The sequence below is a fragment of the Sphingomonas sp. SORGH_AS_0879 genome, assembly GCF_030819175.1.
GTDB lineage: Bacteria > Pseudomonadota > Alphaproteobacteria > Sphingomonadales > Sphingomonadaceae > Sphingomonas.
The window spans coordinates 1,592,560-1,650,230 of record NZ_JAUTBJ010000002.1; the positions used below are offsets into that span (position 1 = coordinate 1,592,560).

The window sequence follows — 57,671 nt, forward strand, 5'->3', positions numbered from 1 at the left end:
CTCGGGCAGCAGGTGCCTGGGGCGGTGGTTGACCACGCCGGTCGCCAGCAACACGGTTCGCGTCCTATACTCCCGCTCATCGGTTGCGATGCGGAAATGCCCGTCTTCGGGATGGATCGCCGTCACGCGGTGCGGCGTACAATGCGCGCCATAGAGCCGCGCCTGCTCATGCATCCGCGACAACAGCGCCTTGCCGCTGATCCCCTCGGGGAAACCGGCGTGATTGTGCGTGCAGGGGATCATCGCGGCGCGGCTCGACCCGCTGTCGAACATATGGATACGCAGGTGATAGCGGGCGAGATAGATGGCCGCCGTCAGTCCCGCCGGTCCCGCCCCGATGATGATGCAATCGTCCATGGCGGGGCAAAGCGCGAGGGCGGCCGGTGTTCCCTGGCGTTTCGCCTCGGATCATGTATATACGCGATGTATATACGGAGGCGATATGGGCAAGGATTATCAGGCGAAGGTCTTCCGCTCGGGCAATTCGCTCGCATTGCGCCTGCCCGCCGCGCTGGGGTTGACCGAGGGGACGGAGATGACCCTGCGGGAAGAGCAGGGGCGTTATGTGTTCGAGCCGGTTCAGGCGCCCCGTAAGACGATCGACCTGACGGGCATCGCGGGCTCGATGCCGTGGTTGAAGCCGATCGAGCGTGAGGACTTCGAAATGGAGCCCCGCGTGCTGGACTGGGATGGAAAGCTGCTGGGTCGTGAGTGAACCGCGCTATCTGCTCGATTCCAATATCTGTATCTATGTCTTGCGCGATGCGACCGGCCGCGTGGCGCAGCGGCTCTCGAGCTGTGAGCCAGGCAGCGCGGTTGCCTCGGCGATTACCTACGCCGAGATCATGCGGGGACTAGGGAACCATAGCGGAGATGCGATCGATGCGTTCGATCGGCTCTTCGAACGCATCCCCATATTGCCGTTCGACCAACGTGCGGCGTCCGCCTATGCGGTGATTCCGTTCAGGCGCGGGCGGTTCGATCGGCTGATTGGAGCACACGCCGTGGCCACCGGACTAACACTTGTGACGAATAACGAAGCCGACTTTGCCGACATCCCCGGCCTTACCATCGAGAATTGGACACTGTGACCTTTCGCGCGACGATATTGACGCTCTACCCGGAGATGTTTCCCGGACCGCTTGGCGCTTCGCTGGCGGGGCGGGCGCTGCGGGAGGATCGCTGGGCGCTGGAAGCCGTTCAGATCCGCGACTTCGCGACCGACAAGCATCGCTCGGTCGACGATACGCCCGCGGGCGGCGGGGCGGGCATGGTGCTGCGCGCCGATGTGCTGGCGGCGGCGGTGGATTCGGTCGCCGACGACCGGCCCGTTCTGGCGATGACACCGCGTGGGCGCCCCCTGACCCAGCCGCGCGTCCGCGAACTGGCGGCGGGGCCGGGCGTCACCGTGTTGTGCGGCCGGTTCGAGGGGTTCGACGAGCGGCTGTTCGAAGCGCGCGACATCGAACAGGTATCGATCGGCGACTATATCCTGTCGGGGGGTGAGATGGGGGCGCTGGTGCTGCTCGACGCTTGCGTTCGGCTGCTTCCCGGCGTAATGGGCGCGGCTTCCAGTGGAGTCGAGGAAAGCTTCGAAAGCGGCCTTCTCGAATATCCGCAATATACCCGACCCGCTGAGTGGGAAGGGCGCACGATCCCTGAGGTGCTGCGATCGGGGGATCATGCGAAAATCGCGGCCTGGCGTCATGCCCGGGCTTGCGAGGATACACGGTCAAGGCGGCCGGACCTTTGGGAACGTCATGAGGGCGTTCGGGTCGGTCGCCCTCTGGCGCGCGGCGACGATTGAGGAATAGTGTCATGAACGTGATCCAGCAGATCGAAGCTGAGCAGATCGCCAAGTTCAACGAGACGAAGAAGATCCCGGAATTCCGCCCCGGCGACACGCTGAAGGTCGGTGTGAAGGTCGTCGAAGGCGAGCGTACCCGCGTCCAGTTCTATGAGGGCGTCTGCATCGCCCGCTCGAACAAGGGCATGGGCTCGTCCTTCACCGTCCGCAAGATCTCCTTCGGTGAGGGCGTGGAGCGCGTCTTCCCGCTCTACTCGCCGAACGTCGACTCGATCGATGTCGTCCGCAAGGGCGCCGTGCGTCGCGCGAAGCTGTACTATCTGCGTGGTCGCACCGGCAAGTCGGCGCGTATCGCCGAGCGTCGCGATCCGCGTCCGGCCAAGGGCACTGCCGCCGCCGAGTAATCGGTCCGGCGGACCCTTTGTGGTTCGACAGGGAAGGGGCGGTGGCACCAGGCGGTGCCGCCGCCCTTTTCTTTGGGATATGCCCCGAACCGCAGCCGGCATCATGGCGCGCAGCATCGGTGGTCTTCCCATGCACTTCGACTTCGCTCAGTGCGAACGGAGGGCAGGGGGACTGGCAGGCGTGTGACCGGGGAGGTGCTCATCCCCAATCCCCGTTCAGCCTGAGCGAAGTCGAAGGCCGAGAGACGAACTGGCCTCAGGGCTTGGTAAGAGCTGAAGCGTGGCCTGATGAATGCCCTCAGACAGAACGCGGGGAAGAGGGGCCTCACCCCCCGAAATTGATCAGCCACACCTTGGGTTCGCCGGTCGGCTTGGGCTTGCCGTCCAGGCGTTTGGCGGTGATCAGGCGGACGGGTTGGAGGATCATCTGCCCCTTCATCGCGTCCATGCCGCCCCCCGATGGCTTGGCGAGGATCTTCTTGACCGTCTCCATACCTGCGATCACCCGCCCGAACGCGGCATAGCCCGGATAGCCCGGCCGCGCATCCATGCCCGGGGTCGGGCCGACGGTGATGAAGAAATTGCCGCCCGCCGATTTGGGTGACTGGCCCCGCGCCATCGAAATGGTCGCGTCGAGATGCTTGATCCCCGTCTGCGCCGTGGTCTCCAGCGGGAAGGGAGGCAGAATGCGTCGCGCATCGGTCCTAATGCCGCCCTGGACGAACCCCTGTTTCGGGTTCCGCTTGTCGCGCGCGGCACGGTAGAAGACCGTGCCGTCGAACCGCCCGTCATCGACATAGGCGAGGAAATTGGCGCTGGTCGCGGGCGCATGACGCGTGTCGAGCGCAACGACGATCGACCCTTCCGAGGTGTTGAGCTGGACCCGGACATAGCCGGGGCGGGGGACATTCTGATTGGCGGGCGCGGCTGCGGTCAACAGCGCGAGGAGGGGCAACGCATACTTCATGCGCGTCCGATTACCCTTTCCGACGGCGATTGTGGAGGGGCGGCCTGACCGGGAATTCACCGACCCGACACGCCGTGGATACGGCGCAAGGCCGAGGATGGAAGCAAAGGATGGGTTAGGGAGACAGGACATGCGGTCGCTTCGGGTCTTGGCCTTATCGGTCTGCGTCATCACGGCGCCGGTCGCAGCGCATCCCCCTCAGCCCTTTGACCAGGGTGACCAACCGATCACGCCCGAGCGTCTCCAGGCTGCGGCGGTGCTCGTCACCCCGGTTACGCAAGGAGACGCGAAAAGTGTGGAAGCGCCGTTCCTGGCCATGGGCAAAGAGGAGTTCGCCAGGGGGATCGCCGGGCTCCCTGCGCCGCAGCAAGCCAGAGCGGCCAGGGACTTCGACGCGGCCTTCGATAAGGTCTGGCAGCGCAATGTGCGGCGAGCGCATGATGATCTGGTCCGCTATTACGCCGCGAACCTGAGCGATGCCGAGATCGCCACGCTGACTGCCTTTTTCGCGACAGGCATCGGCTACCGGCAATTCCATCATCGCGAACCGCTGACCGCCGAGGATCGTCAGGCGTTCAAGCAAGCGATGACGCAGCGGCCCGAGGTCGCCAAATGGGTCAAGCTCGGGATGGATATGTTCCAGAAGGAAATTGCCGAATTCCGACCGCGACTGATCGCAGTGCGCAGTGATTTGAATGCCGAGCTATGCCCGCGACTGGCGCGTGATCGCATTCCCGTCTCGATATGTCCGCCGATCCGGTCGGGTCGTCAGGGCAACTGAAACCCGCCGCCCCAACCCCCGCCGCCGCGGGAATGAAAAAGCCGCCGATCCTTCGACCGGCGGCTTTTTCGATCAGCATTTGCTACGATCTTATTGGTCGAGGAAGCTGCGCATCTTGCGGCTGCGGCTGGGGTGCTTCAGCTTGCGGAGCGCCTTGGCCTCGATCTGGCGGATGCGTTCGCGGGTGACCGAGAATTGCTGGCCGACCTCTTCCAGCGTATGGTCGGTGTTCATGCCGATGCCGAAGCGCATACGCAGCACGCGTTCCTCGCGCGGGGTGAGCGAGGCCAGGACGCGGGTGACCGTTTCCTTCAAATTCGCCTGAATCGCCGCATCCACCGGGATGACCGCATTCTTGTCCTCGATGAAGTCGCCCAGATGCGAATCCTCCTCGTCGCCGATCGGCGTTTCGAGCGAGATCGGTTCCTTGGCGATCTTCATCACCTTGCGCACCTTTTCCAGCGGCATGGAGAGGCGCTCGGCCATCTCCTCCGGTGTCGGTTCGCGGCCCTGCTCGTGCAGGAACTGGCGGCTGGTGCGGACCAGCTTGTTGATCGTCTCAATCATATGGACCGGGATACGAATGGTCCGCGCCTGGTCCGCGATCGAGCGGGTGATCGCCTGGCGAATCCACCAGGTGGCGTAGGTGCTGAACTTGTAGCCGCGGCGATATTCGAACTTATCGACCGCCTTCATCAGGCCGATATTGCCCTCCTGGATCAAATCCAGGAATTGCAGGCCGCGATTGGTGTATTTCTTGGCGATGGAGATGACGAGGCGCAGGTTCGCCTCGACCATTTCCTTCTTGGCGATCCGCGCCTCGCGCTCGCCCTTCTGCACCATGTTCACGATGCGACGGAATTCGGTCAGCGCCATGCCGGTCTGCTGCGAAATCTCGGCGATCTCGCTGCGGATGCGGTCGACGGTCGCGGCTTCGTTGGAGGCGAAGTTACCCCACTTCTTGTCGAGCCCACGCACGGTATCGAGCCAGTTCTCGTCCAGCTCATGGCCCAGATAGCGGTCGAGGAAGTCCTTGCGATTGACCTTGTGCCGCTCCGCCAGCCGCAGCATCTGGCCGCCCAAGGCAGTCAGGCGGCGGTTGAAGGCGTAAAGCTGATCGACCAGGAATTCGATCTTGGCGTTGTGGAACTGGACGCTCTCGACCTCGGCGGTCAGTTCTTCGCGCAGCTTGTGGTACTTGCGCTCGTCCGCCGCCGACAGTTCGCCGCCCAGCGCCATGGACTCCAGGCGCTGCTGCTGGATCTTCGAGAATTTCTTGTAGATCGAGGTGATGTTGGCGAACTTCTCCAGCGCCTGCGGCTTGAGCGTCTCCTCCATCTGGGCGAGGCTGAGGGTGTTGTCCTCTTCCTCGTCCTCGGCGCGCGGGCCACGGCGTTCGCCGCCCTCGCCATCCTCGTCATCGACCGAGGGTTCCTCGGGCTCTTCCTCTTCCTTGAACTGCGGGCCGGCGTTCTTGGCGCTGATCTCGCCATTGTCATCCTCGTCCTCCTCGCCCAGATTTTCCGGGCCGGCGTCCTTGGACAGCATGGCGTCGAGATCGAGGATCTCGCGAAGCTGCATCGTGCCTTCGTTCAGCGCGGTCGACCAGTCGATGATTGCGTTGAAGGTAATCGGGCTTTCGCACAGCCCCAGGATCATGGTGTCGCGACCCGCCTCGATCCGCTTGGCGATGGCGATTTCGCCCTCGCGCGACAGCAGTTCGACCGCGCCCATCTCGCGCAGGTACATGCGGACCGGATCGTCGGTGCGATCGACGGTTTCCTTCTTCTTCGCCTCAGGCTGAGGACCGGAGTCGGCATCGCCGTCCGTGGTCTCGGCGTCGTCGGCCTCTTCCTCGGTTTCGCCGTCCTCGCCCTGTTCCTCATTCTCGACGATATTGACGCCCATCTCGTTGAGGGCGGCCATGATATCCTCGAGCTGATCCGAAGACATCTGGTCCTGCGGCAACGCTTCGTTCAACTGGTCGTAGGTGATGTAGCCGCGCTTCTTGGCGCGCGCGATCAGCTTCTTGATCGACGCTTCGTTGAGGTCGATCAGCGGCGCATCGCCCGTTTCCGTGGTATCGGTCGTATCCGCCGCCATATTCGCCTTCGCCATCAAATGCCCTCGGGTCTCAATGCCCGGCCTCTGTCACACCGCTTGCCGATCATGCAAGCGGGTGAGAGGGCCATGCGTAATTTTCCAGTGTGGACGCAACGCGCCCAATATGCCCCGGATATGGGGCGCGGGGTGGCCTGTATCAAGCGGCCTCCCCGGCTTGCTTGTCCGCCAGATCGCGGGCCGCCTCCAGCCAGCGATACAGTTGGTCGAGCGATTGCGCGTGCGCCGCATGACACCGCGTCTGCTCGGCGAAGCGATCCTCGGTCATGTCGGACTGGAACGCCTGCACCGCGCGCTCGCGATTGGTGCGCGTCTCGCTTTCCTCCAGCATCACCTCGATGACCTTTTCCAGATCGCGCACGGCGATGGCGGGATCGCTGGCCTTGCTGAAGAAGCTGAACGCCAGGTCGCGGGTATAGTCGCGCGCGTCGATCGGGTGGACGTCGGTGGTCGCCATGATCTGCTCGATCAGGCTTTCCGCCTCGGCCGCGTCTTTCCGCGACAGATGCGGGTCGTTGACCGCCGCGTCGAGCAGATGGTGCCGCCAGGCGTCGAGATAGCGGTCGCCCATATCCAACCGGCTGAGTTCGTCCATGTACCGGCACAATACATGCGGATAGCGCATCAGCCCCAGCAGCACCGCGCGTTTCAGGCTGTATTCGACCCCGCGCCCGACATGGCGATTGGCTTCGGCCACCGCCTGATGCACCGCCGCCGCATTGACCCGACGGATGCCGAAAATGTCGAAATAGCGCGACATCATCGCGCGCTTATATTCGTAGGCCAGATCCTTGTGCGGGATCTGCTGCGCCAGTTCCTCCAGCCGCTGTTTCAGCGCGGCGCGGCCCTCGGGCGTGTCGGTCTGGGCCTGCGCGATCTCGGACTGCCAGAGCAGGTCGCTGAGCGGGGTGGCGCGGGCCAGCACCGCCTCGAACCCCGCCGCGCCCTTTTCCTGGACCAGATCGTCGGGATCCTGGCCCTGGGGCAGGGTGACGAAGGACAGGCTGCGACCCGGCTGGAGCAGCGGCAGCGCCCGCTGCGCGGCGCGGATCGCGGCCTTTTGTCCCGCCGCGTCGCCGTCGAAGCAGAGCGTCGGCACATCGACCATCCGCCACAGCCGCTCCAGCTGATGTTCGGTCAGCGCGGTGCCGAGCGGCGCGACCGCTTCCTCGATCCCGGCCTGGGCGAGGGCGATCACGTCCATATAGCCCTCGACCACCAGCACGCGGCCGGACTTGCGCACGGCGGGCGCGGCGCGGTCGAGATTGTAGAGCGTGCGCCCCTTGTCGAAGAGGGGCGTGTCGGGCGAGTTGAGGTATTTGGGCTCGCCCTCGCCGATGATCCGGCCACCGAACGCGATCACTCGCCCGCGCGCGTCGCGGATCGGGATCATCAACCGGCCGCGGAACCGGTCGTAAGGGGCCTTGCCGTCGACCTTGATCAGCAGCCCGCACTCGATCAGCGCCGGGTCGCCATAACTTTCAAGCGCCGCCTTCAGTTTGCCCCGGCTGTCGGGCGCGAAGCCCAGGCCGAAGGTGCGCGCCGTCTCGGGCGACACCCGGCGGCGGGTCAGGAGTTCGCGGGCGTCGCCGCCAGACAGGCCGCCCAGTTGCTCGGAGAACCAGTTCGCCGCATCGGCCATCGCATCGTGCAGGCCCTTGGCGCGCTCCGCCTTTTGCGCGGCGCGGCGGTCCTGCGCGGGCATGTCGAGCCCGGCGGCCTGTGCCAGTTCCTTGACCGCGTCGATGAAGGGCAGGCCGCGCTGGTCGGTCATCCAGCGAATGGCATCGCCATGCGCCGAACAGCCGAAGCAATGGTAGAAGCCCTTGTCGTCGTTGACGTAGAAGCTGGGCGTCTTTTCGTTATGGAAGGGGCAGCAGCCCTTATATTCCCGGCCGGCCTTTTGCAGCTTCACCGTCTTGCCGATCAGCGCCGACAGACTGGTCCGAGCGCGTAGCTCGTCAAGGAATTGCGGGGTCAGGCTCATGGCGTCCGCGCGATTATAATGTGTAGCGGGGAAGGGGTGTTTTGGCAAGGGTCAGGGTGTTGTGGATGGTCCGGGATAGCCCTCCCCCAGCCCCTCCCGCTTGCGGGAGGGGAGTTGTTCAGGCTGTCCGACCGCGGCTTGCGCTTCCCCTCCCGCAGGCGGGAGGGGATTGAGGGGAGGGCCTATCCGCGAGCGTTCGCTCGATGGTCGCGACGACGCCATCGAGGTTGCCCAGAACATCGTTGTTCCAGAAGCGGATAACCCGCCAGCCCTGTACTTCGAGGTAGCGGGTCCGGGCTTCGTCGTAGGCGACGCGCTCGCCGTGCTGGCCGCCGTCGACTTCGACGATGAGCTTTTCGGAGCGGGCGGCGAAGTCGGCGATGTACGGACCTATAGTGACCTGTCGGTTGAAGCGGACGCCTGAAACCTGACGGCGGGATAGCACCCGCCATAACCTTCGCTCCGCATCGGTCGGGTTCAGGCGGAGTTCTCGAGCGCGCTTCGTAGGGCGGTTTTCGCGGAAGGGTCGCGGGCCCTCCCCTCGGTCCCCTCCCGCCTGCGGGAGGGGATGCGTTTGTGGTGGAGGGTATCCCTCTCCCCACAACCCGTCAGGCTCCCCTCCCGCAGGCGGGAGGGGTTGGGGGAGGGGACTCCGCTCGCGATCAATCCGATCCACCCGCCCCACGCCCCCAGTCACATCACGCCAGCGAAGCCTTCACCAGCCCGCTCGCCTTGCTCATGTCCAGCACCGCCGCATGGCGCGCCTTCAACTCGGCCATCACCCGGCCCATATCCTTCATGCCGCTCGCCCCGATCTCCGCCTTGATCGCCTCGATCGCGGCCTTGGTCTCGTCCTCGGTCAGCGTCTGCGGCAGGAAGCGCTCGATCACCGCGACCTCGGCCTTTTCGGCATCGGCCAGTTCCTGGCGGCCGCCCTGTTCGTACATGGCGATCGATTCGCGGCGCTGCTTGACCATTTTTTGCAGCACTTCGATCACGACCATGTCGTCATCGGCGGGCGCGGTCCCGGTGCGGAGTTCGATGTCGCGGTTCTTGATGGCGGCCTGGATCAGGCTGATCGCCGCGCGGCTTTCCTTGTCGCCAGCCTTCATGGCGGCCACCTGCGCGGCCTTGATGTCGTCGCGAATCATGTTTTGTCCGTCTTGTCTGAAAGGCGGGGACGATAGCCGATCGAAGCAATTCCGTGAACCGGTTGACGGATGGCTCCCCGGTGTCTAGCGGACGCCACTTAGCGACATTGCAGACATTTTAGCAGGAGTGCCCGCCGATCATGGCCGACGCCAAGCCATTCGCCATGCCCGAAAAGCCTGAAGGCGCCACGGGTGTTCTCGTTCTGGCGAACGGAGACGTGTTGTGGGGGCGCGGTTTCGGCGTCGAGGGTGATGCCGTCGGAGAGGTGTGCTTCCACACCGCGATGACCGGCTATCAGGAGATCATGACCGACCCGTCCTTCGCGGGCCAGATCATTACCTTCACCTTCCCGCATATCGGCAACGTCGGCGCCAACCCCGACGATATCGAGGCGGACGCGCCGCACGCGCTGGGCATGATCGTCCGCGAGGATCCGACCGCCCCGTCCAATTTCCGCGCGATGGAGAATCTCGCCGGGTGGATGGCGCGGCATAACCGCATCGGCCTCGCGGGCATCGACACCCGCGCGCTGACCCGCCGCATCCGGGCAGGCGGCGCGCCCAACGGCGTGATCGCGCATTCGGCTTCGGGCGAGTTCGACATCGCCGCACTGCTGGACAAGGCGCGTGCCTGGCCGGGGCTGGAGGGCATGGATCTCGCCAAGGACGTGTCGACCGAGCTGCATTATGGCTGGGGAGAGACGCGCGAGGGCGGCCTGTGGCGGCTGGGCTTCGGCTATGCCGGTGCCGAGGGCGAGGATCGCCCGCACGTCGTCGCGATCGATTATGGCAGCAAGCACAACATCTTCCGCAACCTGGTTCAGGCCGGTGCGAAGGTGTCGGTGGTCCCCGCCACCGCCTCCTATGAGGATGTCATGGCGCTGAACCCGGACGGCATCTTCCTGTCCAACGGCCCCGGCGATCCGGCGGCGACGGGCGAATACACCGTGCCGGTGATCCGCCAGCTGCTCGACACGGGCAAGCCGCTGTTCGGCATTTGCCTGGGCCACCAGCTTCTGGGTCTGGCGGTCGGCGCCAAGACGACCAAGATGCACCAGGGCCATCGCGGCGCGAACCACCCGGTCAAGCGCCTGTCCGACGGTCTGGTCGAGATCACCAGCATGAACCACGGCTTCGCGGTCGAGCGCGAGACGCTGCCTGCGAACGCGCGCGAGACACATGTGTCGTTGTTCGACGGGTCGAATGCGGGTCTGGAACTGACCGACCGCCCGGCCTTCTCGGTCCAGTACCACCCCGAAGCCTCGCCGGGGCCGCAGGACAGCTTCTATCTGTTCGAGCGGTTCGTGGGGTCGCTTCGACCGGACGCCGCCTGATGGCCGTGATCCGGCACATGAAACTGCTGAGCCAAGGCAGTGAGCGTCCGCAACCGGAGTGTGCCGCCGCTATAGTGCCGCTAGAGATCGCTGGGGAGCGCTTCCTACAGATCAATAGCTATGGCTCGACTGATAGAGTGCATGTCGGCGCACGCAGCCAGAACATGCGATTGACCAAAGAAGCCTACGACCAGCTTGTTGAGCTTGGTCGCAAACATTTCGGCGAGAAATAAGATGCCAAAACGCACCGACATCTCCTCCATCCTCGTCATCGGCGCGGGGCCCATCGTCATCGGCCAGGCGTGCGAGTTCGACTATTCGGGCACGCAGGCGATCAAGGCCCTGAAGGAGGAGGGCTATCGTATCGTCCTGGTCAATTCCAACCCGGCGACGATCATGACCGATCCCGAGTTGGCCGACGCGACCTATGTCGAGCCGATCACGCCCGCCGTCGTCGCCAAGATCATCGAGAAGGAACGCCCTGACGCGGTCCTGCCGACCATGGGCGGCCAGACCGCGCTGAACACCGCGCTGGCGCTGTTCGAGGACGGCACGCTGGAAAAGTTCGGCGTCCAGATGATCGGCGCCGATGCCGAGGCGATCGACAAGGCCGAGGATCGCCAGAAGTTCAAGGCTGCGATGGAGAAGATCGGGCTGGAATCCGCCCGCTCGGCCATCGCGCATAGCGAGGCGGAGGCGCTGGAGGGGCTGGAGAAGGTCGGCCTGCCCGCCATCATCCGTCCCAGCTTCACGCTGGGCGGCACCGGCGGCGGCGTCGCGTATAACCGCGAGGAGTTCATCGCGATCGTCCGCGCCGGGCTGGACGCCTCGCCGACGACCGAGGTGCTGATCGAGGAGTCGCTCCTCGGTTGGAAGGAATATGAGATGGAGGTCGTGCGCGATCGCAACGACAATTCCATCATCATATGCTCGATCGAGAATATCGATCCGATGGGCGTCCATACCGGTGACTCGATCACCGTCGCGCCCGCGCTGACCCTGACCGACAAGGAATATCAGATCATGCGCAACGCCAGCCTGGCGGTGCTGCGTGAGATCGGCGTGGAGACGGGCGGTTCGAACGTGCAGTTCGCGGTCAACCCGAAGGACGGCCGCCTGATCGTCATCGAGATGAACCCGCGCGTGTCGCGCTCGTCGGCGCTGGCGTCGAAGGCCACCGGCTTCCCGATCGCCAAGGTCGCCGCCAAGCTGGCGGTCGGCTATACGCTGGACGAGATCGAGAACGACATCACTGGCGCGACCCCGGCCTCGTTCGAACCGACGATCGACTATGTCGTCACCAAGATTCCGCGCTTCGCCTTCGAGAAGTTCAAGGGCTCGGAGCCCGTGCTGTCGACCGCGATGAAGTCGGTCGGCGAGGTGATGGCGATCGGCCGCAACATCCATGAATCGATGCAGAAGGCGCTGCGTGGCCTGGAGACGGGCCTGAGCGGCTTCAACAATGTCGAGCATCTGGCGGGCGCGCCGCGTGCCGAGATCGAGGCGGCCTTGGCCAGGGCGACCCCCGACCGGCTGCTGGTTGCGGCGCAGGCACTGCGCGAAGGCTTCACCGTCGCCGAGGTCCATGCGATCGCCAAGTACGACCCCTGGTTCCTGGAGCGGATCGCCGAGATCGTCGCGGCCGAGAATGAGGTCATGGAGAACGGCCTGCCGCAGGACGCGGCCGGCATGCGCCGTTTGAAGGCGATGGGCTTCTCCGACAAGCGGCTCGCTTATCTGGCACTCCAGTCGGCGAATCTGCGCGGCATGGATCGCGGCATCGCGCGCGGATCGGGTCTGATCCACGAAGTCGTCAAGATGATGACCGGTGGCGTCACCGAGCAGGAGGTGCGCGAGCATCGCCTGAAGCTGGGCGTGCGTCCGGTCTTCAAGCGGATCGACACCTGCGCCGCCGAATTCGACGCCAAGACGCCCTATATGTACTCGACCTATGAAGCCCCGACCTTCGGCGAGCCGGAAGACGAGGCGGTGCCCAGCGATCGGAAGAAGATCGTCATTCTGGGCGGCGGTCCGAACCGGATCGGGCAGGGGATCGAGTTCGACTATTGCTGCTGCCACGCCTGCTTCGCGCTGGCGGATGCGGGCTATGAGACGATCATGGTCAACTGCAACCCGGAAACGGTCAGCACCGACTATGACACCTCGGACCGGCTGTATTTCGAGCCGCTGACCGCCGAGGACGTTCTCGCCATTCTCGATGTCGAGAAGTCGCGAGGAGAGCTGGTCGGCGTGATCGTGCAATTCGGCGGCCAGACCCCGCTGAACCTCGCCCGCGCGCTGGAAGCGGCTGGCATCCCGATCTTGGGCACCAGCCCCGACGCGATCGATCTGGCCGAGGACCGCGAGCAGTTCGCCGCTCTGGTCGACAAGCTCAAGCTGCTCCAGCCCAAGAACGGCATCGCGCGCAGCCGCGAGGAAGCGCTGATCGTCGCCGAGCGGGTCGGCTATCCGGTGCTGATGCGCCCCAGCTTCGTGCTGGGCGGCCGCGCCATGGAGATCGTCGACGGGCCGCAGCAGCTTGAGGATTATATCCAGACGGCGGTGCAGGTGTCGGGCGACGCGCCCGTCCTGATCGATCAGTATCTGCGCGACGCGATCGAGGTGGACGTGGACGCGATCTGCGACGGCGATCAGGTCGTCGTGGCGGGCGTGCTCCAGCATATCGAGGAAGCGGGCGTCCATTCGGGCGACTCGGCCTGCTCGCTGCCGCCCTATAGCCTGTCGGCGGAGATCATCGCCGAGATCGAGCGCCAGACCGAGGCGCTGGCACGCGGCCTGAACGTGCGTGGCCTGATGAACATCCAGTTCGCGGTGAAGGACGGTCTGGTCTATCTGATTGAGGTCAATCCGCGCGCCAGCCGCACCGTGCCCTTCGTCGCCAAGGCGATCGGCACCCCCATCGCCAAGATCGCCGCGCGTGTCATGGCGGGCGAGAAGCTGGCCGACCTGCCGCCGATCGACCGCCACATCGATTATTATGCGGTCAAGGAAGCGGTCTTCCCCTTTGCGCGCTTCCCCGGCGTCGATCCGGTCCTGTCGCCGGAAATGAAGTCGACCGGTGAGGTCATGGGCATCGACCCCGACTTCACCACCGCCTTCGCCAAGTCGCAGCTTGGCGCGGGCACCGTCCTGCCGACCGAGGGCGCGGTGTTCATCAGCGTCAAGGACGGCGACAAGCCGCATATCGTCCCCGCCGCCAAGATGCTGTCGGAGGCGGGCTTCGCGATCGTCGCGACCGGCGGCACCGCCGATTATCTCGACCGGGCCGGTGTCACGGTCGAGAAGATCAACAAGGTCGCACAGGGACGGCCCCATATCGTCGACCGGATCAAGGATGGCGGCATCACCCTGATCTTCAACACGACCGAGGGGTGGCAGAGCCTGAAGGACTCGAAACCGATCCGTCAGGCGGCGCTGGGGCAGAAGATTCCCTATTTCACCACGGCGCCCGCCAGCATCGAAGCGGCGAAGGCGATTGCGGCGGCGGGCAGCCGTGGTCTTGAAGTACGGCCCCTGCAATCCTACTATTCGCGTTCGCACAACTGATCCCGACATGAGAACATGATGTGCTGGCGGACCGCCCTCCCGTTCGGGGATGGCGGTCCGTACCGGGAATGCGTTATGGAATTGGGGACTAGGATTATGGCGACCGTCGAAAAGATGCCGATGCTCCAGGAGGGCTATGACAAGCTCACCCAGGACCTGCGGCGTCTGAAAGAGGAACGGCCGCTGATCGTCGACGCGATCGAGGAAGCGCGGGCGCACGGCGATCTCTCGGAAAACGCCGAATATCATGCGGCGAAGGAGCGGCAGGGTCAGGTCGAGGCGTCGATCGCCGATATCGAGGACAAGCTGAGCCGCGCGCAGATCATCGATCCGAAGGATCTGTCGGGTGACAAGATCGTGTTCGGCGCGACCGTCACGCTGCTCGATGAGGACGACAAGCCGGTCAAATATCAGATCGTCGGCCAGACCGAGGCGGACGCCAAGACCGGGCGGATCAGCTACAACTCGCCGCTGGGCCGGGCGTTGATCGGGCGCAAGCTGGACGAAGAGGTCGAGGTGACGGTGCCGTCGGGCGACCGTTATTACGTCGTCAACAAGATCGAGTTCATCTGATCCGATGAACTGGACAGCGGCACGAGCGACGACGGCCATCGCGGCCGTCACGGCGATCGTGTCGCTGATCCTGATCGCGGGCGGCATGGTGCCCGATGCGGCAGTCGCGGCGGGGTTCATCCCGCTCCGGTTCGAGGGGGCGGCCTTGCCCCCCGATTTCGGTTTCGCGGTGCCGACCCTGTTGACCCCGTTGACCGCGACCCTGGTCCATGGCGGGCTGGCGCATATCGCGTTCAACCTGGTCATGCTGGTCTATTGCGGCGCGCAGGCCGAGCGGGCCATCGGCGCGCGGGGCATTGCGGTGCTGTATGTCGTCGGGGCCTATGCGGCGGCGATCGCGCAATATTTCCCCGACCCCGCCTCGCCCATGCCGATGATCGGCGCGAGTGGGGCGATCTCGGCGATCGTCGGGGCCTATGCGCTGCTTTTCGGGCGGCGGCGTGCGACCAGGGGCGTGGCGGGACTGTCCGCCGAGACGACGCATGTGCTGTGGTTGGCGGCGGGGTGGATCGGTATCCAGTTGCTGCTCGGCTATGCCGGGATGGGCATGGGCGCGATCGCGGTCGCCGCGCATATCGGCGGATTCATCGCCGGGCTGGTGTTCGCCAAGCCGTTGCTGTTGTGGCGCTATCGTAACGCATAAGGGCGAGGTGAAGCCCGTGCCCTTCGACTTCGTTCAACGCGAACGGAGGGAGGGTAGTGGGGCGAGCGGATTACGGAACGCCCTGGCCCATCCCCCAACCTCCGTTCAGCCTGAGCGAAGTCGAAGGCCACGCCCCGACCTCGCCCAGCAACCATATCAACCCAGCGAAGGCTCGAGCAGCCGGTGCAGGTGGACCACGACGAACCGCATCTCGGCATCGTCCACCGTCCGCTGCGCGGCGGCGCGCCAGGCCTTTTCGGCGCTGGCATAGTCGGGGAAGATGCCGACCACTTCCAGCGCGGCGGGATCGACGAAATCGAGGGTCTGCGGATCGCTGACGCGGCCACCGAACACGAGGTGCAGCTTGCTCATGGTGTCTCCTGAGGATTTGCTCTTTCCCTAGCGGCAAGCGCGGCGCGATTGAAGACGCTCTTTCGCATTCGTAATGCTTTGTCATGGGACGGGGTCATGGCGATGGGGTCATGGCGATTTGCAGGGGCCCTCCTTCCATCCTAGGGACGGCGGATGAGCGACAGTCCCACCACGACCCCTTACGACATCGTCATCATCGGCACCGGCCATGCGGGCGCGCAGGCCGCGATCGCGTTGCGCCAGGAAGGGTTCGACGGCACGATCGCGATGATCGGCGAGGAAGCCTATCCGCCCTATGAGCGCCCGCCGCTGTCCAAGGAATATCTGGCCGGGGAGAAGGCGTTCGAGCGCATCCTGATCCGCCCCGAACGCTTTTGGGAAGAGCGGGCCGTCACCCTTCGCCTGGCCGAGCGGATCGTCGCGGTCGATGCGGAGGCACGCTGTCTGACGACCCAGGCGGGGGCGTTGGTCGAATATGGCACGCTGATCTGGGCGGCGGGCGGCCATGCGCGGCGACTATCGTGCGACGGGCATGACCTGTCGGGCGTGCACAGCGTCCGCAATCGCGCCGATGTCGACCGGCTGATCGCGGAACTGCCCGATGTTCGCGAGGTGGTGGTGGTCGGCGGCGGCTATATCGGGCTGGAGGCGGCCGCTGTCCTGACCAAATTCGGCAAGGCGGTGACCATCGTCGAGGCACAGGACCGCGTGCTGGCGCGCGTCGCGGGCGAGGCGCTGTCCCGTTTCTATGAGGCCGAACACCGCGCCCACGGCGTGACGATCCGTTTGAACGAGAGTGTCGCCTGCCTCGAAGGGGAGAGAGCGATCTCCGGCGTGCGCCTGGCCGATGGCTCGGTGCTCCCCGCTCAGATGGCGATCGTCGGCATCGGCATCATCCCCTCGGTCGAGCCGCTGATCGCGGCGGGTGCGGAGGGCGACAATGGCGTGACGGTGGATGCGCAGGGGCGGACCAGCCTGCCGCATGTCTTCGCGATCGGCGATTGCGCCGCCCATGCCAACGCCTTCGCCGATGGCGCGGTGATCCGGCTGGAGTCAGTGCAGAATGCGCATGACCAGGCAACGGTCGCCGCTCGCACGATCATGGGCAAGGAGGTCGCCAATCACGCGGTGCCCTGGTTCTGGTCCAATCAATATGATTTGAAGTTGCAGACGGTCGGCCTGTCCGCCGGGCATGACCGTGCGATCCTGCGCGGCGATCCGGCGGGCCGCAGCTTTTCCGTCGTCTATCTGCGGGGCGACCGGGTGATCGCGCTCGACTGCGTCAACGCCATGCGCGACTTCGTGCAGGGCAAGGCGCTGGTCGCCGACGGCGCCGTGGTGCCGGACGAGGCTTTGGCGGACCCGGAACGACCGCTCAAGACGCTCTGGCCGCTCGGCTGACAGGAGCGCGCCAAAACAAGTCCTTGCGCCGCCTCCCGCCGCTATGTCAGACTTAATGCAAAGCTTTGCAGAAGATTGGGCAGGAGAGTGGGATGCGCTGGCGGAACGTCGTTCGGGCGGGAATGGGCATGGCGGCGGTCGCCGTTACGGGGGCCGCGCCGGTCTCGGCCAAGGTCACGGCTCCTGCGGGGGCCAGGATCTTCCGGCTCGACGGCGGCGGCGTCACCTATGCCATGGGGGTGGATGAGAAGGGCTATCTCCAGCCGCTCTATTGGGGTTCGGCGCTGGCGGACGGCGATCCGCTGGTTTCCGGCGATCCGGTCAAGACGGGCGACCCCATCGTCCTGAAGGCGCCGGGCGAATTGTCGGGCTTCGATCCCGCCGGATCGGTGACGCTTCAGGAATATCCGGGGCAGGGCGAGGGGCTGGTCAGCGAACCGGGCGTCAAGGCGCTGTTCGCCGATGGCAATCGTGACCTTGTCCTGAAATATCGCAGCCACAAGGCCAGCGGCGAGACGTTGACCGTCGAACTCGCCGATATTCGGCGACCGTTGTTCGTCACCCTGACCTATACCATCGATCCGGAGACCGGCATCGTCGCGCGCTCCGCCAAGGTGCGCAATGGCGATGCCAAGGCAGTGCGGGTCGATCAGTTGGCGGCGGCGGTCCTTTCGCTGCCGGTGGGGGACGATTACCGGCTTCATTATCTGACCGGCCGCCACGCCGCCGAATGGACGCAGAAGACCGTGCCGGTCGAGGCCGCCGCGACCGTACTGGAAAGCCGTCGCGGATCGACCGGCCATGGCAACAATCCCTGGTTCGCGATCGGTCGCGAAGGGCTGACCAGCGAGACGAACGGCCCGGTCTGGTATGGCGCGCTCGCCTGGTCGGGATCGTTCCGGATCAGCGTGGCATCGGACAATCTGGGCCGGGTTCGGATCGCCGGAGGATATAACCCCTATGACTTCTCCTGGACGTTGAAGCCGGGCGAGACGCTGGACACGCCGATCTTCTATGCGGGCTATTCTGGCGAGGGGCTGGGCGGCGCGTCGCGGACCTTCCACCGGTTCGAGGTTTCCCATATCCTGCCGCACGGCGATAAGGCGCGAGTACGCCCGGTCCTGTACAATAGCTGGGAGGCGACCGCCTTCGACGTGACCGAGGCGGGGCAGATGGCGCTGGCCGACAAGGCCGCGAAGATCGGCGTCGAGCGCTTCGTGGTCGATGACGGCTGGTTCGGCGCGCGCAACAGCGACAAGGCGGGCCTGGGCGACTGGACGGTCAACCCGGCCAAGTTTCCCAATGGCCTGAAACCCCTGATCGACCGGGTGAAGGGCTTGGGCATGGACTTCGGCCTGTGGGTCGAGCCCGAGATGGTCAATGTCGACAGCGACCTGTACCGCGCGCATCCCGACTGGGTGCTGAACTTCCCCGACCGGCCCCGGACCGAGGGGCGCAACCAGTTGGTCCTGAACCTCGCGCGCACCGATGTTCGCGATCACCTGCTCGCCGTGCTCGACAAGCTGGTCAGCGAGAACGACATCGCGTTCCTGAAGTGGGACTATAACCGCAACTGGACCGAGGCGGGCTGGCCCGAGCAGCCGGTCGCCGACCAGCAGCGTGTCTATGTCGATTATGTCCGTAACCTCTATCATATCCTGTCCGAATTGCGGCGGCGTCATCCCGGGCTGGAGATCGAGGCGTGTTCGGGTGGGGGTGGTCGTGTCGATCTGGGCATCATCGGGCTGACCGATGAGGTCTGGCCGTCGGACAATACCGACCCCGCCGACCGGTTGACCATCCAGGACGGCTTCACCCGCGCCTATCCCGTTGCGGTGATGATGGCCTGGGTGACCGACAGCCCCAATTGGGCGAACACCCGCGTCACCAGCCTGGACTATCGCTTCCTGTCCTCGATGCAGGGCGGGCTGGGCATCGGCGCGAACCTGGACAAGTGGACCGACACCGACTTTGCCACCGCGCGCAAATGGGTGGCGGCCTACAAGACGATCCGCGAGACGGTGCAGCGCGGTGCGCTCTATCGGCTGGAATCGCCGACCGGCGACAACGCGACCGCGGCGACCATGTATGTCGGTCGCGACAAGCGGCAGGGCGTGCTGTTCCAGATGCTGCATTCGTCGATGTGGCGCGACAATCCCGCCGCCATCCATGCGCAAGGGCTGGACCCGGCGCGGGTCTACAGCGTGAAGATGCTCGACGGCGCGGCCCGGCCCGCAGGCGTGCCGGACCGGGCGTCGGGGGCCTATTGGATGAACCGAGGGCTGCGCGCGCCGCTGAAGGGCGATTTCGTTGGGACGGCTTTCGTGTTCGAGGCGGTAAACTGATCGACGAAGCGCGCCATTGACGGGGGGCCGGTCATCCACTGGACCGGCCGCCCTCCGCCGGCAATATGGATCAACATCGCTAAGCCGCTATACTGCGCGGTGTTGGATGGTGGAGACTTGCGTGGCGAAGCGCGGCTTTGTCGAGGGGCCTCCGGGCGATCGATACGGGGTGACACGGGCGATCCGGAGGCTGGGGCGCCGATTGGAGTTGCGCTCTTTCAGCCTCCTCCCCGAACATCTGAACCATGCGGAGGGCTATCGCGCGGCGGTGGCGGTCGCCCTGCCATTGCTTCTGGCGATCCTGACGGGGCGGAGCGAATGGGGGTGGGCGGTCTATGCCGCCTTCTGGACATGCCTGTGCGACGTGCCGGGGCCGGATCACCTGCGCCGCCGCTTGCTGGCGGTCTTCGTGGCCGGGGGAACGGCGGTCGTGCTGGTCGGCTCCTGGGCGGCGTCGATCGCCCCCCATGCGGCCATGATCGTCGGCCCGCTCCTGGTCTTCCTCGTGACGCTGGGCGCGGGGCGTTTGAGGTTCGGGGGGCTCGTCGGCACGCTGTCGGGCGTGGTGGCGGTGGTCGCGGTCGGCTTTCCGAACCGGCTGGATGCCGCGTTCCTGTTGGCCATGGCGTTCTTCGCCGGAGCGGCGTGGAGCTATGCACTAATCAACCTCCTCTGGCGCATCGATGCGTTCGACCCGCTGCGCCGCGCCGGCCAATCGGTGAGCGCGCGGCTGCTCGACATGGCGGATTACCTCGCCGGGCTGCGCGACCGTCCGCACCGCGACGCGCAGTGGCATAGCGATCATGCCGAGCATCGCCGTGCGGTGCGTCTGGCGATCGAGCGGTTCCGCGAGGTGCTGGTCCGTTTCGAGAGCGAGCCGGGCCGGGCGGCGATGGCCCGGCGCGAACTGGCGGCGGCGGAGACGATGTTCGGGGCGCTGCTGGCGCTCGATCAGGCCTGTATCGATCGTTACGGGCCGGTGGAGGAGCGGACGGCTCTGGCCCAGGCGTGCCGCGACGCGGTGTCCGCCTGGTGGCTATCCCTTCGCCAGCGACCCCGCTCCCAGGCTCCGCTGGCGGAGGCCGACGCGAGGATGCGGGCGGTGCGCGGCGTCCTGACCGACGATCCGTTCAAGGGATGCGCGGCGGCGTTCGGATCGGCGCTGGCGCTGCTGTCGGGGCGGGACGCCGCCGTGGAGGTCGCCCCGGCGTCGGTCGGCACGGGCTCTCCGGTCTCGATGGTTCGCCAGGGGCTGCGTCAGGCCGGGGGGCTGATCATGGTCTATTATGCGGCGATCATCTTCGGGCTGGGCTATCCCTATTGGGCGGCGATGGCGGTGATCGTCGTGCTTCAGGGCGGCGTCCGGGTGACATGGGCGCGCTGTCTGGAGCGTATCCTGGGCAGCCTGATCGGGGGGATGATGGCGCACGCGCTGCCCCTGCTCGGCGGTGGTCCGATCGTGCCCGCGTTGGTCGCGGTGGCCCTGACCGCGATCACCATGGCGCTGCGCTCGGTCAACTACACCATTTTCGTGATGTTCCTGACGGTGCTGTTCGTGCTGGTCACCGACATGCTGCATCCGGGCGTCGGTATCGCGTCGGCCCGGATGATCGACAATGTCGTGGGCAGCCTGGCCGCGCTGGTCGCCGTCCTCGCCTTTCGGAGCGACTTCGGCCCGCCCTTGCCCAAGCGGATCGAGGACGGCATCCGCGCCAATCGCCGCTATGGCGAGGCGGTGGAAAGCGATCGGCCGTTCGCGGTCATCGAAGCCGCGCGCGCCGCCGCCGGGCGGGCCAGCGTGGAGGCGGAGATCGCCGCCCATGATCCCGGCGGCTGGCTGCACCGGCGCGTTCGTCGCGAGGCGGATCTGGCGTCATTGCAGGACATGCGCAACCTGGCCGGGCGTGCCGCCCTGGCATGGCATGCGCGATTGGGAGAGCGGGCGGGGGGCTGAGCGCGCGATTCCGCCGCTGTGTCCTTTCCCGCGCCGTCACCGCGCCAGCGCGCGCTCGGTATCCTCCCGCGCCTGGTCGACCAGAACGATCGTCGCGGCCCGCGCGGCGGCGGCATCGGAATCGGCGATGGCGGCGAAGAGCTGGCGATGTTCGGGCATCGAGTCACGCGGCAGCTTGGCGCTGCGATGCTTGTAGAGGGTGGTCCAGCGGACCGCCGCGCCGATGCTGCCCGACAGGCTGATGAGCAGTTCGTTGCCGGTCGCCTCCAGGATGATGTTGTGGAAGAGCTGATCGGCGGCGCGGCCCTGTTCGGTGTGGAGGCCGTTTTCCCCCATCGCCTCCAGCGCGGCGCCCATGCGCGACAATTGGCGGGTGTCGCGTTTGAGGGCGGCCAGCTCGGCGGCGGCGGGCTCGACGATCAGGCGGAGCTGGAACAGGCTCTGGACGAAACCGGCGGGTGGTTCCCCCTCGAACATCCAGGCGAGCAGTTCGGGGTCGAGCAGGTTCCACTCCAGCCGCTCGCGCACCCGCGTTCCCGCCTTGGGCTTGCTGACCACCAGTCCTTTGGCAGACAACATCCGCAGCGCCTCTCGCACCACGGAGCGGGACATGCCGCGCTGCTCGGCGATCTCGACCTCACCCGGCAGCGTCGATCCGGTGGCGATCCGCCCGGTCACGATGGCGACACCGATGTCCCGCGCCAGGGCGCTATGGGCGGGTCCGCGTCGCTTCACTGTCGTCACTCGACTTGTTCCTCTCCGATGGGAAGGGGGCTTGCTGGCGCCTTTGTCAGACCTTTCTATGGGTCATGATCGCGAAAGGGAAGCATGGTGTCGGGGCGTTACCGGACACCGCACGGCCTTGCCACGGAAATGATACATTGTATCAATGACAAAATCGGCCAGTTGCCCTGACGCATCGATCGCGGCACGATGGGCCATCAACCGATCCATGAGGGGGATCCGTTTTCATGACGTTGCGTAACCTTTTGCTCGCCGCCAGCGCGCTCGCGATCCTGTCACCCGCCACGGCGCAGCAGCGCGCGGATGCCGATCAACCGTCCACCCCGGTCAAGGTCGTGACCGACTCCACGGTCAGCGACATTCCCGCCAGGTTCACGCCGCCGACCAACATCGCCGAGCGCGATTACGACAAGCGCGAAGTGATGATCCCGATGCGCGACGGGACCAAGCTCTACACCGTCATCGTCGTGCCCAAGGGCGCGGTGAACGCACCGATCGTGCTGACCCGCACCCCCTATAACGCGGCGGGCCGCGCCAAGCGGTCGGACAGCACCCGGATGATCGAGGCGCTGCCGCTGGCCGATGAGGAATTCACCAAGGCGGGCTATATCCGCGTCTATCAGGACATTCGCGGCAAATACGGATCGGAGGGCGACTATGTCGTCACGCGTCCGGTCATCGGTCCGCTCAACGCGACCAAGGTCGATCACACGACCGATGCCTATGACACGATCGACTGGCTGGTGAACAAGGCGAACCTGCCTGAGTCGAACGGTCGGGTCGGCATGATCGGGTCCTCCTATGAGGGCTTCACCGTCGTCATGGCGCTGCTGAACCCGCACCCCGCGCTGAAGGTCGCGGCACCCGAGAGCCCGATGATCGACGGCTGGATGGGCGACGACTGGTTGCATTATGGTGCCTTCCGCTTCGCCAATATCGGCTGGATCGGGTCGCAGACCGGCTACAAGGGCGAGGGCAAGGCGCCGTCGAGCGGCGGCTATGACGATTACGAGAATTTCCGCACCGGTTCCGCCAACGACTGGGCGAAGAAGTCGGGGTACGACCAGCTGCCTTTCTGGCAGCGGATCGTCCAGCACCCCTCCTATGATTTCTACTGGCAGGGCCAGGCGCTCGACGAGCTGCTGGCGGCCAATCCCTCCAACGTGCCGACCCTCTGGGAACAGGGGCTGTGGGATCAGGAGGACATGTACGGCGCGATCACGTCCTGGGAAGCGCTGAAGGCCAAGGGCAAGCTGGGCAACAATTTCCTGGTCATGGGCCCATGGCGGCACAGCCAGATCAACCGGACCGGCACCAGCCTGGGGCCGTTCCAGTGGAATGGCGACACCGCCAAGCAGTTCCGCGCGGAGATGGTCCTGCCGTTGTTCAACCAGTATCTGAAGGACGGCCCGCCCGCCAACCTGCCCAGCGCCGCCATCTACAACACCGGTGAGAATCACTGGGACAGGCTGACCCAATGGCCGCTCGCCTGCCAGACCGGCTGCGCCACGCCGCTGACCCCGCTCTATCTGGCGGATAACAAGGGGCTGAGCTTCGACAAGCCGGGGGCGGGGCAGGATGCCTATGTCTCCGACCCCGCCAATCCGGTCCCGCATCTGTCGCGGCCGGTCAATTTCGACGATGGCCGCTGGGGTGACTGGCTGGTCAGCGATCAGCGGCATGTCGACGGTCGGACAGACGTCGTCACCTATACGACGCCCGTTCTGACCAAGGCGGTGCGCGTGTCCGGCGCGCCGATCGCCGATCTGTTCGCGCGGACGACCGGAACGGACGGCGATTTCGTGGTGAAGATCATCGACGTCCTGCCGCCGGAAAATGCGATCGATCCCAAGATGGGCGGCTATGAACTGCCTATCAGCCTCGACATCTTCCGGGGCCGCTATCGCAACAGCTTCGCCAATCCGACCGCGATCCCGGCGGGCAAGGTGCAGGAGTACAAGTTCCGCCTGCCGACGGTGAACCATGTGTTCCAGCCGGGGCACCGGATCATGATCCAGGTCCAGTCCAGCCTCTTCCCGCTCTATGACCGCAATCCGCAGACCTTCGTGCCCAACATCTTCACCGCCAAGGCCGGCGACTATCGCAAGGCCACGATTACGCTGGAACGCGGCGGCACCAATGCCAGCCGTGTCTGGTTGCCCGTCGTACCGCTCGACCAATCGGCGGTGACGGCGCGCTGATTCATCGGCCCCGCGGTCGGGATCGCGCCTTCCCCCTTCTCCGCTCAGGAGGGGGAAGACGCGAAGCGTTGCAGGTGTAAATATCCTTAAAATATTGAAAAAGTTGACTTTTGTTTTGCCTTAATGGGTCATCTTACCTCTTGGAGGGGCGGGCCGGGAGCGCTATCTACAGCGTGTGGTTCTCGCCCCGCCATTGACCCCGCCACTGCCCTTGCCCGGTGATACGATCGCGACGGCGACCGCCGATTCCGTCGATGTGCGTCGCTATCTGGCCTTGGTGGCGGCCGCGACCGAGCGGTTGATGACCGCCGACGATCCGGCGGCGATGATCGATTCGCTCTTCGCCTTGATCCGTGACGAGCTGCAACTCGACGTCTTCTTCCATTTCCGCCGCGACGGTGGCGCGACCCGGCTGGAGGCATGGGGCGGGCTGACCCGCGCCGAACGCCACGCGGCGGCGATGCTGGATGTCGAAAGCTCCGCCTGCGGGCAGGTGATGCGCGAGCGGCGGACGCTGCACCTGACCGATGTGCAGGGGAACGCAGAAACCCGGACGAGCTATGTTCGGTCACTGGGCGTCGAGGTCTATCTGTGCATGCCGCTTCTGCACGGGGACGAGGTGCTGGGCACGTTGGGCTTTGGGCGACGCACCGCGCGGCCGTTCGATGAAGAGGAGCGGCGGTTGCTCCTGCTGCTCTGCCATTATGCGGCGCTGGCGCAGCATCGCTTGCGCATCGAGGAGGCGTTGCGCCACGGCATCGACACGCAGGCGCGGTTGCTCGCCGAATTGAACCACCGGGTCCGCAACGCCCTGCAAGTCGCGATCGGTCTGGTATCGCACGAGGTGCGTTCGGCGGTCGAGCCCACCGCCCGGACGGCGCTGTCGCGTGCGGCGGAGCGGTTGCAGGTGCTGGCGAGCGCGCACCGCCCGCTCTACGCCACCGCCGATCCGGGGCTGGTCGACCTGCCCGCGCTGTTCGGCGACGTCATCACCCAGTTGCGGGGCGATGTTCCCGCCGGGACCATCCACGCGCCTTTGCCGCTGGCCGTACCGATCGAGCGGGCGGTGGCCGCCGCGCTGCTGCTCGACGCCCTTCTGGAGGGCGGGGTGGCGCTGCCCCGGATCACGTTGCAGGCCGTGGACCGCGACGGGAACGAAAAGCTGATCATCTCGTTTCAGGGCTCCGGATGGGGACATGTCGCGGCCGTCGCCGAGCAAAATCGGCTCGTCGTGCGGCTTTGCCACCAATTGCGAGCGACATTGACGAACGAGGATGACGAGTGCCTGATCTTGGTCATGCCGCATGACGGCGATGAATACGGGCACGGTTGCGCGCATCGATGACGATCCCCACGGGAACAGCATGCCCGACGATCCGCTGAACCTGCTGATCATCGAAGACGAAGCGCTGGTCGCGATGCTGGTCGAGGATGCGCTGACGCTTCACGGTCACCACGTCATCGGCATCGCCGACACGGTGGCGTCCGCCATGGCGCTGGCGGAGCAGGATCGGCCCGACCTGGCCTTGTGCGACGTGAAGCTGGCGGACGGGGATAGCGGCCTGACCGCCGCGCAGCTTCTGGCCGATCGCGGTATCCCTTGCGTGTTCCTCAGCGGCAATTGCCCCGATCGGGGCGGTCATCCGCTGGTCATCGGCTGCATCGCGAAGCCCTTTCGCCCGGGCAGCCTGGGCTTGGCGGTCCGCGCGGCGTATCGGGTGGCGACGGGTCAGCCGGTGGACCATGCGCCCCCCGCGCTGAAATTCTATGGCGAGCCGCGGTAGCGCATTCCGACCCGGATCGGGGAGGGACTTCCCGCCCTACGCTTCGCCGGACGGTCCCTCCAGCCGGGTTTCGATCGCCAGTTCCAGCTTGTCGAGAATGCGCTCCAGTTGCGCGGTATCGTCCGGGGTCAGCAGGCAAAAGGCCTGTTCGACGAGTTCGCGGCGCAACGGCTCGGTCTGGCGAATGACCTGTTCGCCGCTCTCCGTGATCTTCAGCCGCTTGGCCCGCCGGTCGGCCGGGTCCGCCACCCGCACCACCAGCCCGTCGCGCTCCATCGTGTCGATCGCCTGCGTCACGGTGCGTGGCGCGAGGTCGAACCACTCCGCGACGTCCGCCGCGCGCACCGGCATGTTGTTCGCGATGAAATAGAGCAGCTTGGCGCGCGCCAGCGATGCCCCCTGCGCCGCCATGCGCCGGTCAAGGTGGCGATGGAGCCGTTGGCAGATACGACTGTAGCGGAGGGCAAGGGCGTCAAGATCGGGCATATTATGAGGTAGCTCAATAAATGGTCTTGCCTTATTGTGCAAGTGCGAGCAAAAGCACCGTCAGGTTCTATTGATTCCATCGACAGGGAGGCCTGGATGGCCGACGCACATCACGTGAATGAGGGGCAGGACGTCGGCGCGCAGGATGCCGCCGAGGCGGAAGACAAGACCCCCGTCCCGCCCGCCAAGAAGCGGCGGATTCGCATCATCCTGCTGGTCGTCGCGGCGGTCGCGGTGATCGCTGGCGTGTTCTGGTACGCGAACTACAAAAGCGTCGGCCAGTATATGCAGTCGACCAACGACGCCTTCATTCAGGCCGACGCGGTGACGGTCGCGCCCAAGGTGTCGGGCTATGTCGACAAGGTGTTCGTCGGCGAAAACCAGAATGTGCAGGCGGGCGAGCCGCTGCTCCAGATCGACACCCGCGACTATCGCGCGCAGACCGCGCAGATCGAGGCCCAGATCGGTGTGGCGCAGGCCAATGCCGAGGGCGTCCAGGCGCAGATCAAGGAACAGCAGGCCGCGATCGACCGCGCTGAGGCCGATCTTCGCGCCGCGCAGAGCGATGCCGTCTTCGCCCAGGCCGAAGTCGCGCGCTACACGCCGCTGGCCGCATCGGGTGCGGAAAGCCGCGAACGTCTGTCGCAGCTTCAGAACCAGGCGCGCCAGGCCAATGCCAAGGTCGCGGCGGCCAATGCCGCGCTGTCCGCCGCGCGCCGCCGCATCGGCACGCTGAATGCGCAAGGACAGCAGGCCCGCTCGCAAGGCCAGGCCGCACGGGCGCAGTTGGACGCGGCCGAGGTTAATCTGGGCTCGACGACCATCCGCGCCTCGATCGCGGGTCGCGTCGGCAACAAGACCGTGCGCGTCGGCCAGTTCGTCCAGGCGGGCACCCGTACCATGTCGATCGTGCCGGTCAGTCAGCTCTACATCAATGCGAACTTCAAGGAGACGCAGCTTGGCCTGATGCGTCCCGGCCAGCCGGTGAAGATCGAGGTCGATGCGCTGCCGGGCGTCGAGATCAAGGGCCATGTCGAGAGTGTGGCGCCCGGCACCGGCGCGCAATTCTCGCTGCTCCCGCCTCAGAACGCGACCGGCAACTTCACCAAGATCGTGCAGCGCGTGCCCGTGCGCATCGCGGTGGACGCCGATGCGCAGACCCGCGCGCTGATGGTGCCGGGCATGTCGGTCGAGGTGATCGTCGACACCCGCTCGGCCAAGGGCGCGTTGAAGCGTATCGCCGAGCAGCAGGACCAGCATAACGAAGCGCGGGAGGGGGCGCAGCGCCGGTGAGCGCCGCCGTCGCCCAGCGGGGTGCCCCTCCGGCCAAGGCGGACCTGACCGCCTGGCTCGCCGTCGCGGCGGGCAGCATCGGCGCGCTGATGGCGACGCTCGACATCTCGATCGTCAACTCGGCGCTGCCCACCATCCAGGGCGAGATCGGCGCGAGCGGGACGGAGGGGACGTGGATCGCGACCTCCTATCTGGTCGCCGAGATCATCATCATCCCGCTGTCCGCCTGGCTGGAGCGGTTGCTGGGGCTTCGCACCTTCCTGCTGATCGCCTCTATCCTGTTCACCGGCTTTTCGGTGGTGTGCGGCCTGTCGACCAACCTGACGATGATGATCGTCGGACGGGCGGGGCAGGGGATCACCGGCGGCGCGCTGATCCCGACCGCGCTGACCATCATCGCCACCCGACTGCCGCGCGAGCAGCAGCCGATCGGGACGGCGTTCTTCGGGGTGACCGCCATTCTGGGGCCCGTGATGGGGCCGCTGATCGGCGGCTGGCTGACCGAGAATGTCAGCTGGCACTATGCCTTTTTCCTGAACATTCCGGTCGGCGCGGTGCTGGTCACGCTGTTGCTGGTCGGCCTGCCGCACCAGAAGCCGCATCTCTCCGAACTGGCCAAGGCCGACTGGCTGGGCATTGCCGGGCTGGCGCTGGGACTGGGCGGGCTGACCGTCGTGCTGGAGGAGGGCCAGCGCGAGCAGTGGTTCGAGTCGCGCGAGATCATCGAGCTGACCATCTTGTCGATCTTCGGCTTCGCCCTGTTGTTCGCCGGGCAATTCGTCGCCTCGCGCCCGGTCATCCGCCTCAAGCTGCTGCTCGATCGCCAGTTCGGCAGCGTGGTCATCATGGGCATCGTGCTGGGCATGGTGCTCTACGGCACCTCCTATGTGATCCCGCAATTCCTGGCCTCGATCGCCGGATATAACGCGTTCCAGGCGGGCAAGGTCGTGCTGTTGAGCGGCATTCCCAGCCTGATCATGATGCCCTTCACCCCGATCCTGATCAAAAGGGTCGATATCCGCATCGCGGTGGGGCTGGGCCTGGGCATCATGGCGTTGAGTGCCGGGATCGACACGGTGCTGACGGCGGATTCGACCGGTAGCTCGTTCACCGACAGCCAGTTGTTGCGCGGTGTCGGCACCATCCTGGGCATGTTGTTCCTGAACCAGGCCGCGATCTCCTCCGTCCCGCCATCGCAGGCCGGGGATGCGGCGGGGCTGTTCAGCGCGGCGCGAAATCTGGGCGGGTCGTTCGCGCTCGCCGGGATCGCGACCGTGCAGGACCAGCGCAGCTTCCTGCACGAGCGCCGTCTGGAGGAATCGCTGTCGGCCAATTCGGGGGCGACCCAGGACTGGCTGTCTGCGCTGACCCAGCAGTTCGGCAGCCCCGACGCGGCGCTGCGCATGATCGGCAATATGATCCGGCAACAGGCGCTGGTCATGACCTATAACGACCTGTTCTTCATCCTGTGCGTCGGCATCCTGATGGTGATGCCGCTTGTCCTGTTCCTCCGCCCGCTGCCCAAGGGCGGCCCCGTGGCGATGCATTGAGAACCATGATGCGCAAGCAGCTTTCCCTCATCCCGCTCCTCCTGCTGGGGGCCTGCACCGTCGGGCCCAACTATGCCGGGCCGCCCCAGGCGATCGGATCGGCGGCGACCCCGCCCGCCGGGTTCGTTCGCGCGGACAACATGCTCGCGACCACCGCACCGGCGGTGGCCGACTGGTGGACGACGCTGAACGACCCGATGCTCACCTGGCTGGAAGAGCGCGCGCTGGAGGCCAATCCGAACGTCGCGGTGGCGCAGGCGCGGTTGAAGCAGGCACGCTCGGCTCTACGGCTGGAGCGGGCCAACCAGGCGCCCAACGCCAATGCCAGTGCGACCTATCTCCATGCCAATCTGCCGGGCCTGAACCTGGGCGGCAGCGGCTCGGGCGAAGGGCAGGGCGGTGCCGATGGCGGCGGCGGTTCGGGCGGTCAGAGTGTCAATTTCTTCAACCTCGGCTTCGATGCGAGTTGGGAGGTCGATCTGTTCGGCGGACGCCGCCGCACGGTCGAGGCGGCGCGCGCCAATGCGGCGGCGGCGGAGGCCAATGTCGCCGACGCGCAGGTGTCGCTCAGCGCCGATGTCGCCCAGGCCTATATCGGGCTGCGCGACACGCAACAGCGGCTGATCCTGGCGCGCGATGCGTCGCGGATGCAGCGCGATACGCTCAAGCTGACCGAGCAGCGCTTCGCCAACGGCACCGCCTCGCAACTGGAGGTGGAGCGGTTGCGCAACCAGGTCGAGAGCACCGATGCGCAGATCCTGCCGCTGTCCTCCTCGGTCGAGACCTATCTCAACGCGCTGGCGATCCTGATCGGCGAGGCGCCGGGGACGTTGGACCAGCGGCTGACCCAGGCGGGGCCGGTGCCGTTGCCGCCCGCGCAGGTGGCGGTGGGCGATCCGACATCGCTGCTCCAGCGCCGCCCCGATATCCGCGCCGCCGAGCGCAACCTGGCGGCGCAGACCGCGCGGATCGGCGTGGCGGAGGCGGCCAAGTTCCCGCGCCTCAACCTGATGGGGATCATCGGCATCGGCGGCACCTCGCTGGACTCGCTGACCGATCTCGACAATCTGGTGACGCTGGGTGCGCCGATGCTCCAGTGGAATGTGCTCAACTTCGGGCGGGCCAATGCGCGTGTCGGCCAGGCCGAAGGCGCGCGGGATGAAGCGGAGGCGCAATATCGCGGCGCGGTCCTGTCGGCGCTACGCGATGCGGAGGATGCGCTGTCGCGTTTCCGGGCGCGGCGGAACACGGTGGCGACGCTCGCCCGCGCCAAGGCGTCGGCGGATCGCTCGGCGGTGTTGATGCAGCAGCGATATCGGGCCGGGGCCGCGACCCTGATCGACACGCTGGATGCGGAGCGGCAGCGGGTGGCGGCGGACCAGTCGCTGTCGCAGGCGGTGGCGGGGCTGACCAATGATTATGTGTCGTTGCAGAAGGCGCTGGGCCTGGGTTGGCGCGTGCCGTCTTAATTCGCTCGGGAAGAGCGTGATGGAGGGGTGGTGCCGGTCCGTCCTGCCCCTCCACCATCGCTGACGCGATGGTCCCCCTCCCCATCGAAGATGGGGAGGATTGGGGGGACTGGACGGTGCGGAATATCCCAAATCCTCCCCAAGCTCTGCTTGGGGAGGGGGACCGCCGGGCGTCAGCCCGGTGGTGGAGGGGCAGGGGGCCTCTAGCTAGCGTTGAAGGCCCCTCCACCACGCCCTGCGAGCGCGATCCCCCTCTCAATCGGAGATAGGGAGGATTGGGAGGCTACGCCCCCGCTGCCGCGATCCGTTCGCGGGCTTCGCGTTCGATCGTTTCCAGTTCCTCGACCGTCTGCACCAACGCCGTCATCTGCTGGCGGAGTTCGTCCACGCGTTCGCGGCACCGCTCGGCCAGCGCACGCATCTGTTCGACATGCTGCGGGTCGGCATCGTACAGCCGTAGAAACTCTTCGATCTCACGAAGGGAAAAGCCCAGCCTTTTGCCGCGCAGGATCAACTGCATCCGCGCCGTCTCGCGCTTCGAATAGACTCGCGCGGTGCCCACCCGGCGCGGTTCGATCAGCCCGCGATCTTCATAGAATCGCAGCGTTCGTGTCGTGACGCCCAGGCTGTTCGCGACATCCTGGATGCCGCGCAGCTCCTCATTGTCCCCCACCGTCTATTCCCCCACAGGCCGCGCCGTCGCCGCGGCCTTCGCCAATTCTTCCTCGACCAGTTCCTTTTTCGACAATTTGCCGATCAGGGTCTTAGGCAGGCTTTCGCGGATTTCGACTTCGCGGGGAAGTTCGATCTTGCTGACCTTGTCCTGTAAAAAGGCACGCAGTTCCTCCGGCGTGGCATGGTGATCGACCGCCAGCTTCACAAAGGCCTTGGGCGACTGGCCGCGATAGGTATCGGGGATGCCGATCACCACCGCCTCGGCGACGGCGGGATGCTCGTACAGCGCTTCCTCGATCATGCGCGGATAGACATTATAGCCGCCGCACAGGATCACGTCCTTGATCCGGTCGACGATGAACAGATAGCCGTCCTCGTCCAGATAGCCGACATCGCCGGTGCGCAGCGCGCCGTGAATGAAGACCTGCTCGCTCTCGACGGGCTTGTTCCAATAGCCGGACATGACCTGCGGCCCGCGTGCGCAGATTTCGCCGACCTCACCCGGCGGCATCAGCCGGTCGGGATTGTCGCGGTCGCGAATCTCGATCGTCGTGCCAGGGAAGGGCAGCCCCGCCGATCCGCCCTTGTTCTCGCCGATCAGCGGATTGCAGGTGATGATCGGCGAAGCTTCCGACAGGCCGTAACCCTCGACCAGCTTGGCCCCGGTCGTGGTCTCGAACGCCACGCGCACCTCGGCGGGAAGGGGGGCGCCGCCCGAGATGCACGCCTTGATCGCCGACAGGTCGACCTTGCGCGCCTCGGCCACGCCCGCAATCGCGTTGTAGATGGTGGGGACGGCGGGGAAATAGGTCGGCTTGCTGCGCGCGATGGTCTTCAGCACCTGGTCGAGCTCGAACCGGGGGAGCAGGATCATCTCCGCCCCCACCCGGATCGCGAAGCTGAGCACCGTGGTCAGCGCGAAGACGTGGAAGAGGGGGAGCACGCCCAATATCCGCTCCGCCCCGATCGCCTCTTCGCCGCCGGTATGGAGCACCATCGCATCGGCATTGGCGATCAGATTGGCGTGGGACAGCATCGCCGCCTTGGGGCTGCCCGTCGTGCCGCCGGTATATTGCAGCACCGCCACGTCGTCGGGCCTGGCCGATACCGGGGCCAGTACGCCGCCGCGCTTCATCATCTGCGCGAAGGTCAGGTGGCGGGGGGAGGGGCCGGGCGGCGCGATCATCGACCGCTTGAACAGGCGATAGGCCAGCCCCTTGATGGTCGGCAGCGCGTCGGCGATGGGGCAGGATATGACATGGCGTACCGACAGCTTGTCGGCGGCATGGCTGACCCGCGCGAAAATGTCGGGAATGTCGCAGGTCGCGATGATCTCCGCGCCCGAATCCTCCAGCAGATGGCAGAGTTCGCGCTCGACATAGAGCGGGTTGACGTTGACGACGATGCCCCCGGCCTTGAGCGTCGCGAAGAACAGCACCGGGTAATAGACGATATTGGGCAGGCACAGCGCCACGCGCGTTCCCTGCTTCACGCCCAGCGCCTGAAGCCCCGCCGCCGCCCGGTCCACCATGTCGGACAGTTCGCCGTACCGGGTGATGCGGCCCATGAAATCGATCGCGGGTCGGTCGCCGTGCCGCCGTACCGTAGTCTCGAACATATCGGATAGCAGCCGGGGTTCCGAAACCAGCGGGCGTCCCGTCGCCTGACCCGGTGCACCGCCCGTCGTGGTTTCCCCGATGGCTCCTGCCGTCATCGCGTCGCTCTCCTATATCATTTTTCGACCATACCCGGTTGTCGATCGGGGTCGAGTTGCTTATTGTCTTGACGTATAGGGTAGGTAACGCACCTTAACGTTAGGCCGCAAGCCCATAAAGAGAGGATTGGATGACCAACATCGTGATCGCAGGCTATGCCCGCTCTCCCTTCACCCAGGCTGGCAAGGGCGCGTTGGCGCGGGTTCGGCCCGATGATCTGGCCGCACAGGTGATTCGCGGCCTGATCGAGCGGACCGGCGTCGATGCCTCGGAGATCGAGGACGTCATTCTGGGTTGCGCCTTTCCCGAGGGCGAGCAGGGGATGAACGTCGCACGGCTGATCGGCCTGCTGGCGGACCTGCCGCTGTCGGTCGGGGGCATGACGGTGAACCGCTTCTGCGGATCGTCCATGTCGGCCATCCATATCGCCATGGGCCAGATCCAGATCGGCGCGGGCGAGGCGTTCATCTGTGCGGGCATCGAGTCGATGAGCCGGGTGCCGATGGGCGGCTATAACCCGCTGCCCAACCCCGAACTCGCCGCCGCGCGGCCCGGTGCCTATATGGGCATGGGCCAGACCGCCGAGAATGTCGCGCAGAAGTACCAGATCACCCGCGCCGAGCAGGAGAAGTTCGCGGTCGCCAGCCAGAAAAAGGCCGCCGAGGCGCGTGCCGCCGGTCGCTTGGCCGATGAGATCGTGCCGATCCACACCAAGGCGGGCGATGTGACCGAGGACGGGTTGATCCGCCCCGACACGACCGAAGAGGTGCTGTCCGGTCTGAAGCCCGCCTTCGACAAGGACGGCACGGTGACGGCGGGCACCGCGTCTCCGCTGACCGATGGCGCGGCGGCGGTGCTGGTCACCTCGGAAGAATTTGCCAGGAAGCACGGCCTGACCATCCTCGCCCGGATCAAGTCGGTCGGCATCTCCGGCTGCGAGCCGGAGACGATGGGCCTCGGCCCGATCGGCTCGTCCAAAAAGGCGCTGGAGCGTGCGGGTATCTCTTCGAGCGATCTCGACATTGTCGAGATCAACGAAGCCTTTGCCAGCCAGGCGATCGCCTGCATCCGCGACCTTGGCTTGAAGGAAGACACGATCAACAAGGACGGCGGCGCCATCGCGATCGGCCATCCGCTGGGCGCGACCGGCGCGCGCATCGTCGGCAAGGCGGCGGCTTTGCTGGCGCGTGACGGCGGTCACTACGCACTCGCCACCCAGTGCATCGGCGGCGGTCAGGGCATCGCGACCGTGCTGGAGCGTGCATGATGGCTGACACGATCAACAAGGTTTGCGTGATCGGCGCAGGGGTGATGGGCGCAGGCATCGCGGCGCAGGTCGCCAATGCCGGTGTGCCCGTCCTGCTGCTCGACATCGTGCCCAAGGACGGCGGCGACCGTGACGCCGTGGCCAAGGGGGCGGTGGCGAAGATGCTCAAGACCGAGCCCGCCCCCTTCATGTCGTCCGCCGCCGCCAGGCTGGTGGAAACCGGCAATATCGAGGATCATCTCGACAAGGTTGCCGAGTGTGACTGGATCGTCGAGGCGGTGGTCGAGCGGCTGGACATCAAGCAATCGCTCTATGCCAGGTTGGAGACGTTGAAGCGTCCCGGTACGGCGGTGTCGTCCAACACCTCGACCATCCCGCTCGGCCATCTGGTCGAGGGGCGGTCGGAGCAGTTCAGACAAGACTTCCTGATAACCCACTTCTTCAATCCGCCGCGTTACATGCGGCTGATCGAGATCGTGACCTCGGAGCACACCGATGCCGGTGTCGCGGCCAAGGTCGAGCAGTTCGTCGATCACCACATGGGCAAGCGGATCGTCCGCGCCAAGGATACGCCGGGCTTCATCGCCAACCGCATCGGCACCTATTGGCTGGCGGTCGCGATCAACGCGGCGATGGACCAGGGCCTGACCGTCGAGGAGGCCGACCAGATTGGCGGCCGTCCGATGGGCGTGCCCAAGACCGGCATTTTCGGGCTGATCGATCTGGTCGGCATCGACCTGATGCCGCTGCTCGCCAAGTCGCTGTCCTCGACCCTGCCGGAAGGGGACGCCTATTTCGACACGATCCGCCCGCTGCCGCTGGTCGACAGGATGATCGCGGAGGGGTTCACGGGCCGCAAGGGCAAGGGCGGCTTCTACCGCCTCGACCGCAAGCCCGACGGCAGCAAGGCCAAGCAGGCGATCGACCTCCAGACGGGCGAATATCGCGCCGAGCGTAAGCCCGAGCGTCTGCCGGCCCGCGCCGAAAAGGACTTGGCGGCGCTGGTCGCGACGCCGGGGAAGGTCGGCGACTATGCCTGGGCGGTGCTGGGTCCGGTCCTGTCCTATGCGGCGGGTCTGGTCGGCGAAGCGGCGGACGATGTCGTCGCGATCGATGACGCGATGAAGCTGGGCTATAACTGGAAGTTCGGCCCCTTCGAGCTGATCGACCGGCTGGGGCCGGGCAAGCTGGCCGAGCGGCTGCGCGCCGGGGGCAAGCCGGTGCCGGCGCTGCTGGAGACGGCGGGCGACCGGCCCTTCTACCGCGTGGTCGATGGCAAGCGGCAATACCTCACGCTGGGCGGCGACTATGCCGATGTCGTCCGCGCCGAGGGCGTGCTGCTGCTGGAAGACATCAAGCTGCGCTCCGAACCGCTGATGAAGAACGGCTCGGCGGCGCTCTGGGATGTCGGTGACGGCGTCGCGGCGTTCGAGTTCACCGGCAAGATGAACGCGCTGGACGAGCAGGTGCTGACCCTGCTGCAAAAGGCCATCGCGCTGGTGAAGAGCCAGTATAAGGCGCTGGTCATCTATAACGAGGGCAGCAACTTCTCGGCCGGGGCCAATCTGGGTCTCGCCATGTTCGCGGTGAACATCGCGGCCTGGGGCGAAGTCGACAAGCTGGTCGTCGCGGGGCAGCAGGCGTATAAGGCGCTGAAATACGCGCCCTTCCCGGTCGTCGCCGCGCCGGCCGGCATGGCGCTGGGCGGCGGTTGCGAGATCCTGCTCCATGCCGATGCGATCCAGGCCCATGCGGAAAGCTATATCGGGTTGGTCGAGACCGGCGTCGGTCTGGTCCCCGGCTGGGGCGGCAATGGCGAGTTGATCGATCGTCTCGCGAAGTCGCCCAAAATGCCCAAGGGGGGCCGATGCCCGCCGTCATGAAGGCGTTCGAGACCATCTCGACCGCGCAGGTGTCGCGCTCGGCGGCGCTGGCCAAGGACATGGGCTATCTCCGCAAGGACGATGGCATCACCATGAACCGCGACCGCCTGCTGGCCGATGCCAAGCAAAAGGCGCTGTCGCTGGTCGAGGGCTATCAGCCGCCCGAAAAGCCGGTCTTCCGCCTGCCGGGTGCCGCGGGCAAGCTGGCCTTTGACGGTGCGGTCGCCGACTTCGCCAGGAAGGGCGTCGCCACCCCCTATGACGTGGTGGTGGCGGGCCGTTTGTCGCGGGTCATGACCGGCGGCGATGCCGACCTGATCGACGAGGTGAGCGAGGATCAGTTGCTCAAACTGGAACGCGCCGCCTTCATGGAAAGCGTCAAGGACGCGCGGACGCAAGGACGGATCGAGCATATGCTCGAAACCGGCAAGCCGCTGCGCAATTGATCGGGAGAGGATAATCCCATGCAAGTCTATAACGCGCCGCTGCGCGACATGCGTTTCGTCCTGCACGAGTTGTTCAGCGAGGACGAGTTCGGCCCCGTGGCGGGGCAGGACGAGTTCGGCCCCGAACTCTACGACGCCATATTGGACGAGGCCGCCCGCGTCACACAGGAGGTCCTGCTGCCGCTCAACGCCACCGGCGATATCGAGGGCTGCAAGCTGGAGAATGGCGTGGTCCGCACGCCTTCCGGTTTCAAGCAAGCCTATAGCCAGTTCTGCGAAGGTGGCTGGGCCGCGCTCGCCTCGCCGGTCGAATATGGCGGGCAGGGGCTGCCCGAGGCGGTGAACAAGCTGGTCGAAGAGATGATCTGCGCGACCAACCTGTCGTTCAGCCTCTATCCCGGCCTGACCCACGGCGCGACCACCGCGCTGATGGGCCATGGCTCGGAGGATTTGAAGCAATTCTATCTGCCCAAGATGATCTCGGGCGAATGGTCCGGCACCATGTGCCTGACCGAAGCGCATTGCGGCACCGACCTCGGTTTGCTCCGCACCCGCGCCGAGCCGCAAGGCGATGGTTCGTTCCTGCTGACCGGCGGCAAGATCTTCATCTCGGCGGGCGACCATGACCTGACCGACAATGTGATTCACCTGGTCCTCGCGCGCACCCCCGATGCGCCCAAGGGGGTGAAGGGGATCAGCCTGTTCCTGGTGCCCAAATATCTGCCCAAGGATGACGGCTCGGTCGGCCCCGCCAATGGCGTCAGCGTCGCGGCCATCGAACACAAGATGGGCCTCAAGGCGTCGGCCACCTGCCAGTTGGAGTTCAACAATTCCAAGGGCTGGGTCGTGGGCGAGTTGAACAAGGGCCTCGCCGCCATGTTCACCATGATGAACACCGAGCGGGTCTCGGTCGGCATCCAGGGCCTGGGCGTCAACGAGATCGCGTACCAGTCGGCGGTGGCGTACGCGAAGGACCGCTTGCAGGGGCGCGCACTGGGCGGCGCGGCGCGTCCCGACCTGCCCGCCGATCCGATCATCGTCCACCCGGACGTTCGCCGGATGCTGATGACCATGCGCGCCTATGCGGAAGGGTGTCGTGCGCTGGGTCAGTGGGCGGCACGCGGTCTGGATGCCGAGGCGCATGCGATCGACCCCGCCGACAAGTCGCGCGCGGCGGACTTCGTGGCGCTGATGACCCCGGTCGTGAAGGCGCTGTTCACCGATCTCGCCTTCGAGGCGGCCAACATGGCGGTGCAGGTCCATGGCGGCCATGGCTATATCCGCGACCACGGGATCGAGCAGTTCGTCCGCGACGCCCGCATCGCCCAAATCTATGAGGGCACCAACGGCGTCCAGGCGCTCGACCTGGTCGGGCGCAAGATGCCCGCGCATATGGGCCGCTATATGCGCCCGTTCTTCCATGCGGTGTCGGAACAGGTCGAGGCGCTCACCAAGCATGAGGACAAGGCGATCACCGGCTGGGCGGCGGGGATGCAGCAGGCGTTCGGCGCATTGCAACTCAGCACCGGCATGATCGCGCAGAAGGGGACGAAAGACCCCGAGGAAGCGGGTGCTGCGGCAACCGACTATCTGCGGCTGCTGGGGCTGGTCGGCATGGGGCATTGCTTCCTCAAATCGGCGCGGATCGCCACCGAGCGGCTGGCCGAGGGCACCGACGAGGCGGGCTTCTACAAGGCCAAGCTCGCCACCGCCGGGTTCTTCTTCGACCGCATCCTGCCCCAGGCGACGGCGGCGTTCCTGGCGATCAAGTCGGGCAAGCGGTCGACCATGGCACTGGAACTGGAAGCGTTTTGAAATATTGCGATGCCGACTGGCACTTGATTGCGGTCAGTCGGCATTATAGGCATGGAACATTATCCTATGCGTCAGGCCAATAACGTATAGGTAAGCTGGAAGCGACCGCGAAAAGCGGCGCTTCGCCCGGACGAACGGGCATGGAGAGGAGAAGAAGCATGGTGTTGACCCTGACGGCCATGGCCCTTGCGGCGGCTGGCGTGAATGCGGACTCGGTGGTCGGCCGCTGGCAGACCCAGACGCGCGGCGGCGTCGTCGAGATCCAGAAATGCGGCAATTCGGTGTGCGGTCGCATCCTGACCTCGGAAAAGCTGCGCACCAATCCGGCGCTGACCGACCAGGCCAATCGCGATCCCAAGCAGCGCAATCGCCCGCTCAAGAACCTGCTGATCCTGCAAGGCTTTTCGCAGGACGGCGCGGCCTGGAGCGGCGGCACCATCTACAATGCCGAGGATGGCAAGACCTATAGCGCCAAGCTGACCCCGGAAGGGCCGGACACGCTGAAGGTGCGCGGCTGCGTCTTCGTGCCGCTGTGCAAGACGCAGACCTGGACGCGTATCCGCTGATCCTTTGCCCAATCACGAAAATCCTTCGGGGAGTATGCTCATGATGAAGTCGTTCAAGGCTCCGCTGCTAGCCACCGCCATCGCCTCTTCGTCCTTCGCCTTTGCGGGCGCGGCCTATGGTCAGGCCTTCTATCTTCAGGAACAGTCGACCCGTGGCCAGGGTCGCGCCTTTTCGGGTGAAGGCGCCGACACCGGCGCATCGTCGCTCTGGTGGAACCCGGCGTCGATCGCGGGCATGGATCGCGGCGAGGCGGTGATCGGCGCATCGGCGATCATCCCCAAGGGCGATGTCGTCGATAGGGGCACGGTGATCGTACGTCCCGGCCAGCCCGCGCGACCCGTCGGTGGCAATGGGGTTTCCGGCGATCCGATCAATCGCGGCATCGTGCCGTCCGGCGCGGTCGCCTATCCGCTCAACGACCGGGTCGCGGTCGGCCTTGCCGTGACCTCGCCCTATAGCTTCACCACCGAATATGACGCGAACAGTTGGGCCCGGTACAGCGCGCTGAAGACCGAATTGCGCACCATCGACATCCAGCCTTCGGTCGGTATCGCGGTGCTCGACTGGCTGCGCGTCGGTGGCGCGCTGAACGTCGAATATACCAAGGCCGAATTGGGCAACGCGCTCCCCAATTTGTCGCCGCTGCTGGCCGATGGGTTTCAGCGGCTGAAGGGCGATGGCTGGGATCTGGGATGGACCGCCGGTGTGCAGCTTCACAATGACTGGGCGACCGTCGGCATCAGCTACAAGTCGCGGATCAAGCATCAGTTGAAGGGCAGCCTGGAAGTGGGCGGGCTGCTGGGCCCGCTCGCGGCACAGAACCGGACGGTCGACGGCGCGACGGCGGAATTCTACACGCCTGCCCAGATCATCGTCGCGGGTCGCTTCCGCGCCACCGACAAGCTGACGCTGAACGCACAGGCGGTGCGGTTCACCTGGGCCGATTTCGACGCGATCCGCCTCGGCGCGCCGATCAACACCGCGATCCCGGAGAATTACAAGAACAGCTTCTCGCTGGCGGCCGGCTTTGACTATGCCGCCAATGAACGCCTGACCCTGCGTGCGGGTGTGCAGCGTGGCATTACTCCCACGCAGGACGGCAACCGCGACGCGCGCGTGCCGGATGCGAACCGCTGGAACTACTCGATCGGCGGCTCGTACAAGGTGACGCCGCGCTTCACCCTGGATGCGGCTGGCAGCTATATCGACTTCGCCAATGCCAGCATCGATCGCCGTACCGCCGCCTATGCGGGCACAGCCGCGCAGACGCCGATCCTGACCTCGGGGCAGGTGCAGAACGCCCGCGCGTTCGTCGGGTCGATCGGTGGCCGCTTCAGCTTCTGATTGAGAGAGTGGATATGAAGATCGTCGTGCCCGTGAAACGGGTGTTGGATTATAACGTGAAGCCGCGCGTGAAGGCGGACGGGACGGGCGTCGATCTGGCGAACGTGAAGATGAGCATGAACCCGTTCGACGAGATCGCGGTGGAAGAGGCGATCCGGCTGAAGGAGAAGGGGGCGGCGACCGAGGTGGTCGTCGTCTCGATCGGCGAGCCCAAGGCGGCGGACACGCTGCGCACCGCGCTGGCGATGGGCGCGGACCGGGCGGTGCTGATCACCGCCGACCAGGCCCCCGAACCACTCGGCGTCGCCAAGCTGCTCGCCAAGGTGGTCGAGGAGGAGCAGCCCGGCCTGGTGATCCTGGGCAAGCAGGCGATCGACGGCGACAACAACCAGACCGGCCAGATGCTGGCCGGGCTGCTCGGCTGGGCGCAGGGCACGTTCGCATCCAAGGTCGAGATCGACGGCCAGACCGCCAACGTCACCCGCGAGGTCGATGGCGGTTTGGAGACGGTGGCGCTGACGCTCCCCGCCATCGTGACGACCGACCTGCGCCTCAACGAGCCGCGCTATGCGTCGCTTCCGAACATCATGAAGGCCAAATCCAAGCCGATGGCGACCAAGACGGCGGCCGATTACGGCGTCGACATCGCCCCCCGGCTGACGATCACCCATGTCACCGAGCCGGGCAAGCGCCAGGCGGGCGTCAAGGTCGGCTCGGTCGATGAACTGGTCGAGAAACTCAAAGCACTGGGAGTGGCCAAGTGAAGACGCTGGTATGGGTCGAGCATGACGGCGGGTCCGTCAAGGATGCCACGCTGGCAACCGTCACGGCGGCGGCCAAGCTGGGCGAGGTCCACCTGATCGTCGCCGGTCAGGGCGTGGACGGTGTCGCGCAGGCCGCCGCCAAGATCGCCGGTGTGGGCAAGGTCCATGTCGCCGATGACGAGGCCTATGCCCATGCGCTGGCGGAGAATGTCGCACCGCTGGTGGCGAAGCTGATGGAGAGCCACGACGCCTTCCTCGCCCCGTCGACCACCACCGGCAAGAACATCGCGCCGCGTGTCGCCGCGCTGATCGACGTGATGCAGATCAGCGACATCCTGTCGGTCGAGGGGCCGGACAGCTTCACCCGGCCCATCTATGCGGGCAACGCGATCGCGACGGTGAAGACCAGCGACAAGAAGCTGGTCCTGACGGTGCGCACCACCGCCTTCGAGAAGGCGGCGGCCGAGGGCGGCTCGGGCGAGGTCGAAGCCATCGCGTCCACCGGCGATGCCGGAAGCTCGCGCTTTGTCGGCGCGGAGAAGGCCGAGAACGCGCGGCCCGAACTGACCAGTGCCAAGGTCATCGTCTCGGGCGGTCGGGCGCTGGGCTCGGAGGAGCAGTTCCATGCGCTGATCGACCCGCTCGCCGACAAGCTGGGGGCCGCCGTGGGTGCGAGCCGCGCGGCGGTCGATGCGGGCTATGCCCCCAACGACTATCAGGTCGGGCAGACCGGCAAGATCGTCGCGCCGGAAGTCTATGTCGCGGTCGGCATCTCGGGCGCGATCCAGCATCTTGCCGGAATGAAGGATTCCAAGATCATCGTCGCGATCAACAAGGACGAGGATGCCCCCATCTTCCAGGTCGCCGATATCGGCCTGGTCGGCGACCTCTTCACCGTCGTGCCGGAACTGACCGAAAAGGTCTGACGGATCATTCCTCCCCTGCACGGGGAGGTGGCAGGCTGAAGGCCTGACGGAGGGGGGATCGCCGCACGGGACGTACCCGGCGGCGAGCCCCCTCCACCTCCGCCCCGTGTCCATACCGCAGATACGAACGTTCTAATCCATGTAAGTTATGATGCGGAAATTTCCGTGCCAGCTTGTCGGACATGGGCCGCTACGGTTAGCGTTACCGGATGAACGATAATATTTTGGAGGGAGGCGATCGTCGCATTCGCACGATCGCGGATCTGGCGCAGATGGCGGGGGTGTCTCCCGGCACGGTGTCGCGCGCCTTGGCGGGCAAATCGCTGGTCAATGCCGAAACGCGTGCGCGCATCCAGGCGCTGGCCGACCAGCATGGTTTTCGCCCCAACCAGATGGCCAGCCGGTTGCGCACGCGCCGTACCGGGGTGATCGGCATCGTCGTGCCGCTGGGGCATGAACGCCGCCAGCACTTGTCCGACCCCTTCTTCATGACGATGCTGGGCTATCTGGCGGATGCCCTGACCGAAAACGGCTATGATGTGATGCTGTCGCGGGTCATTCCCGATGCGGTCGACTGGCTGGACCGGGTGGTGGACAGCGGCATGGTCGACGGCGTCCTGCTGATCGGCCAGTCGGACCAGTATGACGCGATCGAGCGGGTCGCCCGCCGGTATCGCCCGCTGGTCGCCTGGGGCGTGACCCTGCCGGATCAGGTTCATGCGGCGGTGGGCACCGACAATGCGCAGGGCGGTCTTCTGGCGGGCCAGCGGCTGATCGAGCGCGGATGCCGCCGTATCGCGTTCCTGGGCGATATCAGCGCGCCCGAAATCCGCCAGCGTCATGACGGCGTCGCCCGTGCCATGGCCCAGGCGGGGATGGAAGGCGCCCTGATGCAACTTGCCACCCATCTCGCCTCCGATGTGATGGAGCAGGAGATCGCGGCGCATATCGACGCGTTGCTGGAGCAGGGCGGGGGCACCATGCCGATCGACGGGATCGTGGCAGGGTCCGACATGATCGCGATGACGGCGGTGCGCGTGCTGGCCGACCGGGCCATCGCGGTGCCCGACGTCCTGCCCGTCATCGGTTATGACGACCTGCCGCTCGCCGCGCAGGCGGTGCCGCGCATCACGACCATTCGCCAGGATATCGCGGCGGGCGCGCGGGCTATGGTCGATGCGCTGTTCGTCCGGCTCCACGGCGGCGAGGCGGGCTCGGTGGTGCTGACCCCCGAGCTGATCCTCCGCGAAACCGCCTGATCCCCTTCAAGGATCGGGCGAGGATCAGGCGATCGTCACCCGCTCGCCGTCAAAGGCCAGTCGGAACCAGGGCGCGGCGGTCCCGCCGAAACGCTGGCGGCGCAGCGCGGGGTCGTCGCTCGCGTCGCGGCCCTGCAATCCCCAATAATCGACGAAGCTGATGACGTCGCCCTCATAGGTGACCCACCAGCAATAGGCCTGGGTCGGCTCGTCCACGGGATTGCCCGCGACCAGTCCGGCGCCGTTGACCGGCCGCCAGGGCCCGTCGAAGCGGTCCGCGACCATGGCGTAGAGCCCGGTCGGCGCGTCCAGCCCGGGGGCGAAGCGCTTCGCTTGCGTCGACCAGAAGCAATAATAGAGGCCGTCGCGCAGGATGATATGGGGCCGCTCCAACTCGCTGTTGACGCCCAGCGCCTCGATCAGCGGCGGCTGGATGACCCAGCGTTCGCCCTCGCGCCTGGCGACGCCGACCACGCCGTCCAAATCCTGGCTCACCCAGCCCGCCGAGCCGACGAACAGCAGATACTCCGCCCCGTCCGCCGGATCGCGGAAATAGCCGGGATCGCGAAAGCCCTTGATGCCGCCATTCTCCGGCTCGGCCTGGTCGGCGACGATATAGTGATGGCCGTCCGCCGCGACGCTTTCGACCGGCTCGCTCCAGCCTTCGGTGCGGGCTTCGTCGGCGAGGAAACGGCCCTGCGTCTCGAACAGGCGCTGCTCGAAGGTACGGGGACCGCCCCGCCGCCCGGAGGCGGTGAAGTACATGGTCAGCGTCGTGTCGTCCTCGCCCAGCACCGCCGAGCCCGACCATTCCCGGCTGCCCGGCGTGAAGCCATCGGCAAAGGTCACGCCATGGTCGCGCCAGCCGTCCGCGCCGTGGCTGGTCAGCCGGATGCGCGCCGCGTCGTGCCGCATCTCGGGATCGTCGAAGCGCGGCGTGGCGAGGAAGAACCACCAGCTCCGCCCCCCGAGAAAGGCGGTGCGGCCATCGGCATAGGCGATCTGCCACATGTCCCACAGGTCGTGATCGGGCAGGATCGGGACGACATCGGCGGCGGTGAAGACGGGCAAGCGGGCGCGGCCTTGCGCGGCGATCCCGGCCAGCGCGTCGGCCGACCAATGGGCGGGAAGGGTCGTCATAATACCTCGGGAACGGATAGAGGGGGATCAGGCTTGCGGGGCGGCGCCAAGCGGCAGGCCCTGCGGCCCGCGTGCGCGGACCGAGAAGACCGACACCGCCGCGAACAGCATCAGCACGCCGCACAGGGTCAGCACGTTGCGCGGATCGCCGCCGAGCCAGCTTTGGTAGAACAGGGGCAGCGTCACTCCGAAGATCAGCATCGGAATGACGATCATCATGTTGAAGATGCCCATATAGACGCCGGTCCGCTCCGGCGGGATCGATCCCGCCAGGATGACATAGGGGTTGCCCATCATGCTCGCCCAGCCCAGGCCGATGCCGATGGCGGGCAGGAACAGCATCGCCTTGCTCGTCATGTGCGGCATCGCGATCATGCCGATGCCGGTGATGACCAGGCAGAGCGCATGGAGCGGCGCGGCGCCGATCCGCTTGGCGAGCGGCACCATCGCGAAGGCCGCGACAAAGGCGACGCCGTTGTAGAAGGCCGCGATCTCGCCATTGGTCAGGACGGCGGCATGGAACCCCGACGAGGTCACGTCGGCGGTGCCGTAGACCGAGCGGCCGATCGCGTAGATGACGTAATTCCAATAGGCCATCATGGCGTACCACTGGAACAGGCTCATCAGCGCGAGCTTGCGCATCGGCAGCGGCATGGTGCGGATGGCGTCACCGATTTCCTTCAGGATCGCGCCGATCCCTTTGGGCGCGGCGGCGATGCGGGCGCGGTCCTCGGGAGTCATCGGCAATTCGGGCACCCGCCGGATCGACCAGACGATGGTGGCGAAGGACAGGACCGCGCCGATCATGAAGACGACGCGCGCGGTATAGGGGATGTTGTGCCCGTCGACCCAGTCCGGGCTCATCCCCGCCCACACCAGGATCGACGGCGTCAGGAAGGCGAGCATCTGCGCCAGGCCGGTAAAGGCGCTCTGCGTCAGGAAGCCGATATTATGCTGCGCCCCGTCCAGCCGGTCGGAAACATAGGCGCGGTACGGCTCCATGGTGATGTTGTTGCCCGCGTCGAGGATCCAGAGCAGCGACACCGCCATCAGCACCGACGAACTGAGCGGCATGAAGAACAGCCCGAAGGCGCACAGCACCGCGCCGAACAGGAAATAGGGCGTGCGGCGACCCCAGCGGCTATCGGTCCGGTCGCTCATCGCACCGATCAGCGGCTGGATCAGCAGGCCCGTCATCGGCCCCGCAAGCTGCAGCAACGGAATCTGCGCCTCCGACGCGCCGAGATAGCTGTAGATCGGCGCCATATTCCCCTGCTGCAAACCGAAGCTGAATTGCAGGCCGAGAAAGCCGAGATTCATCTCCAGGATGCGGGCCAGCGACAGGCGGGGTTTGCGTGGTGCCATGGTTCCGGCGGCGGGGGTGGACGGGGTCATGCGGGTCCTCTCGCACGCGGGGGTGTGGACCGTGTCTAGCGCCGGTTCGCCGCGTCGGAGGCTATCATGGCGCGATCGATAAGACATTGCAACAAACGATTGCAATCGACGCGACGAACGGCTGCTATGCCATCATTCCGTCCCTCCCCGGCGAAGGCCAGGGTTGATTGCCACCTGAGCCAGCGGTGCGCCAAGGCTGATCGACATTCCAATATGGTCTTGTTTTCCCTCGCTCCTCTGAGAGGGGAGAGGGAAGGAGAGGGAGGAACGTCAGCGCGCGCCGGGTGGCAGGTTCGTCTCCAGATATCGGGTCATCAGCGAATAGAGGTGGATGCTGGTATTCTCGCCCTCATAGATGCCATGGCTGCGGTCGGGATAGGCCATCATCGTGAACGGCTTGTTGAAGTGGATCAGCCGGTCCACCAGCTGCTCCTGGTTCTGGTAATGGACATTGTCGTCCAGCGTCCCGTGGATCAGCAGCAGATTGCCCTTCAGCCGGTCGGCGAAGGTGATGGGTGAGCCGTTCTTATAGCCTTCCACATTATCCTGCGGCAGGCCCATATACCGCTCCTGATAAATGGTGTCGTAGAGCTTCATGTCGGTCGGCCCCGCCACCGCAATTCCGGTCTTGTACAAGTCTGGATAGCGGAACAGCGCGTTCTGGGTCATCGCGCCGCCGCCGCTCCAGCCCCAGATGCCGATCCGGGCAGGGTCGATATAGGGTCGCGTCGCCAGCATCGTCTTCACACCCGCCGCATAATCGGCAGAGGCCAGGATGCCGACCTGGCGATAGATGCTCTTGCGCCAGTCATGGCCGCGCGGGGTGGCGGTGCCGCGCGGATCGAGGCTGGCGACCAGATAGCCCTTTTGCGCCAACATCCGGTGCCACAGCCCCTGCGACCCCGCCCAGCGATCCGCGACCGTCTGGCCCCAGGGTTCGCCATAGACGAAATAGAGGATCGGATAGCGTTTCGCCGGATCGAAGCCCGGCGGCCTAATGAGCCAGCCATCGAGCTGCGTGCCGCCGCCGATATCGACTCGGAAGAACTCGGTGGGGGACAGGCCGGTGTCCTTGATCACCTTGGCCAGTGGCGCATTGGCGGCGAGTGTCCGCAGCGGCTGTTGCCGGGTCATGTCGAGCATGTCGGTGACCGGCGGCGCATCGAAGCGCGAGACGGTGTGCAGCGCCCAATGCTCGCCCGGTGCGATGTCGTAGCTATGGGTGCCCGGCTGGTTCGCCGGGGTCAGCCGCTCGACCTTGGGCGTACCCGACAGGGTCGTGCGGTAGAGATAGCGCTGGGTCGGATTGTCGGGCGAGGCGATGAACCAGGCATAGCCCGCCTTCTCGTCGACGTTGAGCAGTTCGACCACATCGAACTTGCCCGGCGTACGAAGCGTCGCCCGACCGCTCGCCCGATCGATGGTATAAAGGTGCCGCCAGCCGTCGCGCTCCGACAGCCAGGTGAAGCTCCGCCCGCCGTTCAGCCATTCGGGCGCGACGTTCGCCTCCACCCAGGCGGCGTCCTTTTCGACCATGATCGGCTTGACCGCGCCGGTCGCCGGATCGCCGAGCAGGACGTTGTAGCTGTTCTGGAGGCGGTTGGACTGCTGGATGAACAGCGCGTCGGGGCCGCCCGCCCAACTGATCTGCGGCACGTAATTCTGGCGCGGATCGCCGTCGAGCTTGAACCAGCGGGTCGCGCCGTCCGCCACGTCGATCACGCCGGTCGTCACGGCCGAGTTGGTCGTGCCCGCCTTGGGATATTGCAGCGGGATCACCTGCGAATATTGGCCGCCGGTGTTCTTCATCATGTCGAAGGTGCCGACGCCCTTCGTGTCGAAGCGGAGGAAGGCGATGCGCCTGGAATCCGGGCTCCATTCAAAGGCGCGGTGGACCGAGAATTCCTCCTCATAGACCCAGTCGGCCAGGCCGTTGACGACATAATCGTCGCCGTCCTTGGTCAGCGCGACGGGCGCGCCGCCCGCGATCGGCTCGACATAGATGTTGTTGGCGCGGACATAGGCGATGCGGCTATTGTCGGGCGAGATGGTCGCATAGAGGAGGGTAGAGGGTGCGGCATCCGCGCCGACCTTGTGCAACCGGCGGTTGGCGACATCGTAGAGCCAGTAATCGGACAGCGCGTTGGTCCGGCGGAAGCGCTGGCCGTTGGTCTGGATCAGCAACCACTTGTCGTCCGGCGACCATTCATAGCCGTCGATGTTCAGCGGAGCGCTCGCACCCGGCGGGACCAGGTCGGCGGCGGCGATCAGCACCTGACGCTGGCCATCGGCGATGCGATAGCGGACGATGTCCTGCCCGCCCTTGGGCGCGGTTTCGAGGGCGAGATAGCTTTCGCCGTCCTTGCTCCACCGGCTGGCGCGGACCGATTCCGTGCGTACCGCGCCCGGACCGAAAATGCCCTCGACCGACAGGGGGGTGGGAGCGGTGGTCTGCGCGGCCAGCGGCGTCGCCAGCGCGACCGAGGAAAGGGAAAGCAAAAGTCCGGAAATCCGCCAGTACGACCGCATCTCTTCACCCATTCCTGATCCGATGCACGAAGCCTAACGCGCGCCCATAAAATCGTATACCGAAATCTTTGTGGCGATCGTTACCGATGCGACTAAACACAGGCGCAGGCGATCATGAAGGAGCGGGCTGGCGGATGACGGCGGGAATCGAGCATGTCGCGATCATCGGCGGCGGTTTTGCGGGGACGCTGCTGGCGATCAATCTGGTGCGCCATGGCGGCCCGCGCGCGACGCTGGTCGAGCGGCGGGCCAACCAGTTGGCGCGGGGAGTCGCCTATAGCGCGGCCCATGCCGAGCATCTGCTGAACGTGCGCGCCGGTAACATGAGTGCGTTGCGCGACGATCCCGATCATTTCGTTCGGTGGCTGGTCGCGCGCGGGGCGGGGGATGCGAAGACCTTCGTACCGCGCCGGGTCTATGGCGATTATCTGCGCGACCTGCTGATGGAGACGATCGCCGCGGACCCCGCGCGGCTGACCTTGGCGAGCGGCGAGGTCGTCGGGCTGGATCGGGAGGGCGCGGGGTATCGGCTCCACATGGCGGAGGGAGCGGCGCTGGCAGCCGATGCGGTGGTGCTGGCGCTGGGCAATCTGCCGCCGCACACGCCGCCAGGGATCGACCCCGCTTTGCTGGCGGAGGGATGCTACCGCGAAGACCCATGGGCGGGGGATATCGCCGAGGGGCTGGGGGATGATGACCGGGTGCTGCTGGTCGGTAGCGGGCTGACCGCCATCGACGCGGCGCTGTTGCTCGATGCGAGCGGGTTCGGCGGGCGGACCATCGCCATGTCGCGCCGGGGCCTAGCTCCCCGTCGCCATGCCGATGCGCCGCCCTTCACCCCTTTGCGCGAGCGACCCGCCGCCACCTTGTCGGCGCTGGTCCGGCATGTCCGCTGTGCGGCGGGGGAACAGGGCTGGCGCGGGGCGGTCGATGCGCTGCGCCCGGTGACGCAGATGATGTGGGGTGCCGCCGATGGCGTGACGCGGGCGCGGTTCCTGCGGCATGTGCGGCCCTATTGGGATGTGCACCGGCATCGCCTCGCCCCTTCGGTCGCCGACCGGGTGGATGCGTTGATCGAGGCGGGGCGGTTGTCGATCGCGGGTGGCAAGCTGGTCCGCGTCGAACCGAATGGGCAGGGGGCTGTCGTGCACTGGCGACCGAGGGGAAGCGATCAGGTCGAGACGCTGCGCGTCGCGCGGATCGTCAATTGCACCGGGCCGCAAGGCGATCTGCTCCGGTCGCGCGAGCCGCTGATCCGGCAGTTGCTGAGCGAGGGGATGATCCGGCCTGACGCGCTCCGCATCGGGTTGGAGGTCGATGCGCAGAGCCATGTCGTGGCCGCCGATGGCGGGGTGGACGACCGGCTCTACTGCATCGGCCCGATGACACGCGGCGGACTGTGGGAGGTCGTCGCGGTGCCGGACCTGCGGCAGCAGAATTGGGAATTGGCGCGGCGTCTGGCCCATGCGCAATGGGTCGGCGGCGAGGGGCTGTAAATCCTCCCCGGCACGGGGAGGGGGACCGCCGCGAAGCCGTGGTGGAGGGGGATCGCCACACAGGACGTCCCTTGCGGAAGCCCCCCTCCGTAACCGCTACGCGCTGCCACCTCCCCGTGCCGGGGAGGATTAAGCGGTCGCCCCGATCTTCTTCAGCCAATCCGCATGGCTGGGCATCGACTCCGCCATCTGTCTGATCGCCTCCGCCAGCTTGCCGACAAACGCGCGGCTCCGCGCGGGGTCGCCGTAAGCCAACAGCGGGTCCAGCCCCTCGGGCGTGTTGAATTGCCCGATATGCACGGCCGCCCAGCTCGCCGGGCCGAACAGGTCCATGTCGCGCGCGACCAGCCGCCCGGCGGAACGGAAATGCGCGATCTTCATCGCCAGCGTGTCGGGGATCGGCATCGCCGCGCATTCGCGCCACAGCGCCGAGTCCCGTCGCTCGGTCAGCTTGTAGTGCAGGATGATGAAGTCGCGAATCCGCTCATATTCGGTGATCGCGACGCGGTTATACTCCTCGATCGCCTGCGGCTCGAAGGCGCGGGTCGGGAAATAGGCGAGCAGCTTGGCGATGCCCGCCTGGATCAGGTGGATGCTGGTCGATTCCAGCGGCTCCATGAAGCCGCTCGACAGGCCGATGGCGACGACGTTGCGGTTCCACAGACGTTTGCGCCGCCCGGTGGTGAAGCGGAGCGGCCGGGGGTCGCCCAAAGCCTCTCCATCCAGATTGGCCATCAGCGTCGCGGCGGCTTCGTCGTCCGAGATATGGCGGCTGCAATAGACATAGCCGTTACCGGTCCGGTGCTGGAGCGGGATGCGCCATTGCCACCCGGCTTCGCGCGCGGTCGAGCGGGTATGGGGCGTCAGGCCATCGCCGCCGGTGACGCAGGGTGCGGCGACGGCCCGGTCGCAGGGCAGCCAATGCGTCCAGTCCTCATAACCGGTGTCCAACGCCTCCTCGATCAGCAGGCCGCGAAAGCCCGAGCAATCGACGAACAGGTCCGCCTCCAGCATCCGGCCATCGTCCAGCGTGACCGAAGCGACATGGCCGCGCGCCGCGTCCAGGGCATGGCCCGCGATCGTCCCCTCCACCCGCACCACCCCGCGCGCCTCGGCATAGCGGCGGAGGAACCGGGCATAGAGCCCCGCGTCGAAATGATAGGCATAGTCGAAGGTGGAGGCGACGCTGCGCGGATCGGCCATGGGGGCGGCGAACCGGCCGCGTTTGCCTGCGCCCCAGGCCATGGACAGGTCATCGAACGCCACGCCGCTGTCGGGGCCACCCGCCGCCAGCCAATGTTGATGCACCGCGACCAGATCGAAGGATTTTCCGTGCGTGCCGAAGGGATGGAAATAGCGATGCCCTTCGCGGCCCCAGCCGACGAATTCGATGCCCAGCTTGAAGCTGCCCTTGGTCTCGCGCAGGAACTCCGCCTCGTCGATGCCCAGCGTCTGGTTGAACAGGCGGATCGGCGGGATGGTCGCTTCCCCGACGCCGACCGTGCCGATCGCGTCCGACTCGACCAAGGTGATGGTCAGTCCGTGCGGCATGGCATGGGCGAGCGCCGCCGCCGTCATCCAGCCCGCCGTGCCGCCGCCAACGATCAGGACCGATCGGATCGCATCGGGGGGAGTTTGGCTCATCCTGTTATCCTCTTCGTCGGCTTCCGACTCTGTCACGGTCGGGTGCCCGCCTTCTCCTGCCATATCATGCAAAGGTTTGCGATGCTCATGATCTGGCGCGGTCGCGTACGCTGTGGTTTCCCGATCACACCACCACAGATTTTATGCAATGGTTTGCAAAACGGCTATTGCAAACGATTGCTGATGTGGTAGCGAGGCTGCACGACATCCCGGACACCGGGGCGAATCAGGAGAGGGTGTATGACGACGAGGGTTCTACGGTCCTGCGGATCTATGGCTGCTCTGGCGATGGCGTTGGCCAGCGCGCCGGGCTTCGCCCAGGCGAATGACCCCCAGGCGACCAGCTCGACGGCGCAGCCCGTTCCGACCGGCTCCGACCGCGTGGCGCAGGCGGGCGATATTCCCGATGCGGGCGCGTCGAGCGAGGACATCGTCGTCACTGCGACCAGCGGCGAGCGCTCGCGCTTCCGCAGCTCGATATCGGTCTCGCAGGTCAGCCAGGAAGCGATCCAGAATTTCACGCCGCGTTCGACCGCGGAAATCCTGCGCAACATCCCCGGCCTTCAGCCGAGCGATACGGCGGGCCCCGGCGGTAACGCCAATATCGGCGTTCGCGGTATCCCCGTCTCGACCGGCGGTTCGGAATATGTGTCGTTGCAGGAAGACGGCCTGCCCGACGTGCTGTTCGGTGACATCAACTTCGGCAACAACGACTATTGGCTGCGCTTCGACCAGAATATCAAGACGGTCGAGGCGGTGCGCGGCGGTTCGGCCTCGACCTTCGCCAGCCAGGCGCCGGGCGCGGTCATCAACTTCATCAGCAAGACCGGCGAGACCAAGGGCGGCCAGATCGCCTATTCGAACGGCCTGGGCTTCCGCGAGCATCGCGTCGACTTCGACTATGGCGGGCCGATCGACGACAGCACGCGCTTCCATATCGGCGGCTATGCGCGCAACGGCGGCGGCTACACCAACGAGAACTTCAACATCCTTCGCGGCTATCAGATCAAGGCGAACATCACCAAGGATCTGCCCGACAATCGCGGCTTCGTGCGGCTGTACTTCAAGCGGCTGGACGAGCAGGCGCCGACCAACACCACCACGCCGACGCTGGCCACGCTGGACGGCGACCGGGTGACCGGCTTCACCCCGCTACCGGGTTTCGACGGCCGCAGCGGTTCGTCCTACACGGTCTATAACCGCAACTTCCAGTATCTCGATTACGACAATGGCGGCGTGAAATCGGCGGAGGTGCAGGGCATCCATCCGCGCGTGACCGGGATCAGCGGCCAGATTCACTATAACTTCAATGACAATATCTCGTTGGACGACACGATCCGCTACCAGTGGATCAGCGGCAACTTCACCACCCAGTTCATCAACGTCCAGATGCTGACCGGCACCGGTGGCCTGATCGGCTCGACGGTCAACGGCCAGACGGTGGGTTCGGTCCGCTATGCGGCGGGGCCGAAGCTGGGCCAGTTGTTCACCGGCCCCTATGTGAACAACAACCCGAACATCAACGTGTTCATGAAGAACATGCATAATTTCGCCAACAACCTGACGCTGAACGGCAAGTTCGACGTTGGCCCGGGCAAGGCGCGACTGACCGCCGGTCTGTTCGTCATGCGGCAGAACATCGTCCAGGACTGGCACGTCAACCGCCAGTATAGCGAGCTGAACGGCGAGAATGCCGCGCCGCTCGACCTGTTCTCGACCACGGGGACGCAGTTGACGGCGGCGGGCCAGGCAGGGTTCAACGACAATTGGGGCAGCTGCTGCGCCCGCCGCGTCGACCTGACCTATACCGATGTCGCGCCCTTCCTTCAGGCAGGTTACGAAGTCGGCGGCCTGAACCTCGACGCCTCGGTCCGCTACGACAGCGTCCATGGCGAGGGCACCGCGCAGGGCGGCGTCGCTGGCCCGACGACCCGCGTGGCCGATGCGCTGGGTTCGGCGCTGATCCCCTCGCTGGTGCTCAGCCCGACGGTGGAGAAGGTCAATTACACCGATGGCTATTTCAGCTGGTCGGTGGGTGCGCTCTACGCCTTCAACAAGAACACCAGCGTCTTCGCCCGCGCCAGCCGGGGCGGTCGCTTCAACGCCGACCGCCGCGTCCTGTCGGGCAACTTCAACGCGGACGGCTCGCTCAATGCGCAGGGACAGGCGACCTCGGTCAACTATCTCAACCAGCAGGAAATCGGCCTGAAGCAGCGCGGCGGCCTGTTCGGCGCGTCCTATTCGGTCGAAGTCACCGGCTTCCACTCGACGCTGACTGAGAACAACTACGACTTCACCCGGATCAACAACCCGGCGCCGAACAACAATCCGAACATCTCGAACGGCTATCGCTCCTACGGTATCGAGTTCACCAGCCGCGTGACCTATGGCGACTTCCATCTGGCGGTCGATGCGACCTATGCCAATTCGAAGATCACCAGCAGCGCGACCTCGGCGCTGGTCGGCAAAAAGCCCGGCGGTCTGCCCGACTTCCTGTTCGTGGTGTCGCCGTCCTATGATGCGGGTCCCGTCGCCTTCGGCGTCAGCATGAACGGCCAGACCAGCACCAAGTCGGACGACTTCAACCTCTACACCGTCAAGGGCTCGACCTTCTTCAACGGCTTCGTGACGGTGCGGCCGATGGAGCGGCTGGAGCTGGGCCTGAACGCCAACAACATCTTCGACAAGCTGGGCTTCCGTGGCGGCGGCGGCATCTTCCCGATCCTGTCGCCGACGCAAGGGGTGTTCAACAATACCGCGCTATATGGGCGCACGGTAACGGCCTCGGTTCGCTATCGTTTCTAAGCGTTAGTCCCCTGGGGCGGGTGCCGCATGGCATCCGCCCCGTTTTTCGTTCAGGAGGACGGCCATGACCCATCCGGCCCCGCCCGCCCGAACATTGAAGGATATCGCCCGGCTCGCGGGCGTGTCGCCCGGTACCGTCAGCCGTGCGCTGGCCGGCAAGAGCGTCGTCAACGCCGAGACGCGCCAGCGGATCGAGGCGCTGGCCGCCGAACATGGTTTCCAGATCAACCAGATGGCCCGCCGCCTGCGCGCGCAGCGGACCGGCGTGATCGGCGTCGCCATCCCGCTTGGCCATGAGCGGCGGCAGCGTCTGTCCGATCCCTTTTTCATGACCCTGCTCGGCCATCTCGCCGACGAACTGGCGGCGCGCGACCATGACGTGATGCTGTCGCGGATCATCCCGGATGACGAAGGGTGGCTGTCCCGGATCACCCGGTCGGGCATGGTCGACGGCGTGCTGCTGATCGGACAGTCGGACCAGTTGGCGGTCATCGAGCAGGTGGCCGAAACCTATCTCCCGCTCGTCGTCTGGGGCAGCACCATGCCCGGCCAGCATCACTGCGCGGTCGGTGTCGACAACCGGCTCGGTGGACGGCTGGCGGGCGAGCATCTGATCGCGACCGGGCGGCGGCACATCGCCTTCATGGGCGAAATCCGCACGCTGGAACTGGCTGAGCGTCATGCTGGGCTGTGCGATGCGCTTCGGGCGGCGGACCTGCCTCCGCCGCACCAGCTGGACGTCGCGCTCGCGCCCGAGCTGATGCCGGATCAGATCGCCGACAATCTGTCGTGCCTGCGGGAGCGGGGGGAGGGGATCGACGGCATCGTCGCGGCGTCGGACATGATCGCGCTGGCGACGGTCGCGAAACTGACGTCATGCGGTGTGGCGGTGCCGGGCGATGTCGCGGTCACCGGCTTCGACGATCTGCCGCTCGCCGAACGGGCAATCCCGCGCCTGACCACGATCCGCCAGGATCTGGAGGCGGGGGCCAGCGCGATGGTCGAGGCGCTCTTCGCCCGACTGGAGGGACAGGCGGCCCCGGGGCTGGAAATGCCGCCGCGCCTGATCGTCCGCGATTCCGCCTGAGCCCCAAAAATCGGCGCGGTCTTAGGGAAGATCGACCGCGCCGTGAGGTTTCAGGGAGTAGGTAACGGATGTCAGGCCAGCGTCAGGCCGACATCCACATTGCCGCGCGTAGCGTTGGAATAGGGGCAGATCTGGTGCGCCGCCTCGACCAGCTTCTCCGCCTCGGCGCGATCGACGCCGGGCAGGTCAACGGTCAGGTCGGCCGTGATACCAAAACCGCCCGCCGCACGCGGACCGATGCCGACCTTGGCGGAAACCGAAACGTCGTCCGGCACCTTCACCTTCAATTGCTGCCCGGCCACCTTCAGCGCGCCGATGAAGCAAGCCGAATAGCCCGCCGCGAACAGCTGTTCCGGATTGGTGCCGTCGCCGCCCGCGCCGCCCAGTTCCTTGGGCGTCGACAGCTTGACGTCGAGCGTGCCGTCCTGAGTCCGGGCATGCCCGTCGCGACCGCCGGTCGCGCTGGCCTGGGTCTGGTACTTCACGTCGATCGTCACATTCGGTCTCCGATAATCATTATCGCGATATATAAATGAGCTCCGCGATCGGACTTGTCCAGCCCTTCTTTTATCGCGATATGCATTTTTCGGAATTTCGGGAGAGAGCGGATGTCGGCGCCTTGGCCGCTGGACGATCAACTATGCTTCGCCTTGTATGCGGCCAATATGGCGGTCCAGCGCACGTACAAGCCGATGCTCGACCAACTTGGCCTGACCTATCCGCAATATCTGGCGCTCCACGTCCTGTGGGAAGAGGATGGCCGGACGATCGGCGCGATCGCGCAGCGGCTGGGACTGGAGTCGAGCACCGTCACGCCGCTGATCAAGCGGCTGGAGGCGAGCGGTCAGGTGATGCGCGAGCGCGATCCGCGGGACGAGCGGCAGGTGCGCGTCCGGCTGACCCCGGCGGGCTGTGCATTGCGCGACCAGTGCGGGTGTTTGGGCGAGGAGATCATCGCCCGGTCGGGCATGGCGGTCGATGACCTCACCGCGCTTCGCGGCGAGGTCCGCGCGCTGCGTCTGGCGCTGGAGCGGCGCGAGGGGCAGGGGGCGTAGCCCTCGACTGCGCTCGGGCTGAACGCGGTCTTGGATGACATCAGCCTCCGTCCGGCCTGAGCGAAGTCGAAGGCAAAGGGAATCCGCCTACGACTTCAACCCCATCGTAAACACCACATTCGGCGCATCCCGGAGCGCCACATACAGCACCCCATCCCGCGCCGAAGGCACTGCGAGCCGCGCCGCCGTGTACCCCGGCGACACGCCGACCGCGCCCGCCATGTCGGCGCTGGCGGCAACCCGGTCGATCAGGAACAGATCGCGCCCCTCCAGCCAGCAGCCATTCTGCTCGCAGCCGCCGCCATCGATACGCGGCAACCGGACCAGCGTGGCGAGCGGCGTCCAGTCGCCCTTGATCGCCCCGCGTACGATCCGGTAGCGGAGCGGCCCCGCCGCCGCCGGACCCAGCCGCGCCGGATCGAGCGTTGCGACCGCGATGTCGGGCGAGGACAGCCGCACGTCGCGCCCGCCCTCCAGCAGGACGGTGGCGGCACCGTCACCCGTCGCGACCTCGATCGCGTCGGTCGGTGCCAGGCGGGTGCCTTCGGCGGCGCGGACCGAGAAGGTCAGGCGGCTATTGTCGGGTAGGACATTCTCGTCGCGGGTGGCGAGCGCGACGGCACCGGCGGTGTCCTTGGACGTCAGGCTGCGCGCGATCAGCGTCGCGGCGGGGCGCGGCGGGGCGGGCGTGATCGGTACCGACAGGGGTCCGTCCGTCGGTCAGCCGGATCTTCGCGCTGGTCCCGTCCGGCACCCGGCCATCGGCGGCGGTGGCGACCAGCCGGTCGCTGTCCTCCTCGCGGGTCAGGCCATCCGGGGACAGCCGGACATCGCCGACCTCGACGCCTGAAATCTCGTCCAGCCGCTGGCCGGTCAGCGTCACGAAGCGGTCGCCCTTGGCCAGCGTCACCGTGTCGATCCGGCT

General features: G+C 66.1%; 48 protein-coding genes and 3 pseudogenes (2 of these 51 only partly in view). 32 read left to right on the forward strand and 19 right to left on the reverse strand.

Annotated features, from left to right (window positions below; translation table 11 throughout):
* Positions 1-357, reverse strand: partial view of an NAD(P)/FAD-dependent oxidoreductase gene (locus QE379_RS08390; RefSeq protein ID WP_306999650.1) — the 5' portion only. 552 nt of this gene lie to the left of the window's left edge; the window shows 357 of its 909 coding nt (coding positions 1-357); its start codon is at positions 355-357; the stop codon falls past the left edge of the window.
* 85 nt (positions 358-442) lie between these two features.
* Here QE379_RS08390 and QE379_RS08395 point away from each other — a divergent pair, with 85 nt between their 5' ends.
* The 4 genes and pseudogenes from QE379_RS08395 to rplS all read left to right on the forward strand — a co-directional run bounded on the left by QE379_RS08395 (position 443) and on the right by rplS (position 2,211).
* On the forward strand, positions 443-715 hold the full coding sequence (locus QE379_RS08395; protein WP_306999651.1) for an AbrB/MazE/SpoVT family DNA-binding domain-containing protein: 273 nt from the start codon (positions 443-445) through the stop codon (positions 713-715).
* The gene (locus tag QE379_RS08400; RefSeq protein WP_306999652.1) at positions 708-1,091 is read left to right on the forward strand and encodes a type II toxin-antitoxin system VapC family toxin; all 384 of its coding nucleotides are present in this window, start codon (positions 708-710) and stop codon (positions 1,089-1,091) included. The genes QE379_RS08395 and QE379_RS08400 overlap by 8 nt, the downstream gene beginning before the upstream one ends.
* Positions 1,088-1,803, forward strand: a pseudogene (gene trmD / locus QE379_RS08405) (tRNA (guanosine(37)-N1)-methyltransferase TrmD); the annotation flags it as partial. The gene QE379_RS08400 and the pseudogene trmD, both read left to right, overlap by 4 nt.
* Positions 1,804-1,818: 15 nt before the next feature.
* Positions 1,819-2,211: a 50S ribosomal protein L19 gene (rplS, locus tag QE379_RS08410; RefSeq protein WP_219020303.1), complete on the forward strand. Its 393-nt coding sequence runs from the start codon at positions 1,819-1,821 to the stop codon at positions 2,209-2,211.
* 325 nt (positions 2,212-2,536) lie between these two features.
* Here the strand turns inward: rplS and QE379_RS08415 are convergent, their stop codons facing one another.
* Positions 2,537-3,178, reverse strand: a complete 642-nt coding sequence (locus QE379_RS08415; RefSeq protein WP_306999653.1) for a peptidylprolyl isomerase — start codon at positions 3,176-3,178, stop codon at positions 2,537-2,539.
* Between the two features lie 130 nt (positions 3,179-3,308).
* Between QE379_RS08415 and QE379_RS08420 the strand changes: the two genes are divergently transcribed.
* The gene (locus QE379_RS08420) at positions 3,309-3,959 is read left to right on the forward strand and encodes a hypothetical protein (protein ID WP_306999654.1); all 651 of its coding nucleotides are present in this window, start codon (positions 3,309-3,311) and stop codon (positions 3,957-3,959) included.
* A 90-nt stretch (positions 3,960-4,049) separates the two neighbouring features.
* On the opposite strand, the gene rpoD is transcribed toward QE379_RS08420, so the two are convergent.
* The 4 genes from rpoD to QE379_RS08440 form a co-directional block, all read right to left on the reverse strand.
* Positions 4,050-6,077, reverse strand: a complete 2,028-nt coding sequence (rpoD, locus tag QE379_RS08425; protein ID WP_306999655.1) for an RNA polymerase sigma factor RpoD — start codon at positions 6,075-6,077, stop codon at positions 4,050-4,052.
* Between the two features lie 142 nt (positions 6,078-6,219).
* Complete coding sequence (gene dnaG, locus QE379_RS08430) at positions 6,220-8,067, reverse strand: DNA primase (protein ID WP_306999656.1); 1,848 nt, start codon at positions 8,065-8,067, stop codon at positions 6,220-6,222.
* A 118-nt stretch (positions 8,068-8,185) separates the two neighbouring features.
* The gene (locus QE379_RS08435) at positions 8,186-8,764 is read right to left on the reverse strand and encodes an endonuclease domain-containing protein (protein WP_306999657.1); all 579 of its coding nucleotides are present in this window, start codon (positions 8,762-8,764) and stop codon (positions 8,186-8,188) included.
* 1 nt (position 8,765) lies between these two features.
* Entirely contained in the window at positions 8,766-9,218 is a 453-nt protein-coding gene (locus tag QE379_RS08440) for a GatB/YqeY domain-containing protein (protein WP_306999658.1), read from the reverse strand.
* Between the two features lie 140 nt (positions 9,219-9,358).
* Between QE379_RS08440 and carA the strand changes: the two genes are divergently transcribed.
* From carA to QE379_RS08465, 5 genes are all read left to right on the forward strand, one after another.
* Positions 9,359-10,552, forward strand: coding sequence for a glutamine-hydrolyzing carbamoyl-phosphate synthase small subunit (gene carA, locus QE379_RS08445; RefSeq protein ID WP_306999659.1), 1,194 nt, complete (start codon positions 9,359-9,361; stop codon positions 10,550-10,552).
* Entirely contained in the window at positions 10,552-10,785 is a 234-nt protein-coding gene (locus QE379_RS08450; protein ID WP_306999660.1) for a hypothetical protein, read from the forward strand. Before carA ends, QE379_RS08450 begins: the two co-directional genes overlap by 1 nt.
* Before the next feature lies 1 nt (position 10,786).
* Positions 10,787-14,119 (forward strand): carbamoyl-phosphate synthase large subunit, encoded by a 3,333-nt coding sequence (gene carB / locus QE379_RS08455; protein WP_306999661.1) that lies wholly within the window; start codon positions 10,787-10,789, stop codon positions 14,117-14,119.
* A gap of 96 nt (positions 14,120-14,215) precedes the next feature.
* On the forward strand, positions 14,216-14,692 hold the full coding sequence (greA, locus tag QE379_RS08460; RefSeq protein ID WP_306999662.1) for a transcription elongation factor GreA: 477 nt from the start codon (positions 14,216-14,218) through the stop codon (positions 14,690-14,692).
* A 4-nt stretch (positions 14,693-14,696) separates the two neighbouring features.
* Positions 14,697-15,335 carry a rhomboid family intramembrane serine protease gene (locus QE379_RS08465; RefSeq protein WP_306999663.1) on the forward strand — a complete coding sequence of 213 codons (639 nt, stop codon included), beginning with the start codon at positions 14,697-14,699 and terminating at the stop codon, positions 15,333-15,335.
* Between the two features lie 156 nt (positions 15,336-15,491).
* Here QE379_RS08465 and QE379_RS08470 read toward each other — a convergent pair whose 3' ends face one another.
* Entirely contained in the window at positions 15,492-15,707 is a 216-nt protein-coding gene (locus QE379_RS08470; RefSeq protein WP_306999664.1) for a DUF4170 domain-containing protein, read from the reverse strand.
* 153 nt (positions 15,708-15,860) lie between these two features.
* Between QE379_RS08470 and QE379_RS08475 the strand changes: the two genes are divergently transcribed.
* The 3 genes from QE379_RS08475 to QE379_RS08485 all read left to right on the forward strand — a co-directional run bounded on the left by QE379_RS08475 (position 15,861) and on the right by QE379_RS08485 (position 21,407).
* Positions 15,861-17,108 carry an NAD(P)/FAD-dependent oxidoreductase gene (locus tag QE379_RS08475; protein ID WP_306999665.1) on the forward strand — a complete coding sequence of 416 codons (1,248 nt, stop codon included), beginning with the start codon at positions 15,861-15,863 and terminating at the stop codon, positions 17,106-17,108.
* Between the two features lie 92 nt (positions 17,109-17,200).
* The gene (locus QE379_RS08480; RefSeq protein ID WP_306999666.1) at positions 17,201-19,453 is read left to right on the forward strand and encodes an alpha-galactosidase; all 2,253 of its coding nucleotides are present in this window, start codon (positions 17,201-17,203) and stop codon (positions 19,451-19,453) included.
* A gap of 208 nt (positions 19,454-19,661) precedes the next feature.
* Positions 19,662-21,407, forward strand: coding sequence for an FUSC family protein (locus QE379_RS08485; RefSeq protein WP_306999667.1), 1,746 nt, complete (start codon positions 19,662-19,664; stop codon positions 21,405-21,407).
* A gap of 36 nt (positions 21,408-21,443) precedes the next feature.
* Here the strand turns inward: QE379_RS08485 and QE379_RS08490 are convergent, their stop codons facing one another.
* The gene (locus QE379_RS08490) at positions 21,444-22,151 is read right to left on the reverse strand and encodes a FadR/GntR family transcriptional regulator (RefSeq protein WP_306999668.1); all 708 of its coding nucleotides are present in this window, start codon (positions 22,149-22,151) and stop codon (positions 21,444-21,446) included.
* A gap of 227 nt (positions 22,152-22,378) precedes the next feature.
* On the opposite strand from QE379_RS08490, the gene QE379_RS08495 reads away from it, so the two are divergent.
* The 3 genes from QE379_RS08495 (at position 22,379) to QE379_RS08505 (ending at position 26,136) form a co-directional block, all read left to right on the forward strand.
* On the forward strand, positions 22,379-24,352 hold the full coding sequence (locus QE379_RS08495; protein ID WP_306999669.1) for a CocE/NonD family hydrolase: 1,974 nt from the start codon (positions 22,379-22,381) through the stop codon (positions 24,350-24,352).
* 211 nt (positions 24,353-24,563) lie between these two features.
* Positions 24,564-25,697 (forward strand): GAF domain-containing protein, encoded by a 1,134-nt coding sequence (locus QE379_RS08500; RefSeq protein ID WP_306999670.1) that lies wholly within the window; start codon positions 24,564-24,566, stop codon positions 25,695-25,697.
* Positions 25,657-26,136 (forward strand): response regulator, encoded by a 480-nt coding sequence (locus tag QE379_RS08505; protein WP_306999671.1) that lies wholly within the window; start codon positions 25,657-25,659, stop codon positions 26,134-26,136. Before QE379_RS08500 ends, QE379_RS08505 begins: the two co-directional genes overlap by 41 nt.
* Positions 26,137-26,172: 36 nt before the next feature.
* Here QE379_RS08505 and QE379_RS08510 read toward each other — a convergent pair whose 3' ends face one another.
* Positions 26,173-26,547: a MarR family winged helix-turn-helix transcriptional regulator gene (locus QE379_RS08510; protein ID WP_306999672.1), complete on the reverse strand. Its 375-nt coding sequence runs from the start codon at positions 26,545-26,547 to the stop codon at positions 26,173-26,175.
* Positions 26,548-26,718: 171 nt separating this feature from the next.
* Between QE379_RS08510 and QE379_RS08515 the strand changes: the two genes are divergently transcribed.
* Genes QE379_RS08515 through QE379_RS08525 form a run of 3 tightly spaced genes read left to right on the forward strand, consistent with a single transcriptional unit; the run spans position 26,719 to position 30,934 of the window.
* Complete coding sequence (locus QE379_RS08515; protein WP_306999673.1) at positions 26,719-27,915, forward strand: HlyD family secretion protein; 1,197 nt, start codon at positions 26,719-26,721, stop codon at positions 27,913-27,915.
* Complete coding sequence (locus QE379_RS08520) at positions 27,912-29,465, forward strand: MDR family MFS transporter (RefSeq protein ID WP_306999674.1); 1,554 nt, start codon at positions 27,912-27,914, stop codon at positions 29,463-29,465. Before QE379_RS08515 ends, QE379_RS08520 begins: the two co-directional genes overlap by 4 nt.
* Before the next feature lie 8 nt (positions 29,466-29,473).
* Entirely contained in the window at positions 29,474-30,934 is a 1,461-nt protein-coding gene (locus QE379_RS08525; protein ID WP_307003139.1) for an efflux transporter outer membrane subunit, read from the forward strand.
* A gap of 283 nt (positions 30,935-31,217) precedes the next feature.
* Here QE379_RS08525 and QE379_RS08530 read toward each other — a convergent pair whose 3' ends face one another.
* Together QE379_RS08530 and QE379_RS08535 are read right to left on the reverse strand one after the other, a co-directional pair.
* Positions 31,218-31,607, reverse strand: a complete 390-nt coding sequence (locus QE379_RS08530) for a MerR family DNA-binding transcriptional regulator (protein WP_306999675.1) — start codon at positions 31,605-31,607, stop codon at positions 31,218-31,220.
* Positions 31,608-31,610: 3 nt separating this feature from the next.
* The gene (locus tag QE379_RS08535; RefSeq protein WP_373461751.1) at positions 31,611-33,323 is read right to left on the reverse strand and encodes a long-chain fatty acid--CoA ligase; all 1,713 of its coding nucleotides are present in this window, start codon (positions 33,321-33,323) and stop codon (positions 31,611-31,613) included.
* Between the two features lie 131 nt (positions 33,324-33,454).
* On the opposite strand from QE379_RS08535, the gene QE379_RS08540 reads away from it, so the two are divergent.
* From QE379_RS08540 to QE379_RS08575, 8 genes and pseudogenes are all read left to right on the forward strand, one after another.
* On the forward strand, positions 33,455-34,591 hold the full coding sequence (locus QE379_RS08540; RefSeq protein WP_306999676.1) for a thiolase family protein: 1,137 nt from the start codon (positions 33,455-33,457) through the stop codon (positions 34,589-34,591).
* A pseudogene (locus QE379_RS08545) lies at positions 34,591-36,920 on the forward strand (3-hydroxyacyl-CoA dehydrogenase NAD-binding domain-containing protein). The gene QE379_RS08540 and the pseudogene QE379_RS08545 overlap by 1 nt, the downstream one beginning before the upstream one ends.
* 18 nt (positions 36,921-36,938) lie before the next feature.
* The gene (locus QE379_RS08550; protein WP_306999677.1) at positions 36,939-38,735 is read left to right on the forward strand and encodes an acyl-CoA dehydrogenase C-terminal domain-containing protein; all 1,797 of its coding nucleotides are present in this window, start codon (positions 36,939-36,941) and stop codon (positions 38,733-38,735) included.
* 158 nt (positions 38,736-38,893) lie between these two features.
* A complete protein-coding gene (locus QE379_RS08555) occupies positions 38,894-39,301 on the forward strand; it encodes a DUF2147 domain-containing protein (protein WP_306999678.1) in 408 nt (135 codons plus the stop codon).
* Between the two features lie 40 nt (positions 39,302-39,341).
* Entirely contained in the window at positions 39,342-40,646 is a 1,305-nt protein-coding gene (locus QE379_RS08560) for an OmpP1/FadL family transporter (RefSeq protein WP_373461753.1), read from the forward strand.
* A 14-nt stretch (positions 40,647-40,660) separates the two neighbouring features.
* Positions 40,661-41,410, forward strand: coding sequence for an electron transfer flavoprotein subunit beta/FixA family protein (locus tag QE379_RS08565; RefSeq protein ID WP_306999680.1), 750 nt, complete (start codon positions 40,661-40,663; stop codon positions 41,408-41,410).
* Entirely contained in the window at positions 41,407-42,336 is a 930-nt protein-coding gene (locus QE379_RS08570) for an electron transfer flavoprotein subunit alpha/FixB family protein (RefSeq protein WP_306999681.1), read from the forward strand. Before QE379_RS08565 ends, QE379_RS08570 begins: the two co-directional genes overlap by 4 nt.
* 209 nt (positions 42,337-42,545) lie before the next feature.
* Positions 42,546-43,595 carry a LacI family DNA-binding transcriptional regulator gene (locus QE379_RS08575; protein WP_306999682.1) on the forward strand — a complete coding sequence of 350 codons (1,050 nt, stop codon included), beginning with the start codon at positions 42,546-42,548 and terminating at the stop codon, positions 43,593-43,595.
* 24 nt (positions 43,596-43,619) lie between these two features.
* Here the strand turns inward: QE379_RS08575 and QE379_RS08580 are convergent, their stop codons facing one another.
* From QE379_RS08580 to QE379_RS19590, 3 genes are all read right to left on the reverse strand, one after another.
* Positions 43,620-44,735 (reverse strand): glycoside hydrolase family 68 protein, encoded by a 1,116-nt coding sequence (locus tag QE379_RS08580; RefSeq protein ID WP_306999683.1) that lies wholly within the window; start codon positions 44,733-44,735, stop codon positions 43,620-43,622.
* 27 nt (positions 44,736-44,762) lie between these two features.
* Positions 44,763-46,100, reverse strand: a complete 1,338-nt coding sequence (locus QE379_RS08585; RefSeq protein WP_306999685.1) for an MFS transporter — start codon at positions 46,098-46,100, stop codon at positions 44,763-44,765.
* A gap of 300 nt (positions 46,101-46,400) precedes the next feature.
* A complete protein-coding gene (locus QE379_RS19590) occupies positions 46,401-47,009 on the reverse strand; it encodes an alpha/beta hydrolase family protein (protein WP_373461852.1) in 609 nt (202 codons plus the stop codon).
* Here QE379_RS19590 and QE379_RS19595 point away from each other — a divergent pair.
* Positions 47,008-47,076, forward strand: coding sequence for a hypothetical protein (locus QE379_RS19595; RefSeq protein WP_373461853.1), 69 nt, complete (start codon positions 47,008-47,010; stop codon positions 47,074-47,076). The genes QE379_RS19590 and QE379_RS19595 overlap by 2 nt on opposite strands.
* 218 nt (positions 47,077-47,294) lie before the next feature.
* Here QE379_RS19595 and QE379_RS19600 read toward each other — a convergent pair.
* Positions 47,295-48,671 (reverse strand): annotated as a pseudogene (locus QE379_RS19600) (DPP IV N-terminal domain-containing protein); the annotation flags it as partial.
* A gap of 122 nt (positions 48,672-48,793) precedes the next feature.
* Between QE379_RS19600 and QE379_RS08595 the strand changes: the two are divergent.
* Positions 48,794-50,155 carry an FAD/NAD(P)-binding protein gene (locus QE379_RS08595; RefSeq protein ID WP_306999688.1) on the forward strand — a complete coding sequence of 454 codons (1,362 nt, stop codon included), beginning with the start codon at positions 48,794-48,796 and terminating at the stop codon, positions 50,153-50,155.
* A gap of 129 nt (positions 50,156-50,284) precedes the next feature.
* On the opposite strand, the gene QE379_RS08600 is transcribed toward QE379_RS08595, so the two are convergent.
* A complete protein-coding gene (locus QE379_RS08600) occupies positions 50,285-51,799 on the reverse strand; it encodes a tryptophan halogenase family protein (RefSeq protein WP_306999690.1) in 1,515 nt (504 codons plus the stop codon).
* Between the two features lie 273 nt (positions 51,800-52,072).
* On the opposite strand from QE379_RS08600, the gene QE379_RS08605 reads away from it, so the two are divergent.
* Positions 52,073-54,604: a TonB-dependent receptor domain-containing protein gene (locus QE379_RS08605; protein WP_306999691.1), complete on the forward strand. Its 2,532-nt coding sequence runs from the start codon at positions 52,073-52,075 to the stop codon at positions 54,602-54,604.
* Positions 54,605-54,668: 64 nt separating this feature from the next.
* Positions 54,669-55,691, forward strand: coding sequence for a LacI family DNA-binding transcriptional regulator (locus tag QE379_RS08610; RefSeq protein ID WP_306999692.1), 1,023 nt, complete (start codon positions 54,669-54,671; stop codon positions 55,689-55,691).
* 71 nt (positions 55,692-55,762) lie between these two features.
* Here QE379_RS08610 and QE379_RS08615 read toward each other — a convergent pair whose 3' ends face one another.
* Positions 55,763-56,188, reverse strand: coding sequence for an organic hydroperoxide resistance protein (locus tag QE379_RS08615; protein WP_306999693.1), 426 nt, complete (start codon positions 56,186-56,188; stop codon positions 55,763-55,765).
* Between the two features lie 111 nt (positions 56,189-56,299).
* Between QE379_RS08615 and QE379_RS08620 the strand changes: the two genes are divergently transcribed.
* Complete coding sequence (locus tag QE379_RS08620; RefSeq protein WP_306999694.1) at positions 56,300-56,746, forward strand: MarR family winged helix-turn-helix transcriptional regulator; 447 nt, start codon at positions 56,300-56,302, stop codon at positions 56,744-56,746.
* 87 nt (positions 56,747-56,833) lie between these two features.
* Here QE379_RS08620 and QE379_RS08625 read toward each other — a convergent pair whose 3' ends face one another.
* Both QE379_RS08625 and QE379_RS08630 read right to left on the reverse strand, forming a co-directional pair.
* Positions 56,834-57,205, reverse strand: coding sequence for a hypothetical protein (locus tag QE379_RS08625; RefSeq protein WP_306999695.1), 372 nt, complete (start codon positions 57,203-57,205; stop codon positions 56,834-56,836).
* A 115-nt stretch (positions 57,206-57,320) separates the two neighbouring features.
* Positions 57,321-57,671 carry the 3' portion of a hypothetical protein gene (locus QE379_RS08630; protein WP_306999696.1) on the reverse strand. Its footprint extends 1,548 nt past the window's final position, so only the last 351 of its 1,899 coding nucleotides appear in the window; the start codon falls outside the window, past its right edge; it ends in the stop codon at positions 57,321-57,323.

Bases quoted from the DNA above. Each gene is read 5' to 3' on its own strand.
- QE379_RS08440 (WP_306999658.1), bottom strand. From the start codon at position 9,218: ATGATTCGCGACGACATCAAGGCCGCGCAGGTGGCCGCCATGAAGGCT.
- QE379_RS08620 (WP_306999694.1), top strand. From the start codon at position 56,300: ATGTCGGCGCCTTGGCCGCTGGACGATCAACTATGCTTCGCCTTGTAT.
- QE379_RS08495 (WP_306999669.1), top strand. From the start codon at position 22,379: ATGACGTTGCGTAACCTTTTGCTCGCCGCCAGCGCGCTCGCGATCCTG.
- QE379_RS08450 (WP_306999660.1), top strand. From the start codon at position 10,552: ATGGCCGTGATCCGGCACATGAAACTGCTGAGCCAAGGCAGTGAGCGT.
- QE379_RS08470 (WP_306999664.1), bottom strand. From the start codon at position 15,707: ATGAGCAAGCTGCACCTCGTGTTCGGTGGCCGCGTCAGCGATCCGCAG.
- QE379_RS08595 (WP_306999688.1), top strand. From the start codon at position 48,794: ATGACGGCGGGAATCGAGCATGTCGCGATCATCGGCGGCGGTTTTGCG.
- QE379_RS08465 (WP_306999663.1), top strand. From the start codon at position 14,697: ATGAACTGGACAGCGGCACGAGCGACGACGGCCATCGCGGCCGTCACG.
- QE379_RS19590 (WP_373461852.1), bottom strand. From the start codon at position 47,009: ATGTTGGCGCAAAAGGGCTATCTGGTCGCCAGCCTCGATCCGCGCGGC.
- QE379_RS08550 (WP_306999677.1), top strand. From the start codon at position 36,939: ATGCAAGTCTATAACGCGCCGCTGCGCGACATGCGTTTCGTCCTGCAC.
- QE379_RS08515 (WP_306999673.1), top strand. From the start codon at position 26,719: ATGGCCGACGCACATCACGTGAATGAGGGGCAGGACGTCGGCGCGCAG.
- QE379_RS08395 (WP_306999651.1), top strand. From the start codon at position 443: ATGGGCAAGGATTATCAGGCGAAGGTCTTCCGCTCGGGCAATTCGCTC.
- QE379_RS08610 (WP_306999692.1), top strand. From the start codon at position 54,669: ATGACCCATCCGGCCCCGCCCGCCCGAACATTGAAGGATATCGCCCGG.
- rpoD (WP_306999655.1), bottom strand. From the start codon at position 6,077: ATGGCGAAGGCGAATATGGCGGCGGATACGACCGATACCACGGAAACG.
- QE379_RS08535 (WP_373461751.1), bottom strand. From the start codon at position 33,323: ATGACGGCAGGAGCCATCGGGGAAACCACGACGGGCGGTGCACCGGGT.
- dnaG (WP_306999656.1), bottom strand. From the start codon at position 8,067: ATGAGCCTGACCCCGCAATTCCTTGACGAGCTACGCGCTCGGACCAGT.
- QE379_RS08480 (WP_306999666.1), top strand. From the start codon at position 17,201: ATGCGCTGGCGGAACGTCGTTCGGGCGGGAATGGGCATGGCGGCGGTC.
- QE379_RS08555 (WP_306999678.1), top strand. From the start codon at position 38,894: ATGGTGTTGACCCTGACGGCCATGGCCCTTGCGGCGGCTGGCGTGAAT.
- QE379_RS08415 (WP_306999653.1), bottom strand. From the start codon at position 3,178: ATGAAGTATGCGTTGCCCCTCCTCGCGCTGTTGACCGCAGCCGCGCCC.
- QE379_RS08475 (WP_306999665.1), top strand. From the start codon at position 15,861: ATGAGCGACAGTCCCACCACGACCCCTTACGACATCGTCATCATCGGC.
- QE379_RS08420 (WP_306999654.1), top strand. From the start codon at position 3,309: ATGCGGTCGCTTCGGGTCTTGGCCTTATCGGTCTGCGTCATCACGGCG.
- QE379_RS08560 (WP_373461753.1), top strand. From the start codon at position 39,342: ATGATGAAGTCGTTCAAGGCTCCGCTGCTAGCCACCGCCATCGCCTCT.
- carB (WP_306999661.1), top strand. From the start codon at position 10,787: ATGCCAAAACGCACCGACATCTCCTCCATCCTCGTCATCGGCGCGGGG.
- QE379_RS08585 (WP_306999685.1), bottom strand. From the start codon at position 46,100: ATGGCACCACGCAAACCCCGCCTGTCGCTGGCCCGCATCCTGGAGATG.
- greA (WP_306999662.1), top strand. From the start codon at position 14,216: ATGGCGACCGTCGAAAAGATGCCGATGCTCCAGGAGGGCTATGACAAG.
- QE379_RS08575 (WP_306999682.1), top strand. From the start codon at position 42,546: ATGAACGATAATATTTTGGAGGGAGGCGATCGTCGCATTCGCACGATC.
- QE379_RS08525 (WP_307003139.1), top strand. From the start codon at position 29,474: ATGCGCAAGCAGCTTTCCCTCATCCCGCTCCTCCTGCTGGGGGCCTGC.
- QE379_RS08565 (WP_306999680.1), top strand. From the start codon at position 40,661: ATGAAGATCGTCGTGCCCGTGAAACGGGTGTTGGATTATAACGTGAAG.
- QE379_RS08605 (WP_306999691.1), top strand. From the start codon at position 52,073: ATGGCTGCTCTGGCGATGGCGTTGGCCAGCGCGCCGGGCTTCGCCCAG.
- QE379_RS08580 (WP_306999683.1), bottom strand. From the start codon at position 44,735: ATGACGACCCTTCCCGCCCATTGGTCGGCCGACGCGCTGGCCGGGATC.
- QE379_RS08540 (WP_306999676.1), top strand. From the start codon at position 33,455: ATGACCAACATCGTGATCGCAGGCTATGCCCGCTCTCCCTTCACCCAG.
- carA (WP_306999659.1), top strand. From the start codon at position 9,359: ATGGCCGACGCCAAGCCATTCGCCATGCCCGAAAAGCCTGAAGGCGCC.
- QE379_RS08510 (WP_306999672.1), bottom strand. From the start codon at position 26,547: ATGGCGGCGCAGGGGGCATCGCTGGCGCGCGCCAAGCTGCTCTATTTC.
- rplS (WP_219020303.1), top strand. From the start codon at position 1,819: ATGAACGTGATCCAGCAGATCGAAGCTGAGCAGATCGCCAAGTTCAAC.
- QE379_RS08600 (WP_306999690.1), bottom strand. From the start codon at position 51,799: ATGAGCCAAACTCCCCCCGATGCGATCCGATCGGTCCTGATCGTTGGC.
- QE379_RS08505 (WP_306999671.1), top strand. From the start codon at position 25,657: ATGACGGCGATGAATACGGGCACGGTTGCGCGCATCGATGACGATCCC.